The 46,722-nt window shown below is 69.8% G+C and carries 45 protein-coding genes, 1 pseudogene and 1 riboswitch; of the genes and pseudogenes, 16 read left to right on the forward strand and 30 right to left on the reverse strand.

Features of this window, described 5'->3' with window-relative positions; genetic code table 11:
- Nucleotides 1-89 precede the first annotated feature (89 nt).
- The 4 genes from ACWIE7_RS13400 to ACWIE7_RS13415 all read right to left on the reverse strand — a co-directional run bounded on the left by ACWIE7_RS13400 (nucleotide 90) and on the right by ACWIE7_RS13415 (nucleotide 4,163).
- Nucleotides 90-1,019: a type IV toxin-antitoxin system AbiEi family antitoxin domain-containing protein gene (locus ACWIE7_RS13400; RefSeq protein WP_454069472.1), complete on the reverse strand. Its 930-nt coding sequence runs from the start codon at nucleotides 1,017-1,019 to the stop codon at nucleotides 90-92.
- 130 nt (nucleotides 1,020-1,149) lie between these two features.
- Complete coding sequence (locus tag ACWIE7_RS13405; RefSeq protein WP_454058786.1) at nucleotides 1,150-1,650, reverse strand: hypothetical protein; 501 nt, start codon at nucleotides 1,648-1,650, stop codon at nucleotides 1,150-1,152.
- Nucleotides 1,647-2,816 carry a homoserine O-acetyltransferase MetX gene (gene metX / locus ACWIE7_RS13410; protein ID WP_454058785.1) on the reverse strand — a complete coding sequence of 390 codons (1,170 nt, stop codon included), beginning with the start codon at nucleotides 2,814-2,816 and terminating at the stop codon, nucleotides 1,647-1,649. The genes ACWIE7_RS13405 and metX overlap by 4 nt, the downstream gene beginning before the upstream one ends.
- Nucleotides 2,817-2,828: 12 nt before the next feature.
- Nucleotides 2,829-4,163 carry an O-acetylhomoserine aminocarboxypropyltransferase/cysteine synthase family protein gene (locus ACWIE7_RS13415; RefSeq protein ID WP_454069473.1) on the reverse strand — a complete coding sequence of 445 codons (1,335 nt, stop codon included), beginning with the start codon at nucleotides 4,161-4,163 and terminating at the stop codon, nucleotides 2,829-2,831.
- A 51-nt stretch (nucleotides 4,164-4,214) separates the two neighbouring features.
- A riboswitch (SAM riboswitch) is annotated at nucleotides 4,215-4,330 on the reverse strand.
- Nucleotides 4,331-4,515: 185 nt separating this feature from the next.
- Here ACWIE7_RS13415 and ACWIE7_RS13420 point away from each other — a divergent pair.
- Both ACWIE7_RS13420 and ACWIE7_RS13425 read left to right on the forward strand, forming a co-directional pair.
- Entirely contained in the window at nucleotides 4,516-5,427 is a 912-nt protein-coding gene (locus ACWIE7_RS13420; protein ID WP_454069474.1) for a bile acid:sodium symporter family protein, read from the forward strand.
- A 107-nt stretch (nucleotides 5,428-5,534) separates the two neighbouring features.
- Nucleotides 5,535-6,677, forward strand: a complete 1,143-nt coding sequence (locus ACWIE7_RS13425; protein WP_454069492.1) for an MFS transporter — start codon at nucleotides 5,535-5,537, stop codon at nucleotides 6,675-6,677.
- 31 nt (nucleotides 6,678-6,708) lie between these two features.
- Here the strand turns inward: ACWIE7_RS13425 and ACWIE7_RS13430 are convergent, their stop codons facing one another.
- Both ACWIE7_RS13430 and ACWIE7_RS13435 read right to left on the reverse strand, forming a co-directional pair.
- The gene (locus ACWIE7_RS13430) at nucleotides 6,709-7,035 is read right to left on the reverse strand and encodes a type II toxin-antitoxin system PemK/MazF family toxin (protein ID WP_452099325.1); all 327 of its coding nucleotides are present in this window, start codon (nucleotides 7,033-7,035) and stop codon (nucleotides 6,709-6,711) included.
- A gap of 2 nt (nucleotides 7,036-7,037) precedes the next feature.
- Nucleotides 7,038-7,244 (reverse strand): antitoxin MazE family protein, encoded by a 207-nt coding sequence (locus ACWIE7_RS13435; protein ID WP_452099177.1) that lies wholly within the window; start codon nucleotides 7,242-7,244, stop codon nucleotides 7,038-7,040.
- Between the two features lie 80 nt (nucleotides 7,245-7,324).
- On the opposite strand from ACWIE7_RS13435, the gene ACWIE7_RS13440 reads away from it, so the two are divergent.
- Together ACWIE7_RS13440 and ACWIE7_RS13445 are read left to right on the forward strand one after the other, a co-directional pair.
- Nucleotides 7,325-8,170 (forward strand): exodeoxyribonuclease III, encoded by an 846-nt coding sequence (locus ACWIE7_RS13440; RefSeq protein ID WP_454069475.1) that lies wholly within the window; start codon nucleotides 7,325-7,327, stop codon nucleotides 8,168-8,170.
- 36 nt (nucleotides 8,171-8,206) lie between these two features.
- Entirely contained in the window at nucleotides 8,207-8,665 is a 459-nt protein-coding gene (locus ACWIE7_RS13445; RefSeq protein WP_454069476.1) for a PPOX class F420-dependent oxidoreductase, read from the forward strand.
- 24 nt (nucleotides 8,666-8,689) lie between these two features.
- On the opposite strand, the gene ACWIE7_RS13450 is transcribed toward ACWIE7_RS13445, so the two are convergent.
- The 3 genes from ACWIE7_RS13450 to ACWIE7_RS13460 form a co-directional block, all read right to left on the reverse strand.
- Entirely contained in the window at nucleotides 8,690-9,316 is a 627-nt protein-coding gene (locus ACWIE7_RS13450; RefSeq protein ID WP_454069477.1) for a hypothetical protein, read from the reverse strand.
- A gap of 844 nt (nucleotides 9,317-10,160) precedes the next feature.
- Nucleotides 10,161-11,123: a hypothetical protein gene (locus tag ACWIE7_RS13455; RefSeq protein ID WP_454069478.1), complete on the reverse strand. Its 963-nt coding sequence runs from the start codon at nucleotides 11,121-11,123 to the stop codon at nucleotides 10,161-10,163.
- A 56-nt stretch (nucleotides 11,124-11,179) separates the two neighbouring features.
- Complete coding sequence (locus ACWIE7_RS13460) at nucleotides 11,180-11,434, reverse strand: hypothetical protein (RefSeq protein WP_454069494.1); 255 nt, start codon at nucleotides 11,432-11,434, stop codon at nucleotides 11,180-11,182.
- Nucleotides 11,435-11,474: 40 nt separating this feature from the next.
- Here ACWIE7_RS13460 and ACWIE7_RS13465 point away from each other — a divergent pair.
- From ACWIE7_RS13465 to trpS, 6 genes and pseudogenes are all read left to right on the forward strand, one after another.
- Nucleotides 11,475-11,825: pseudogene (locus tag ACWIE7_RS13465) on the forward strand (IS1634 family transposase); the annotation flags it as partial.
- Between the two features lie 152 nt (nucleotides 11,826-11,977).
- Nucleotides 11,978-13,342 (forward strand): sensor histidine kinase, encoded by a 1,365-nt coding sequence (locus ACWIE7_RS13470; RefSeq protein ID WP_454069479.1) that lies wholly within the window; start codon nucleotides 11,978-11,980, stop codon nucleotides 13,340-13,342.
- A gap of 14 nt (nucleotides 13,343-13,356) precedes the next feature.
- Nucleotides 13,357-14,037, forward strand: coding sequence for a response regulator (locus tag ACWIE7_RS13475; protein ID WP_454069493.1), 681 nt, complete (start codon nucleotides 13,357-13,359; stop codon nucleotides 14,035-14,037).
- Between the two features lie 218 nt (nucleotides 14,038-14,255).
- Nucleotides 14,256-15,125, forward strand: coding sequence for an ABC transporter ATP-binding protein (locus tag ACWIE7_RS13480; protein ID WP_452099185.1), 870 nt, complete (start codon nucleotides 14,256-14,258; stop codon nucleotides 15,123-15,125).
- Nucleotides 15,122-17,590, forward strand: coding sequence for an ABC transporter permease (locus ACWIE7_RS13485; protein ID WP_454069480.1), 2,469 nt, complete (start codon nucleotides 15,122-15,124; stop codon nucleotides 17,588-17,590). Before ACWIE7_RS13480 ends, ACWIE7_RS13485 begins: the two co-directional genes overlap by 4 nt.
- A 71-nt stretch (nucleotides 17,591-17,661) precedes the next feature.
- On the forward strand, nucleotides 17,662-18,714 hold the full coding sequence (trpS, locus tag ACWIE7_RS13490; protein WP_454069481.1) for a tryptophan--tRNA ligase: 1,053 nt from the start codon (nucleotides 17,662-17,664) through the stop codon (nucleotides 18,712-18,714).
- Nucleotides 18,715-18,912: 198 nt separating this feature from the next.
- On the opposite strand, the gene ACWIE7_RS13495 is transcribed toward trpS, so the two are convergent.
- The 4 genes from ACWIE7_RS13495 to ACWIE7_RS13510 form a co-directional block, all read right to left on the reverse strand.
- Complete coding sequence (locus tag ACWIE7_RS13495; RefSeq protein WP_454069482.1) at nucleotides 18,913-19,896, reverse strand: RNase H family protein; 984 nt, start codon at nucleotides 19,894-19,896, stop codon at nucleotides 18,913-18,915.
- A gap of 183 nt (nucleotides 19,897-20,079) precedes the next feature.
- Nucleotides 20,080-20,334: a hypothetical protein gene (locus tag ACWIE7_RS13500; protein WP_295654072.1), complete on the reverse strand. Its 255-nt coding sequence runs from the start codon at nucleotides 20,332-20,334 to the stop codon at nucleotides 20,080-20,082.
- 74 nt (nucleotides 20,335-20,408) lie between these two features.
- Nucleotides 20,409-21,629, reverse strand: a complete 1,221-nt coding sequence (locus tag ACWIE7_RS13505) for a fatty acid desaturase family protein (RefSeq protein ID WP_454058831.1) — start codon at nucleotides 21,627-21,629, stop codon at nucleotides 20,409-20,411.
- A 47-nt stretch (nucleotides 21,630-21,676) separates the two neighbouring features.
- The gene (locus ACWIE7_RS13510) at nucleotides 21,677-22,912 is read right to left on the reverse strand and encodes a flavin reductase family protein (RefSeq protein ID WP_454069483.1); all 1,236 of its coding nucleotides are present in this window, start codon (nucleotides 22,910-22,912) and stop codon (nucleotides 21,677-21,679) included.
- 256 nt (nucleotides 22,913-23,168) lie between these two features.
- Here ACWIE7_RS13510 and ACWIE7_RS13515 point away from each other — a divergent pair, with 256 nt between their 5' ends.
- Nucleotides 23,169-23,765 carry a TetR family transcriptional regulator gene (locus ACWIE7_RS13515; RefSeq protein WP_454069484.1) on the forward strand — a complete coding sequence of 199 codons (597 nt, stop codon included), beginning with the start codon at nucleotides 23,169-23,171 and terminating at the stop codon, nucleotides 23,763-23,765.
- Nucleotides 23,766-23,784: 19 nt separating this feature from the next.
- Here the strand turns inward: ACWIE7_RS13515 and ACWIE7_RS13520 are convergent, their stop codons facing one another.
- The 5 genes from ACWIE7_RS13520 to sdhC form a co-directional block, all read right to left on the reverse strand.
- Complete coding sequence (locus ACWIE7_RS13520) at nucleotides 23,785-25,167, reverse strand: D-alanyl-D-alanine carboxypeptidase family protein (RefSeq protein ID WP_454058828.1); 1,383 nt, start codon at nucleotides 25,165-25,167, stop codon at nucleotides 23,785-23,787.
- A 256-nt stretch (nucleotides 25,168-25,423) separates the two neighbouring features.
- Entirely contained in the window at nucleotides 25,424-26,206 is a 783-nt protein-coding gene (locus tag ACWIE7_RS13525) for a succinate dehydrogenase iron-sulfur subunit (RefSeq protein WP_230930211.1), read from the reverse strand.
- A complete protein-coding gene (gene sdhA / locus ACWIE7_RS13530; protein WP_230930212.1) occupies nucleotides 26,206-27,975 on the reverse strand; it encodes a succinate dehydrogenase flavoprotein subunit in 1,770 nt (589 codons plus the stop codon). The genes ACWIE7_RS13525 and sdhA overlap by 1 nt, the downstream gene beginning before the upstream one ends.
- Nucleotides 27,976-28,033: 58 nt before the next feature.
- Nucleotides 28,034-28,465: a succinate dehydrogenase hydrophobic membrane anchor subunit gene (locus ACWIE7_RS13535; RefSeq protein WP_230930213.1), complete on the reverse strand. Its 432-nt coding sequence runs from the start codon at nucleotides 28,463-28,465 to the stop codon at nucleotides 28,034-28,036.
- A 14-nt stretch (nucleotides 28,466-28,479) separates the two neighbouring features.
- Nucleotides 28,480-28,887, reverse strand: coding sequence for a succinate dehydrogenase, cytochrome b556 subunit (gene sdhC, locus ACWIE7_RS13540; protein ID WP_230930214.1), 408 nt, complete (start codon nucleotides 28,885-28,887; stop codon nucleotides 28,480-28,482).
- A 185-nt stretch (nucleotides 28,888-29,072) separates the two neighbouring features.
- On the opposite strand from sdhC, the gene ACWIE7_RS13545 reads away from it, so the two are divergent.
- Nucleotides 29,073-29,543, forward strand: coding sequence for a cytidine deaminase (locus ACWIE7_RS13545; RefSeq protein WP_454069485.1), 471 nt, complete (start codon nucleotides 29,073-29,075; stop codon nucleotides 29,541-29,543).
- The gene (locus ACWIE7_RS13550; RefSeq protein ID WP_454058826.1) at nucleotides 29,540-30,868 is read left to right on the forward strand and encodes a thymidine phosphorylase; all 1,329 of its coding nucleotides are present in this window, start codon (nucleotides 29,540-29,542) and stop codon (nucleotides 30,866-30,868) included. Before ACWIE7_RS13545 ends, ACWIE7_RS13550 begins: the two co-directional genes overlap by 4 nt.
- 29 nt (nucleotides 30,869-30,897) lie before the next feature.
- Here ACWIE7_RS13550 and ACWIE7_RS13555 read toward each other — a convergent pair whose 3' ends face one another.
- The 5 genes from ACWIE7_RS13555 to ACWIE7_RS13575 are packed head-to-tail and all read right to left on the reverse strand — an operon-like array spanning nucleotide 30,898 to nucleotide 34,325.
- Nucleotides 30,898-32,121: a primosomal protein gene (locus tag ACWIE7_RS13555; protein WP_452099195.1), complete on the reverse strand. Its 1,224-nt coding sequence runs from the start codon at nucleotides 32,119-32,121 to the stop codon at nucleotides 30,898-30,900.
- Nucleotides 32,122-32,145: 24 nt separating this feature from the next.
- Nucleotides 32,146-32,526, reverse strand: coding sequence for a YbaB/EbfC family nucleoid-associated protein (locus tag ACWIE7_RS13560; protein WP_452099196.1), 381 nt, complete (start codon nucleotides 32,524-32,526; stop codon nucleotides 32,146-32,148).
- Nucleotides 32,523-32,789 (reverse strand): hypothetical protein, encoded by a 267-nt coding sequence (locus tag ACWIE7_RS13565; RefSeq protein ID WP_454069486.1) that lies wholly within the window; start codon nucleotides 32,787-32,789, stop codon nucleotides 32,523-32,525. Before ACWIE7_RS13565 ends, ACWIE7_RS13560 begins: the two co-directional genes overlap by 4 nt.
- Complete coding sequence (locus tag ACWIE7_RS13570; protein WP_454069487.1) at nucleotides 32,789-33,982, reverse strand: C40 family peptidase; 1,194 nt, start codon at nucleotides 33,980-33,982, stop codon at nucleotides 32,789-32,791. Before ACWIE7_RS13570 ends, ACWIE7_RS13565 begins: the two co-directional genes overlap by 1 nt.
- Before the next feature lie 4 nt (nucleotides 33,983-33,986).
- Complete coding sequence (locus ACWIE7_RS13575; RefSeq protein ID WP_454069488.1) at nucleotides 33,987-34,325, reverse strand: type VII secretion target; 339 nt, start codon at nucleotides 34,323-34,325, stop codon at nucleotides 33,987-33,989.
- A 112-nt stretch (nucleotides 34,326-34,437) separates the two neighbouring features.
- On the opposite strand from ACWIE7_RS13575, the gene upp reads away from it, so the two are divergent.
- A complete protein-coding gene (gene upp, locus ACWIE7_RS13580) occupies nucleotides 34,438-35,061 on the forward strand; it encodes a uracil phosphoribosyltransferase (RefSeq protein WP_452099200.1) in 624 nt (207 codons plus the stop codon).
- Here upp and ACWIE7_RS13585 read toward each other — a convergent pair.
- From ACWIE7_RS13585 to ACWIE7_RS13595, 3 genes are read right to left on the reverse strand one after another with little or no spacing between them, the layout of a single operon-like run.
- Nucleotides 35,058-36,662 carry a phospho-sugar mutase gene (locus ACWIE7_RS13585; RefSeq protein ID WP_454069489.1) on the reverse strand — a complete coding sequence of 535 codons (1,605 nt, stop codon included), beginning with the start codon at nucleotides 36,660-36,662 and terminating at the stop codon, nucleotides 35,058-35,060. The genes upp and ACWIE7_RS13585 overlap by 4 nt on opposite strands.
- A 12-nt stretch (nucleotides 36,663-36,674) precedes the next feature.
- Nucleotides 36,675-37,526, reverse strand: a complete 852-nt coding sequence (locus ACWIE7_RS13590; protein WP_454058823.1) for a purine-nucleoside phosphorylase — start codon at nucleotides 37,524-37,526, stop codon at nucleotides 36,675-36,677.
- Between the two features lies 1 nt (nucleotide 37,527).
- Nucleotides 37,528-38,082: a gamma-glutamylcyclotransferase family protein gene (locus ACWIE7_RS13595; protein ID WP_344996553.1), complete on the reverse strand. Its 555-nt coding sequence runs from the start codon at nucleotides 38,080-38,082 to the stop codon at nucleotides 37,528-37,530.
- Nucleotides 38,083-38,293: 211 nt separating this feature from the next.
- On the opposite strand from ACWIE7_RS13595, the gene ACWIE7_RS13600 reads away from it, so the two are divergent.
- Nucleotides 38,294-39,700, forward strand: coding sequence for an NAD(P)H-quinone dehydrogenase (locus ACWIE7_RS13600; protein WP_452099203.1), 1,407 nt, complete (start codon nucleotides 38,294-38,296; stop codon nucleotides 39,698-39,700).
- Between the two features lie 223 nt (nucleotides 39,701-39,923).
- Here the strand turns inward: ACWIE7_RS13600 and glpK are convergent, their stop codons facing one another.
- Nucleotides 39,924-41,483: a glycerol kinase GlpK gene (gene glpK / locus ACWIE7_RS13605; protein WP_452099204.1), complete on the reverse strand. Its 1,560-nt coding sequence runs from the start codon at nucleotides 41,481-41,483 to the stop codon at nucleotides 39,924-39,926.
- An 82-nt stretch (nucleotides 41,484-41,565) separates the two neighbouring features.
- On the opposite strand from glpK, the gene ACWIE7_RS13610 reads away from it, so the two are divergent.
- Complete coding sequence (locus tag ACWIE7_RS13610) at nucleotides 41,566-43,347, forward strand: glycerol-3-phosphate dehydrogenase/oxidase (RefSeq protein ID WP_452099205.1); 1,782 nt, start codon at nucleotides 41,566-41,568, stop codon at nucleotides 43,345-43,347.
- A gap of 144 nt (nucleotides 43,348-43,491) precedes the next feature.
- Here the strand turns inward: ACWIE7_RS13610 and ACWIE7_RS13615 are convergent, their stop codons facing one another.
- The 3 genes from ACWIE7_RS13615 to ACWIE7_RS13625 form a co-directional block, all read right to left on the reverse strand.
- Nucleotides 43,492-45,279, reverse strand: coding sequence for an acetyl/propionyl/methylcrotonyl-CoA carboxylase subunit alpha (locus tag ACWIE7_RS13615; RefSeq protein WP_452099206.1), 1,788 nt, complete (start codon nucleotides 45,277-45,279; stop codon nucleotides 43,492-43,494).
- 186 nt (nucleotides 45,280-45,465) lie between these two features.
- Nucleotides 45,466-46,176: a Maf family protein gene (locus ACWIE7_RS13620; RefSeq protein WP_454069490.1), complete on the reverse strand. Its 711-nt coding sequence runs from the start codon at nucleotides 46,174-46,176 to the stop codon at nucleotides 45,466-45,468.
- 21 nt (nucleotides 46,177-46,197) lie between these two features.
- Nucleotides 46,198-46,629 (reverse strand): cupin domain-containing protein, encoded by a 432-nt coding sequence (locus ACWIE7_RS13625; protein WP_454069491.1) that lies wholly within the window; start codon nucleotides 46,627-46,629, stop codon nucleotides 46,198-46,200.
- Between the last annotated feature and the right edge of the window lie 93 nt (nucleotides 46,630-46,722).

Here is a 46,722-nt window from a genome sequence, read left to right on the forward strand (position 1 = left end):
CCGCCACCCATCGGATATCGCGCTGCCTGCCAAATCTGGCAGGCAGCGCGATATCGGATGGGTGACGTTCAGCCGGCGGCGCTCAGGGGTCACGCTGCGGCGTGACGAAGCACCCGTTTGATTCGTGTAGCGAGGGCATGGTGCTCCTCGAGATCGCGCCATCGCCAGTGCAGAACCCGGTAGCCGAGGGCCATGAGTTCGGCGTCCCGATCCTTCTCCTTGCCCAGGCGGCGCCGCGTCTCGGCGGGGGTCAGCCCGTCGAAGTACTTGCCGAAGCCGTCACATTCTCCGATCACCCCGTACTCGGACCAGAGGAAGTCCACGCGGGCGATCAGTACCCCGCGGGGGTTGCGGATCTCGACCTGTGTCTCAGGCTCAGGCAGCCCGAAGTCGCGGAAGATCAGTCGACTCAGAGTCTCGGCCACACTCTCGCTTCGTCGGTCGACTAGGCTCATCTTGTGTCGGGCACGCCTGATCCCGCGGCGACCCGCAGCCCCGTCCAGCGCACCATCGAGCGCCTCCCTCGTGACGATCTCGTTGTGCAGCGCAGCGTCGGCGGTCGGCACGGAGGTATCTCTGTTCGTCGACATCGCAATGTCCGTCACCGTCCGCGCAGGGGTGGTGACCCGCAAGCCGTCGACGGTCATCAGATGCCCCGACAGCTCGGGCACGGAGCGGAACGTGGTCAGTGCAGAGCTGCGCGTACGCGGCTCCGGCCCTTCCTCACACACTGTCACCTTTCGAAGCGGGAGCCCCCAGTCCGGGAGTCCGTGGATCAGGGCCGCGGAGGAGTGGGAGAACACCGGCGCGTCGAGGGCGATGTCCGCGGCCAGAACCGCCAGGAGGTGCCGGTCACGTCGTTGGAGTTCACGAGCTCGGCCGTCGACGAAGAACCCGGGTCTGAGCCGGATCAGCTCGCCGGACTCCACCGCGCCCCTCAGGGTGTGAGAAGTCATTCCTCGGCTGAGGAGCTGATCGGTGGTGAGAAGCATTGCGAGGAGATCGTCTGGAAAATTCATACCCTCGATGATCTCGATCGCCAAGCTGAGAATTCCCCTGAAAGAGACCGGCGGGATGCGGCGGGGCGAGTGCGGCGGAAAGATCGCGGCGCGGGGAGAGCGCGGGCAGAACGCGCCGGAGCAGGCCGCGTCAGCGAAGGCGCAGCGGGACGCCCTCGCGGATGTGCTCGCGGACATCGTCCGAGGTGATCAGGTAGCCCATCGCGACCAGCGCGAGCAACGAGAACACGGTGCCGACCACCGAGATGAACGTCAGACTGTCCAGCACCATGCGGGCCGCCGAACTCAACGCCAGCAGAGTCACGGCGGAGCTGATCACCACCAGCGACGCACGGTGGGCACGCCACAGCAGCACCGCGCCGACGATGAGCAGCAGCCCCAGCACCAGCGAGGACACGGCGGAGATGATCATCGGCCCGAATCCGGAGGTGTCGAAGCCGCCGGAGGCGGTGGCGGTCACGCCCAGCACGGTGGCGAACCCGATGGACACCCCGATGATCCCGAATCCCGCCGACAGCCCGGCGAGCACCATCGCGGCGGGCCGGGGTGTGTGGTCCGGGTCGCGGCCGGCTCCGGGGTGGGCGGAGTCGGGGTGGACGTTGTCGTCGTCGTCATACTCCGGCACGGTCACGCCAGTCCTCGGGAACGCTCGATCGTGTCCTGCTCGGACAATTCCATGGTGCGCGCGAGCATCGGACCCACCACGTCGTCCTCGGTGAGGAATCCGTCGTGCCCGGCGGGGCTCTCGATCACCACGAGGGGATCGGCGCCCGGCAGCAGCGCGGCCAGCTCCTCCTGCTGACGCAGCGGGTAGAGCCGGTCGGTGGTCACGCCGCCGATCACACACGGCACCGGGCAGGAGTGCAGTGCCTCCTCGACGCCCCCGCGGTCTAGGCCCACGTCGTGACGGTTGAGCGCGTCGGTCAGCAGCACATAGGTGCAGGCGTCGAAGCGGGAGACGAGCTTGCCGGCCTGGTGGTCGAGGTACGACTGCACGGCGAAGCGACCGGACATTGACAGGTCCTCGGCGCGCGGATTCTCACCGGGCTGGGGCCGGTTGGAAAAGCGTTCGTCGAGCTCCACCTCGCCGCGGTACGACAGGTGGGCGATGCGGCGGGCGATGCCCAGACCGGTCACCGGCGTGCGACCGGTGCCGTGATAGCCACCCTGCTGCCAGTGGGGGTCGGAGGTGACGGCCATGATCTGTGCCGTCTGGATGCCGATCTGATCCGCCGACGCGCGCGCGCCCACGGCCAGGACGCAGGCCGCGCGGACACGCTCGGGATGGGTGATCATCCACTCGAGCGTGCGGGCCCCACCCATCGACCCGCCGATCACCGCAGCCCAACGCTCGATGCCCAGCAGGTCGGCGAGCATCCGCTCGGAGGTGACCATGTCCCGCACGGAGACGGCGGGGAAGCGGGCGCCCCAGTAGTGGCCGTCGGGGTGCAGTGAGCTCGGCCCGGTCGACCCACGGCACCCACCCAGGACGTTGACGGACACCACGCAGTAGCGGTTGGTGTCCAGCGGCAGTCCGGGCCCCACCAGCCCGTTCCACCAGCCCGGGGTGGGGTGCAGTGAGTCGACCGGCCCCACGACGTGCGAGTCGCCGGTCAACGCGTGCTCGACGAGCACCACGTTGGATCGATCCTCATTGACCCGCCCCCACCGCTGCACCGCGAGCGTCACCGCCGGGAGGACGACACCCGTGACCAGCGTGAGGTCGCCGATGGCGACGTGGCCGAGGGTGCCGTCACCCGGAGGTAGCAGCGCGAGCGGATCGGAGGCGGAGACCATGGGCGCGTGAGATCAGGAGATCGCGGCGAACCCGAGCTCGAGGTCGGCGATGATGTCCTCGACGGCCTCGATGCCCACCGACAGGCGGATGCTGGAGATGGACACCCCGGCGTTGGCGTTGGATTCCGGGGTGCCCTGCGAGTGGGTCGTGGTGGCCGGGTGGCTCACCAGCGACCGCACGTCACCGATGTTGACGAGGCAGGAGTGCAGCTTGAGCGCGTCGATGAACGACCAGGCCCGCTTCTTGAGGTCCTCGTCGGACGCGCCCTCGGGGGCGGTCAGCTCGAATGTGACGATCGCGCCGGCGCCCTTGGGGGAGATCTTCTTCTGGATGGCGTTCCAGGGCGAGGACGCCAGGCCGGCGTAGGAGACCGACGCGACGTCGCTGCGGGCCTCGAGCCACTCGGCGATCGTCTGCGCGTTGGACACGTGCCGCTCGACGCGCAGGCTCAGGGTGTCGATGCCCTGCGCGATGGCCCAGGCGTTGAACGGGCTCGGCGCGGCGCCGGTGTCACGCAGCAGTGTGACGCGGGCCTTGAGCGCCAGGGCCGGCGCGCCGAGGTCGGCGTAGACGGCGCCGTGGTAGGCGGGGTCCGGGGTGGTGAAGGACGGGTAGAGGTCCTCGCCGTCGCGCTGCGCGCGCCAGTCGAAGGAGCCGCCGTCGACCAGGACGCCGGCCAGCGAGGAGCCGTGGCCGCCGAGGTACTTGGTGGCGGAGATGACGACGACGTCGGCGCCCAGCTCCAGGGGACGGACCAGGTACGGGGTGGCCGTCGTGTTGTCCACGATGAGCGGCGCCTGGTTGCGGTGAGCGATCTCGGCGATGGCCGGGATGTCGAGCACGTCGTTGAGCGGGTTGGAGATCGTCTCGGCGTAGAACGCGCGCGTGTTGGGCCGGACGGCGGCCTGCCACGACTCGGGATCGTCCGGGTTCTCGACGAACGTGGTCTCGATGCCGTACTTGGGCAGGGTGTGGCGCAGCAGGGCATCGGTACCGCCGTAGAGGCGGGGCGAGGCCACGACGTGTCCGCCGGCCTGGAGGATCGACTGGATCGCCGCGGTCTCGGCGGCCTGTCCCGAGGCGAACATGGTCGCGGCGACGCCGCCCTCGAGGGAAGCGATACGCGCCTCGACCGCGGCGACGGTCGGGTTGGTGATGCGCGTGTAGATGGGGCCCATCTCGGACAGGGCGAACCGGTTGGCGGCCTGCTCGGCGTCCGCGAAGACGTACGAGGTGGTCTGGTAGATCGGCAGGTTGCGGGCGCCGGTGTCGGAGTCGACGGGCTGACCTGCGTGAATTTGGCGCGTCTCGAAGGCCCAGTCTGGATTGCTGTTGTCGTATGTCATAGGGGCCTGGCCCCTCCTCTCGTCAGAGGGTCCGGCCGCTGAAGGACAACGGACCCGCGCTTGCCTGCCACCGTATGTGGTGTGGGCCAGGTCGTCTCCCGGGGCACCCCACCGCGGTGGAGGGTTGCCGTCCAGCGAGCCGGGGCTTGTCGCTGGAACTCATGACCTGGGGTCAGGCTAGCCTAGGCCGTTTACCGCCCGCAACGAGGGGCTACGTGACCGGCTGACTGGTCCCAGCCCGTAGGCCGGAGTTCGGGCACCGCGGCCCCCGGACGTGGGATATCGTCACCGGTCAGTGGTCCAGATCACAGGCGGCCCTTCCGTCGACGGACCGAGGACCGGAGGAGACCCCGTGGACCAGAGTCCCCTGATCGAGATCGGCCTACCCATCGCGCTGGCGATCATCATGGTCGGCATCGGCCTGAGCCTGACCAAGGAGGACTTCGCGGTCCAGGCCAGGGCGCCGTGGGCCACCATCGTCGGCCTGGTCGCCCAGTTGATCCTCGTGCCGCTCGTGGGCGTCGGGGTCACCATGATCTTCGACCTCTCGCCACTGCTCGCGCTCGGCGTGATCCTCGTGGCCGCCTCACCCGGCGGCGCCACATCGAATCTCATCACCTACCTGGCCCGCGGCAGCGTCGCGCTGTCGATCATCCTCACCGCCATCGCGTCGGTCGCGGTGATCCTCACGCTGCCGCTGTGGTTCGACATCGGAGCTCGTGTCATCCCCGGTGCCACCGAATACGACGTGACGGTCCCGCTCGGCCAGACCTTCGGGCTCCTGCTGGGCGTCATCCTCATCCCCGTCGCACTGGGCATGCTCCTGCGAGCCCGCAAGCCGGCGCTGGCTGACCGGATCGAGCGGTTCGTCGGCGTCGTCGGGCTCGTCGTCCTGGTGGCACTCATCGTGGGCATCGTGCTGGGGGAGCGCGACCGCATCGTCGACCTGGTCGCCTCGGTCGGCCCCGCGGTGATCGTCCTCAATGTCGCGGTGATCATCCTGGGTGGCCTGGTCGCCTGGGTCTGCCGCCTGGGCCGCGCCGAGCAGATCGCGATCGCTGTCGAGCTCGGGATCAAGAACACCACGCTCACGATGCTCATCGCGTTCACCGTGATCGGCATCGAGGAGGTCGGTCTCGCCGCGGCGGTCTACAGCATCGTCATGTACATCACCACGTTCGTGTTGGTCTGGGGCGGGCGCCGGCTCATGCGTACGGCGCCCTTACCGGCGTCAGGGACCCCGGCAGCATTCGCCGCCCCCTGAACGGGTTGACCGTCACGGGAGCCACCCGGCACGCGGCGTAACCTGCTGCGGTGCCCCAGCCCGTCGCCGAACACCCCGGTTTCTCGCCCGCCCGCGTCCAGCTCGCGATTCTCGCCCTCGCGCTGGGCGGGTTCGGCATCGGCGTCACCGAGTTCGCCGCGATGGGCCTGCTCCGCTCGATCGCGGACAGCTTCGACATCTCCGAGCCGCAGGCCGGCACCGTCATCTCCGCCTACGCCCTCGGTGTGGTGGTGGGCGCCCCGCTGCTGACGGTGTGGACCTCCCGCTGGCGGAGGCGGACCCTGCTCATGGTCCTGATGGGGCTGTTCACGGCGGGCAACGTGGTCGCCGCGTTCGCGCCCACCCTCGAAACGCTGGTCGCCGCACGCTTCCTCGCCGGCATCCCGCACGGCGCGTACTTCGGCGTCGCCTCACTGGTCGCGGCCTCTCTCGCCGGGGCCGGCAAGCAGGCGCGGGCCGTGGCCCAGGTGCTGCTCGGTCTGTCCGTGGCGAACGTGATCGGCGTGCCCGTGGCCACCTGGCTCGGGGAGGCCGCGGGCTGGGAGTCCGCGTTTCTCGCTGTCGGAGTGATCGGGGCCGCGACCGTGGTGGCCATCCTCGTCGTCGTCCCCGAACCCACGGTGGGCGTCGTGGTCAGGGCGCGCGAGGAGTTGGCGGCGCTCGCCCGCCCGCAGATCCTCGCCACCCTCGCGGTGGGCGCAGTGGGCTTCGGCGGCATGTTCGCCATCTACACCTACATCCAGTGGACGATGGTCGACGTCGCCGGCATCGACCGCGCCTGGATGCCCGCTGTGCTGGCGGTGTACGGGCTCGGCATGGTCGCCGGCAACGTGGTGGGCGGCATCATCGCCGACCGCGATCTCGACCGCGGCCTGGTGGTCATCGCGACCGTCATGACGGCCGTCCTGGCCCTGTTCTCGCTCGCGGCGCACAATCCGGTCACCGCGGTGATCGGGCTCTTCCTCGTGGGCGCCACCGGCTCGGCGCTCGTGCCCGGCCTGCAGACCCGCCTCATGCGCTACGCCGGACGCGGGCAGACGCTGGCGGCCTCCCTCAACCACTCGGCGCTCAACGCCGCGAACGCGCTCGGGGCGTGGATCGGCGGCGTGGTGATCGCGTTCGGCTTCGGCTACACCTCTCCCGCACTCGCGGGGGCGGCGCTGGCGGCGCTCGGGCTGGCGATCCTCGTGGCCGCGGTCCTGGGGGCCCGGCGCTCGGAGGCCGCCTGATCGGTGTGCGGAGTCTCGGTCACGTTCGGCGTCAATCTGCCATCCCGAGGAAGACGATCATGCTGCGTTCCAAGGCGACCAGGTGTTCCGGCTCCAGCGTCCCGACCCGTTCGCGGACCCGATCTCGTGGAGCGGCGGTGAGTTTGTCGACCATCAGCCGTGATGCTGTGGTCAGACCATTGAGCGGCGAAGGCTCGACCGCGGGCCGGAAGAGTGGTGCCTCAGTCGGGTTGGTGGTCAACGGGCACACCACGACCGAGGCCGTGGCGTCGAATCGGTCGTCCTGGACGATGACCACCGGGCGGGGCTTGCCTGCGTAGCCACGCCCTGACGCGGTCCAGATCTCGCCGCGCCGCATCGTCAGTCGTCGTCCCAATCGGTGGACAGCGAGTCAACGAATACCTGATCCTCCGTGTCCTGTGCGCTGCCGGCGATCGCAACAGACTGCTTGTGCGCCTCGATGCTGAAGCCCGGCCACGTCACATCCGGGACCCACATCTGGATGGGCCGCAGTCCTTGCGCCCGCAGGCGTTCGCGGTGGCGGCGAACCCGGTCCTTCGTGCTCATGTCGCCATGTTACATGTAACGGACGGGTGGGCGCGGGTGTTGGCCCGAGGCTGTTATCGGGGGGCGCTACGATGGCGGCCGTGAGCCTTACCGTGTCGACCGTCAACGTCAACGGGATCCGCGCCGCCGTCAAGCAGCGCTCGGAGACCAACCTCGGATTTCTGCCCTGGCTGGAGACCAGCGGGGTGGACATCGTCGCCCTGCAGGAGGTGCGCGCCGACGAGGACCAGACCCGCAAGGCGCTTGCCCCCGCGCTCGAGGCCGGATGGCACCTCATCGGGTCGCCCTCGTCCCTCAAGGGGCGTGCCGGCGTGGCGCTGTTGTCGCGGCAGGAGCCGGCCGAGGTGTGCGTCGGCCACGGGGACCCGGAGTTCGCCGAGTCCGGGCGATATATCGAAGCCGTCTACCCGGGCGCGGTCGACGGCGAGACCGTCACCGTGGCGAGCCTGTACCTGCCGTCGGGGTCGGCGGGCACGCCCAAGCAGGACGAGAAGGACCGCTTCCTGGCGTCATTCCGGGAGCACCTCGCCGAGCGGGCCGCAACCGTGGGGGCCCGCGACGGCCACGAGATGATCATCTGCGGCGACTGGAACATCGCCCACCGCGAGGAGGACCTGAAGAACCACAAGGGCAACCACAAGAGCTCGGGCTTCCTGCCGCACGAGCGCGAGTGGATGACCGGTGTGTTCGCCGAGGGCAGCGGCTGGACCGACATCGTCCGCCATCGCCGGCCCGACGAGGTGGGCCCGTACTCGTGGTGGTCGCAGCGCGGCAAGGCGTTCGACAACGACGCGGGCTGGCGTATCGACTACCACGTGGTGACCGACGGCCTGGTCGACCGCGCGGTGTCCGACCGGGTCGATCGGGCGAGCGCCTACGACATGCGCTGGTCCGACCACGCGCCGGTGACCGTCGTCTACGAGTGACTGCGGCGCACCGTCGACTCTCGTAGCCTCGGGAGCATGACGAAGTACGCCACCGCCGAACGTCCCGATCGCACCGCGCTCGTCGAGTTCCTCACGCCCCGCCACCGGGCCGTACTCATCACCCGGCGGTCGTCTGGTGGCCTGCAGACCTCGCCGGTGACCTGCGGCGTCGACCCCGAGGGCAGACTCGTGGTGGCCACGTATCCGCAGCGGGCCAAGGTGAGCAACATCCGCCGCGACCCGGCCGTGAGTGTGTGCGTCCTGTCAGACGACTGGAACGGCCCCTACGTTCACCTCGACGGCACCGCGGAGATCGTCGACCTTCCCGAGGCGGTCGAACCACTGGTCGAGTACTTCCGCAGCGTCGCCGGTGAACACAGTGACTGGGACGAGTACCGCGAGGCGATGGTCCGCCAGGGCAAGAGCCTCATCCGCGTGACGATCAATGACTGGGGTCCGGTCGCCACGGGTGGTTTTCCGCCTCCGAGACCCTAGCCCTGGCGGACGGCGTGCACCAGACTATCGATCCAGGTCAACGGCGGTCAGAGACTGATCGCTCTGAAAATCAAAACCGAACTCACGGAAGCCGAAGTACTTGGGGACTACGCTCTCCGGGACCTCATACCGCCATGTCATGGGTACTGTTTGACCGGGCTGCGTGTTGGCATTGCAGTCCGGATTGCCGGGAACTCGGTACAGTTCGTCGACAGATGCGAACTGGCGTTCTTCAGGATCGAATAGAGTCGCTTGGACTGCTGCTCCGCACGTCAGGTCCCACGGCATCTTGCCAGTGTTCTCCACCTCGGTCGTGATCGTGATGAACTTCTGACCCGGCGCCGCGTCAGTTGTGAGAATTTCGGCGACATCAGCGCGACGACCCTCTTCGCGGATGCTGGCACTCGGGCCCTCCTCGACGTTCAGGACGGTTAGTGTCACTCCGGTCGCTTCGACGGCGACGTTCTTGCCAGGAAAATCTCGGCCCGGCTCCGCGTTCTCATTCGGCTCCGAACTCGATTCGTTATTTGAAGCACGGGGAGACTCCGAGTTCGTCACTGATGAGTCGCCGTCAGAGGCTCCGATGACAAATCCCGCGATTCCTCCGATGATTAGTCCGAGCACTAGGCCTCCGACGCCGGTCGCCAGCACGGGTCCCTTTCCAGCGCTTCCAACGGACGGGTGACCACCCGGAGTGTTTGCTGCGTGCCCGCGAGCGTCCATGCGCGTGGGAGGTGACTGCTCGTGCGGTTCGGCCATCTTGTGCTCCTAATCCTGACTTACCCTTCAGGTCGATCCTGAAGGGTAAGGAAAAGCTACTCGAGAGGTCGGACATTTGCGGCAGATGGGCAGCGCGCACAACGGTCAGGCCGGACGTGCTCCGAGATTTGAGGAGAGAAGCCGAACCAGTCACGCGGTGATTGGGTACCGATCACTTCGATAAACGCGTCGTATCGCTCCGGCCAAGCCAGATCTACGGCGGCACCTGCCCGACTCGATGAAGGTTCTGGGCTCACCAGTTGGTCGACCTCTGGAAGCAGTGCTCCCGGCGGAACGCGCAGAGCAAGTGCGAGCCTGTAAACAGTGTCCAGCCGAGGATTGGCGGGTGTTCCCCGTTGGCGTGCGTTCGTCTCGATCGCGGAAATGACGTTGCGGCTCACGCCGGACGCGTCTGCGACCACCGCTGCCGCCCGAGATCGCCGAGCTCATCGCTTAACTCGAAGCCTAATGACTTCCGCACTAAATTGAGCCAAGCCGGGGCGATCGTGGCGAGGGGCTTCTGGATGTGCTCCCGGACCAGTTGCGCGGCGGTCCGTCTCACGAGTGCTTGCCAGTACGGACGTTCGTAGAGGCCCTTGTAGTAGGAGCTTAAACCTGGATAGTTCCGATTCCGTATTCACTTTTGAGTATCAGCTTAATTGTATTAATAGCATGCGCTTAGCGGAACCTAATTGCAATAGCGAAATGTAGCGGAATTGGTCGGGGTGTGAAAGACTTAGTCTTTCTTGTCGTTTTTCCTTGACGGGATCAGCGCCGTCGAGCCTGTTTTGCCGGCGCGTTCGATCGCTCCTATTGCTCCAACCTCGAGTGCAAGCTCTGCCGTCGGGTTCATGGCTACTCCCATTTGCGAGTGGATGACTAAAAAAGTCCCGAACAGCAGGAGGTAAAGAATCCACTTCACAGTGTTTTGAGCCTGATCCGGCGTGAGGTTTAGGTAACTGACGAAGTAATTCTGGACGTACTTAACTACGAAGAAAAGTTCATCGTCTGCAGCAAGTTCATTAGAGAGTTTTTCTCCTGCGGCCTCGGGCGGTGCCGTGTCGGCAAACTTCCGGACCTGATCATCTTGTAGTGTCCGCGCCTGGAACAAGAAGGAACGTGCGGCGGGGGAGGACTTCAGGGATTCATTGAAGTTGAGTGCTGCCCTCAGAGAGTTGAACGACTCCCCGAAGTTCGAGAGTGCTCCCGTGTTGGCCAACCGCCACTGCTCGACGATCTTGCCGGCAGTATCGGCCAGGCCAGTTAGCCCCATGAGGGCCTTCGTGTCGACCTGGGTGCCAAGCTGTTCCGCAATGGTCGGTTCGTTGAAGGAGAAGAATGAGGTCGCGTTGTTCTCGGCAAGGTAGTCGGCGATGGTTGGAGTCTTGAAACCGTAGTCAAGACTGGCCTTGAGTTGGGAGGGGAAGTTTGGGCGGGGAAACAGGTCCTGGAGCGCTGCCTGTGCCGTTAGTCGTCCGCCCATCATCTCTTGCAGCTGAGCGTCGGCCATGGTCGTCGTCCCGAGAAGGTCTGCAGTCTGCTTGCTAAGATGGTCCATCGCGTTTAGCTGGGGCGTCGCGAGCTTGGCGATCTCGAATGCGGGTTGGTTGATCTTCGGAATCATACCGGTGATCATCTGCTGCCGGGTTTGCTCCAAGAGCCGGTAGGTTTGGCCGCCCATGTAGTCCCGATAGTCCACGCCGCCCCCTGGTTGTTGTCATATCGATCATACGGGGCGGGTACGACAGGCTTCAGTTACAAGTTTGTCCCGTCAGCTTCGTCCCGATGTACGACGTAGTAGTAGCGAAAGAGTCCGTCGTGTTCGCGGACTGTTTTAATGACGTGGCCTTCGCCGCGCAGATCGTGGATGCGGGCGCCGTAGCGGAACGAGAAGGTGTTCAGCTGCCGGTTCGTCGCCGAGCGCTTCTTCTGCAGCAGCTTGACGGTGCGGGCGTGCGTTGACTGTGGTTGGTGGCGCGGCTTCTTCGCGAGAGAAGATGGTGCTGTCATTGCTCACTCCGTTCGATCCGCACCTGCGCCAGATCCAAGCCTTCGAAGCTCATCTTCGTCCCGAATTGAACTGACCGCCGACCAGGTGATCGACTCTTACCGGCAGCGGTTGAAGATCGAGAAGTCGTCCCGCATGTCCAAGTCGGATCTGAAGGCGCGGCCGATCTAACACCACAAACGTGACTCCATGGAGGCGCACCTGACCGTGGTGATGGTCGCGATGGCAGTGGGGCATCTGCTTGAGTAACGCTCCAGACTGTCACTGAAACGCCTGTTCAGGGTGCTGAAGTGGTACCGCCCCTTCGAGCTGACCATCGCCGGCCAACCCGTCCACGCAGCCTCGCCGCTGCCGCCCGAGATCGCCGAGCTCATCGCCCAACTCGAAGCCTGATGACTTCCGTACGAAATTGAGCCAAGTCGGGAATCGTGCAGCCAGGCCGTTGATCAGGCATTATTATGATCGCGTCGGCCGGTCACCGCCGCGGAAGAGATCATCCCGCAGGATGATTCGGAGGGCGGTCGGGTCGAACTACAGTGGCGGGCATGGGTGCCGCCACGACTCCGCCTGCGCCGCCGAGTGGCCGCGTCGAGCGAGTTCTGGCGTTCCTGGAACGGCACCCCTGGATCACAGACGCGCTCTTCGTGGCGATCCCGTTGAGCCTGCTGACGTTTGCTGCCAGCCGCGACTCCTTCTACGGGCAGAACCCGCTCCTGCCGGGCTGGATCGAGCTGGCGGTGGCGCTCACCATGACCGGTGCGCTGGCGTCGCGCCGCACGTGGTTGGTCCCGGCCGCGATGACGGTCGCGGGAGCGGCTCTGCTCATGGTGGTGCTGCTCATCCCGCCGTCCATCCAGATCGTGGCGGTCCCGATCACCGTCTACACGGTGGCGAAGTTCGGCAGCCCCAAGGTCTCGAGGGCGTTCCTGGGGCTCGGGCTGGCGGGCGCCGTGCTGGTGCTCGTGCCCTATGCGGCCAATGTGTTCTGGATCGGACCAGCGGGTACCGGGCCGTCCTCGGTCCCGACGCTCGGCTTCCAGGAGATCATCGTGGCGACCGTCGTCGCCGGCTTCTGCGCGTCCACGGTGATGGTCGCGTGGATGCTCGGCGAGGTCGGTGCCCGTGGCCACAGGCGTCTCGCCGAGATCGAGGAGCGCAATCGACTACTGATCAGGGAGCGGGCACACGAAGCCGCGGCCGCCGCCACCGACGAGAGACTCCGGATCGCGCGCGACATGCACGACGTGGTGTCCCATTCCCTGTCGGTGATGATCGCCCAGGCCGACGGTGGCAGGTACGTGGCGAGCACCGATCCTCGGGCCGCCGAACGCGCGTTGGGCACCATCGCGAGCACCGGCCGCGAGTCGCTGGTGGAACTGCGCCGGATGCTCGGGGTGCTGCGCAGCCCGGAAGATCCGGTGGACCATCGACCGCAACCCAAGGCCACCGACCTCGCCGAGCTTGTCGCATCGGTGAGGGCCGCGGGATTACCGGTCGAGTACCGGCCGCCTGACTGGCTGGGGGAGTTGCCCGAGGGGCAGTCGCTCGCCGTCTACCGGGTGGTGCAGGAAGCGCTGACAAACACGCTCAAACACGCCGGCCCCGACGCGCGGTCCGAGGTGGTCATCAGCGCCGCCGGCTCCACCCTGCTGGTCGAGGTCGTCGATCACGACCCGCAGGTGCGCGACGGCCAACCCGGCATCGGCACCACCGGAGATGCGAAAGACCATGACAGTGAGCGTCTCGGCTCGGGACTCGACGGGATGAAGGAGCGGGTCGCGCTGTATTCCGGAACGGTGGAAGTCGGTTACGAGGACACGGGATTCGCCGTCCGCGCCCGGTTCCCCCGCCCCGGACGACCCGCCGGCACGCCCAGGGAACGTCTCCCCGCCGGGGAGGGTCGGCGGTGAACCCTATCCGGGTCATGCTGGTGGACGACCAGCATCTGCTGCGCGCCGGCTTCGCGATGCTCATCGGATCGCAACCGGATATAGAGGTCGTCGCCGAGGCCGGAGACGGCGCCCGTGCGGTCGATCTCCTCCGCGAGCGGCCGGTCGACGTGATCCTCATGGACGTGCGCATGCCGGTCAAGGACGGCATCGCCGCCACGGAGGAGATCCTGGCGATGGTCGACGCCGGACAGGTCCCGGCGGTCCGGATCGTCGTCCTCACCACCTTCGACACCGACGAGTACGCGTTTGCCGCGCTCAAAGCCGGCGCCGCCGGTTTCCTCCTCAAGGACGTCCCGCCCGAGACGCTGCTGGCCTCGATCCGTCAGGTGCACGAGGGCGGCTCCGTGGTCGCGCCGACCACCACCCGACGCCTGCTCGAGCATGTCGGTCCGATGCTGGTCACCTCCGACGCACCCGAATCGCCGCGCGACCGGGCACGACGGGCAGGGCTGACCGACCGCGAGACGGACATCCTCCTGGCCATGGTCACCGGCGACTCCAACGGTGAGATCGCCGGGCGGATGTATCTCTCCGAGGCGACGGTCAAGACCCACGTCAGGCGGGTCCTCGCCAAGTTGGACGCCCGGGACCGCGTGCAGGCGGTGGTCTGGGCCTACGAGCACGGGGTGGCGGGCCCGGGCGCAGTCCGCTGACGTAGAGCCGCTCCGACACGTCGGCGCGGCCCGTCGCCGCTGGGCCGCCCCGTCCGCGTGGGGCGGCCCGTCAACGGCGGATCGCCTCATCCCAGAGGGGCGCGGCGTCATCCCACAGGATGAGTCCCGGGCGCGAAGGAGAGCCTCGAGGAGGATGTCTGCGCAGGTCACGGCTCCATACGGTGGTCATCGACAACACGACCACCAAGGAGAACACGATGACCGAGACCTCAAGCGGCTCCGGAGGGTCCGCCTCCGCGCGGGCCGCAGACGTCACCGGCCACGCCGCCGTCCGGGCCGCAGAAGCCACCGGCCACGCCGCCGTCCGGGCCGCAGACGTCACCCGCCGGCACGGCAGCGGCGAGAACCAGGTGCTCGCCCTCGACGGGGTCAGCATCTCCGTCGATGCCGGCCGGTTCACCATGATCATGGGCCCCTCGGGGTCCGGCAAGTCCACGCTCATGCACGTGCTGGCCGGCCTCGACTCGCCTGACGAGGGTCGGGTGTTTCTCGGCCGTCGCGAGATCACGGGGATGAGCGACAAGGCGCTGACCAAATTGAGGCGCACCCGGACGGGTTTCGTCTTCCAGTCCTTCAACCTGATCCCGACGCTCAGTGTGCGCCAGAACATCGGCCTGCCGGCTCAGCTGGCCGGCGAAAAGCTGGATGCCGGCTGGGTCCGTACTGTCACCGACCGGCTGGGTATCGCGACGTTGCTCGCTCGCAAACCCCATGAACTGTCCGGTGGGCAACAGCAGCGCGTGGCGGTGGCCCGGGCCCTGGTGACCCGGCCCGCAGTCGTCTTTGCCGACGAACCCACAGGCAACCTCGATTCGGCCTCGGGGGCGGAGGTCATGCGCCTGCTCTCCGCCGCGGTCCGCGAGTACGGACAGACGGTCATCATGGTCACGCACGATCCTGGGCTCGCCGCGTACGCCGACAGGGTCATCATGTTGGCCGACGGCCGCCCGGCCGCTGATCTCGCCGCTCCGACCCCGGAGGCCGTCGCCGACACCCTGCTGCGTCTCAATCCGGGTCCGAGCGACGAGACCCTGCCGTTCGTCGAACAGGAGGCACTCGCACGATGAGAACCGTTCTGATGTCCACGTTCCGCTCCGGCGGCGCCCGGCTGCTGGCCGCGGGGCTCGCTATCGCGATCTCGGTGGGTTTCGTCGTCGCGACCTTGGCCACGATGGATTCCTTCCAGTCGAGCATGCGCACCCAGCTGGCCGGCGAGTACGCCGGCGTCGGCGCCGTGGTGGATACCCAGGGGTTCGACGACGACGACATCGGCCGCGCGCTTACCGCACTGCAGGAGCACGGGGGTGTCGGGAGCGCCGGTGCTCACTCGACATCGTTCTTCCAGACGCAGATCGATGGTCGGCAGTACAGCACTGTGGCCCGGAACCTGCCGAATGCCGACCTGCGTGCGGAAGAGTTGGCCGCCGGCCGGTGGCCCACCGAACGGCTCGAGACCGCCGTCGACGACGCGACCGCGCAGGACCTGGGACTGGCGGTGGGGGACACGCTGACGCCGACGGTGTACGACGACGCCGGCCGCGAGCAGCCGGGCCCTTCTCTCAAGATCACCGGTCTCTACACCGGTGTAGGGGCCTCTCCGCTGCCGACCGTGTTCGTCCTCGCCGAGGACCTGGCGGAGCTGGGCCGGGTCTCGACGACGGAGATCAGGATCGCCGCCCCGCTCGCAGGAGGTGACCATGAGGCACTCAAGGCGTCGGTGAGCGACGCACTGGAGGTGGCCGGAGTGGACGCCACCGTCCTCACCCAGCAGGAGATCGTCGACCGCGAGACAGAGAGGTTCTTCAGTGACGCCGCGATGCTCGCCGTGATCGTGTTGGCGTTCACCGTGATAGCGCTGCTGGTCGCGGCCCTGGTGATCATGAACACCTTCGATGTGCTCATCGCCCAGCGCACCCGGCAGCTGGCACTGCTACGGTGTCTCGGCTCGACCTCCGGCCAGGTCAGGCGAATGGTGCTGCTCGAGGGGGCGCTGGTCGGCGGGGTCGCCTCCCTGCTCGGCACGGCCGGCGGCTTCGGACTCGGACACGTGCTCGCCGCGGTGAGTGGGAGCGTGCCGGGCCTCGCCGCGCTCGAACCGCCCGTGCTGCACTGGTGGATCGTCGTGGTCGGGATGGTCCTCGGCGTGGCGGTCACCCTGCTCTCCGTGTCCCTGCCGGCCCGCAAGGCCATGCGCACGTCGCCGCTCATGGCGATGCGCCCGCTCGAAGCGGTCTCGCCCGAACCCCGATCGCGCATGTGGACCACGATCCTCGGCTCGGCACTCTTCCTCGGAGGCATCGCGGGGATGGCCGTCGCGGTCGCGGCGGCCCGGATGATCATCGCCATACCTGCCGCAGCGGTCACGGCGATCGGTCTGATCGTCCTGCTCCGGGTGACGGCGGCCCCGATGATCGCGGGACTGGCGGGCATGGTTCCCGGGAGGTGGCTGCCGTTCCGGCTGGCCGCTCTGAACTCGAGGAAGCACCCGGGGCGCACGGCGACGACCACGATCGGCATGGTCATCGGCGTCTCCATCGTCACCACGATGATGGTGGGCGCGGCACTGGCCCAGGGGTCGATCTCCAGGGAAATCGATGCGCAACGCCCCATCGACATGTTCGTCACCAGTGAGGAGTCACAGATCTTCGAGCCAGCCGAGATCGCCGCGGTCACCGATGCGGAGGGCGTTGTCCACGCCGAGGCCGTGCGGGGCACCCTCGCCCGTGTCGGCGACGACGACGTGCTGGTGCTCGGGGTCGACGAGTCCGTCGGGCAGGCGTCCCGCGGGGATGATCCGATACCGGCCGCGGGTACCGCAGCCATCGGGGACGAACTGACGGACGCGGTCGGCGCCCCCGGCGCTCCGTTGACGCTTTCCGTCGCGGGCCGACAGGTGACCGTGGAGACGACCACCGCTGAGTCCCCGTGGCCCGGCTCGATCCTGGTACCGATGGACACCCTTCTGGAGCTGGACCCCGGCGCCGGGACGATGCAGATCTGGGCACAGGTCGAGGACCTTTCGTCCGCGCAGCTGCAGACGCTGGCCTCGACGATCTCCGGCGATACCGGGCTCCAGGCGGAGGTCGGTCCGGCATTGGAACGGGCGATGATCGAGGAGATCATCACGACGATGCTCGGCATCGTGTTGGCACTGCTGGCGGTGGCGATCGTGATCTCGGTGATCGGCGTGGCCAACACGCTCTCGCTGTCGGTCATCGAACGTACGCGGGAGTCCTCGTTGCTGCGGGCGTTGGGCCTGACCAGGGGGCAGATGCGCATGATGCTGGCTTGCGAGGCCGTCGAGATGACGGTCGTGGCCGCGGGAATCGGCATCATCGCCGGGATCGGGTTCGGTGCGGTCGGGATCGCCGCCCTGCTCGGCGAGATGGATGTGCCGCTGGCCTTCACCCTGCCGTGGCTCCAGCTGCTGCTGGTGGTCGGCGCGGCGCTGCTGGCCGCGCTCCTGGCGTCCGCCCTCCCGGCCCGGCGGGCGGCGATGCTCTCACCGACCGTGGGGCTGGCCGTCGGCTGAACCGCGGCCCGGGTGGCTGCCGCCGTCGGTCGGCCGAGGCGGAGCCACCCGGGCGTGGGAAGATGTACGCCATGTCTGAGCAGTCCTCCTCCGCAGTGCCCACGCCCGCGAAGCGCCAGCGCGTCCTGTCCGGCATTCAGCCCACCGCAGACTCGTACCACCTCGGCAACTACCTGGGCGCGGTGCGGCAGTGGGTTGAGTTGCAGGACGACTACGACGCCTTCTACTTCATCCCCGACCTGCACGCGATCACCGTCAAGCAGGATCCGAAGGAGCTGCGGGAGCGTGTTTTCCGCGGCTGCGCGCAGCTCCTCGCACTGGGCATCGACCCCGGGCGTTCGGTGCTGTTCGTGCAGTCGCACGTTCCCGAGCATGCCGAGCTGTCGTGGGTGCTGAGCTGTATCACCGGCTACGGCGAGGCCGCCCGCATGACCCAGTTCAAGGACAAGGCCGCCAAGCAGGGAACCGACGGCACCACCGTGGGGCTGTTCACCTACCCGGTGCTCATGGCCGCGGACATCCTTCTCTACCGTCCCCACCTGGTGCCGGTCGGCGAGGACCAGCGGCAGCACCTCGAGCTCACCCGCGATCTGGCGATGCGGTTCAACTCGCGCCACAAGAAGACCTTTGTGGTGCCCGAGGGCAAGATCCTCGAGGGCTCGGCCAAGATCTACGACCTGCAGGACCCCACGGCCAAGATGAGCAAGTCGGGCGCGAACCCCAAGGGCATCGTCAATCTGCTCGACGACCCCAAGGTGTCGGCCAAGCGCATCCGCAGCGCCGTGACCGACTCGGACGGCGACATCCGATTCGACCGTCAGATGAAGCCGGGCGTGTCCAATCTGTTGGTGATCCAGTCGTCGTTCACCGGGCGGCCGGTCGCCGACATCGTGGCCGACTACCAGGCCGCGGGCGCCCAGTACGGCGCGCTCAAGTCCGATACGGCCGACGCGCTCGAGGCGTTCGTCACCCCGCTGCGAGGTCGGTTCGACGAGTTCATGTCTGACCGAGGCGAGCTCGAGCGCATCCTCGCCGACGGCGCCGAGCGTGCCCGCGCCGTCGCGAGCCCTGTGCTGTCCCATGTCTACGACGCAGTCGGATTCACCGCGCCCCGCCGCGGCTGAGCCGGGTCGGCTTCTGGCCGCGTGCCCGGCGCCTGCAGCCGAGTTGCAAGACATCGATCTCCGGATGCCTGACAAAAGGTGCGTTTTCGGGCTCCGGATTAGCCCCAAATGTCTTGCGAGCGTGAGGTCGTGTCTTGCAACCGCTGGAAGGCGGGGCGAGGCGCAGCTGGGCGGGTCGCGGCGAGGCCGGGCCGTGGCTCAGGCCTGGCGGGTGCCCTGTTGGTAGACCTGCTTCCAGTCATCGCCCGCGCGCTGCCAGATCGAGCTGTGCAGCGACGACGCCCCGCCCGGGCTCGTCGCGCGCCAGAGCAGGAGCATCACGTCGTCGGAGAGTCGACGGGTCTCCAGCACCTCGAGTTCGACGCCGGCGAGGGAGGACTCGGCGGCGCCCAGCTCGCGGCGGGTCCACGTCCGGCCCGCGGGGTCGACCTGCCGCCACCGCACATCGAGCAGCCGCGTGAGCTGTTTGCGGTCCCGGCGGACGGCGTCAGTGAGCAGCGACCGCTCGAGATCCACCACGAGCTCCTCGATCGCGGGCCCGGCGGCGGGAGCCCCGGGCCGCGAACCCGTCGCGCCGGGGGAGCCGGGGGAGCCGGGCTCGCCCACCGAGAAGAGGTCGGGCTCGGACGTGTCGGCGGACCTCGTCGTCGTCGCCGGCACGGCACCACCGTCGGCGGCCGGGGGAACGGCCGGATCCTCGCCCGCACCGACCGCGGTCGCGCCCGGGAAACCCGGGCCGGCCTCCGGCTGCTGCTTGGACGCGTGGGCCTTCGAGGCGCCGTTGGCCAGCGCGTCGGCCTTCTCGTTGAGCGCGTGACCGGCGTGACCCTTGACCCACTCGAAGGTGACCTCGCGGCCCCGCATCGCCTCGTCGAGGGCCTTCATCACCTCGACGTTGAGCACCGGCTTGCCGTCGGCCTTCTTCCAGCCCTTGCGCTTCCAGCCGGCCATCCACTTGGTGATGGAGTTGATGACGTACTGCGAATCGCACAGCACGTGCAGTGGCTCGTCGACGTGAGCGGTCTGGCGCAGCAGATCCAGAACGGCGGCGAGCTCGCCCTGGTTGTTGGTGCCGCGCTTCCAGCCGCCGCAGCGCCAGCGGGCGTCGTCGATGTACCAGGCCCAGCCGGCGGGGCCGGGGTTTCCGAGGGCGGAGCCGTCCGCGGCGGCGATGATCGTCACGGGATGCGATCCTGCCACCGTGGCGGGCGTCACCGCACACCGGCCGCCACGCCGGCGAGGCAATCGGCCCGCTACCGGCGAACCGAGGCGGGCCGGAGGTGCGAAACTGCTGTCCGAGGTGCAGCGCGGGTGGGGTTCTCCTGGCCGGACGGGCCGGCACCGCGGCGGGCGCGACGCGGCAGGTCAGCCCTGGAGGTCGCCGTCCTCGATGTCGTCGAGGTCGATCGGCCAGCCGGCCTCCTTGCCGTCCTGCTTCTCGGCCAGGCGGGCGGTGCGGGCGGCCTCCCGCATCTCGATGCCCTCGGTGACGAAGTCGCCCACCTCGCGGGCGATCGACCCCACCGCGTCGGTGATGATGACCGTGATGCGGCCGACCAGCGACGCGCCCGCCTGGACGCCCGCCTGGATCTGGTCCTTGTTGCGCTCGAAATCGCTCATCGGGTGCATCCCCTCTCGTCCGTGATGAACCCGAAGGTACCCCGACCCGGGCCGGTGGTGAGGCTCTCCCCGGCTCAGGCGGCCGTCGGGGACTTGCGACGCTCGATGATCACGGCGGGCGAGTCGGCCGGGGTGGGCGGCAGTGGGAGCGCGAGGCGGAACATCTTGGCCCACACGTTCGCCACCTGCTTCCACAGCGGCCCGGTGTTGTACGGCAGCCCGTGCTCCTCGCAGATCCTGCGTACCTCGACCGCGATCTCCGGGTACCGGTGCGCGGGCAGGTCCGGGAACAGGTGGTGCTCGATCTGGTGGGAGAGGTTGCCGGTGGCCAGGTGCATCAGCGGGCTGCCGGAGATGTTGGCCGAGCCCAGCATCTGGCGCACATACCACTCGCCGCGGGTCTCCTCGGCCGTCTCCTCCTGCGTGAAGACCTGCGCGCCGGAGGGGAAGTGACCGCAGAAGATCACCGAGAACGCCCACACGTTGCGGACCAGGTTGGCGGTGAGATTGCCGGCGAAGGTCAGCGGGAACAGCGGGCCGGTCAGCGCCGGGTGCACGATGTAGTCCTTGGCCACCTGCCCGCGGACCTTGCGCCACCAGCCGGCCACGAGTCCCTTGACGTCGGTCCACTTGCGCTTGCCCTTGAGTACGTTGTCGTACTCGAGGTCGTGCAGCATCACGCCCCACTCGAACAGCATCATCAGGGCGAACGCGTACACCGGGTTTCCCAGGCGGATCGGGTTCCACGGCTGCTCGTGCTCCATACGCAGGATGCCGTAGCCGATGTCCCGGTCCAGGTCGAGGATGTTTGTGTACGTGTGGTGCATGTAGTTGTGCGAGTGGCGCCACTGGTCGGAGGGGCACACGTTGTCCCACTCGAAGCTGGATGAGTGGAGCATGTCGTCGCGCATCCAGTCGTACTGGCCGTGCATGACGTTGTGGCCGATCTCCATGTTGTCGAGGATCTTGGACGCACTCAGCGCGGCGACGCCTGCCAGCCAGGCGGGCGGGAGGAAGCCGAGGAACATGAGGCCGCGCCCGGCCAGTTCGAGACGACGTTGGGTGCGGACGACGCGCAGGATGTAGTCGCGGTCGGCGGTGCCGAGGTCGACGACGACACGGTCACGGATCGCGTCCAGTTCGCGTCCGATGATCTCGACGGACTCCGCCGAGAGCACGATCGGCTCCGGCGCCGCGGCGGCCTTGGCGCGCTTGCCGGTTTTCGGGGCCGTGGCGGGCTTGGTGGCCGCGGGTGCCTTGGCGGTCTTCAGGGTGGGCAGATTCAGGATTGCCATGGTGGGTGTCCTTCCGGGTCGGGTCCGGGCGGTGGGAGGCAGGTGGTCTAGAGCTCGATCTCGACGTCGCCGACCGGGGCGGAGACGCAGATCTGGACGCGGCAGCCGGGCTCGGAGTCGACCTCACCGGTGCGCAGGTCGCGGGTCGCGCCGGAGACGCGCACCGCGGTGCAGGTGTGGCAGATGCCCATGCGGCATCCGTGCTGCGGGCTCAGGCCCGCGGTCTCGGCGCCCTCGAGCAGGGTCGTACCGGGATTGTCGGCGGTGACGCCGCTGGTCAGGTACGTGACGGTGCCGCCGTCGGTGTCCGGGACCTCGGCGACGGTGGCGGTGAACCGCTCGCGCAGGACGCCCGAGAACCGTTCGGCGCCCAGCGTCTTCTCGAGACCGGTGGCCAGACCCTCGGGCCCGCACAGGAAGATCGTGGCCTCGTGGTGCCAGGGCGCGGTCTCCTCGAGATGACCGGCGCTGAGGTGGCCGGTCAGTCCGGGGCGCGTGATCGCGCGGTCCTCGGTCGGCGCTCCGGCGCTGTCCTCGCCGGCGGTGGGGATCACGTGCACATCGATCCCGGCGCGGGACAGTTCGCGGAGCCGGTCGCGGAACGGCACATCGGCGGCGCTACGGGCGTAGTGGATCCACGTCACGCGGCCGGTCCTGGTCGAGGTGGTGTCCGTGTCGGGCCCCGCGGTGCCCGCGTCCCGGCCGACGCAGTGGCCCTCGGCGGCCAGAGTGGAGGCGATCGACAGCATCGGCGTGATGCCGCTGCCGCCGCTGACCAGCAGGATGTCCGACGGGCGCGTCGCGGGCAGGGAGATCTCCCCGGCCGGGTTGCCCAGCAGTAGGCGCATGCCCGGTTCGGCTGCGGCCCACAGGAACTCCGAGACCACGCCACCGGGATGGCGGCGGACGGCGATCGTCGCCAGGCCGTCGGCGCGGGAGGCCGGGTCGACGGGGGAGTAGTGCCGGCGATGAACCACGCCGTCGACCACCACGCCGATCTCCAGCGCGGCGCCGGGCTCGGGCCGTGCGACGCGGGCGGGAAGACGCAGCGTGAGCACCGTGACGTCGGAGACCGGGCGGTCGACGGACACGACGGTCGCCCCGGTCGGGTCGTCGGACCAGGTCACGCCCAGCGAACGGGCGTAGTGCTCGACCGGGTGCGGGGTGAGCAGCGTGCGGGCGAGTTCGCCGGAGAACAGGCTTTCGGCCAGGCCGCGACGCGAGAGTCGGCCGGGCGTGAGAAGTCGGCGGGTGAAGGACGGGTGGACGGGCGGAGCTGTCATCGGGACCTCCGTGGAGAACGTGGTCGGTGTGGTCGGCCGTCGACGGACGCCGCCGCCCCGGTCTCGAGTTCCGCGCCGCGCACCGGTGGGTGCGGTCGCGCTGAAGGGGGCGCATCCGTCCGGCTCGACCACCGGACGAAACTGAGTGTACAGGTGTTCTCTGAAATGAAAAGACCCCGGTGTGTGACAGCCGGGTTGCGGGCCCACGAACTCGAACGACATGCGGTTTTTCAGCTCGATCGCTAGAATCGTCGACGTGACGGCGCCCAGATCTCGAGCAGAACAGAAGCGGCACACTCGTGCACTCATCGTCGACGCGGGTCGTCGAACGGTGGCGAGCCGTGGCTTCTCGGGCCTCGTCGTCCGCGAGCTCGCCCGCGAGGCCGGCATCGTGCCCACGGCCTTCTACCGACACTTCGACTCGGTCGAGGAGCTGGCCACCGAGCTCGCCGGCGCCGCCGCGGACGCGCTGGGCACGCTCGTCGACACGCTGGTTTCGACCCCGACGCAGGACCCGGCCTCGGACTGGCCGCACCAGGCGAGCGCCCGGGCGGCCGAGAACCCGCAGACCTGGTCGGTGCTCGCGCGCGGACTGGTCGACACCGCGGGGCCGGATCACCGCGTTCTGTCGGCGGCCGTCGACACCGCACGCCGGCGGCTCGGGATCACCCTGGGCAGGCTCGAATCGTTGTCCGGTGCGGACGGGGCGGTGGTGGATGTGACTGCCGACCTCGTCGTCGTCGTCCTGGTCCGGCACCTTATGGACGTCGCGGCCGGACAGGACGCGCGCACCCTGGACGGGGACTGCGCCGCGCGCCTGCGAGTGGTCCTCGCCGGGGCTGCCGCGCAGTAAGCGAGCGCCCCGCAGTGGCTCAGCGACGCCGCAGTGTCAGGACGGCGCCCGCGAGCACCACCAGGGCCGCCGCGCCGACCGCCATCCAAGTTCCGTACTCCTCGAACAGCGACCCCGCTGCGGTCGTCTCCGACGCCCCCGACCCGCCCAGCGGGCCCGACGCCAGCTCCGTCACGTCGTCGTCGGCCTCGCTCGGTCTGTCGCCCAGCTGGCCGACGGCGTCCTCGGCCGCGAACCCCGCGTCGAGCAACATCGCCGCCTGCTGCCACGGCGCCTGCGGCACCCGCGTGCCGTCGAGCAGCACCACGGCCAGCCGCCTGCCGTCCCGTTCGGCCGCGCCGATGAACGTGTGGCGGGCGTCGTCGGTGAAGCCCGTCTTCCCGCCCAGCGCGCCGTCATAGTTGAAGAGGAGCTGGTTGTCGTTGGCCAGCACGAAGCCGGGATTGACCACCTCGCCGTCCTCGCGTGTGGTCGGGCCGGTGTACGGGGGCGGGTCGACGGGGTCGGGCGGGCCCGCGCCCTCGCCCGCCGGGTAGCCGGGGAAACCGGTCAGCTGCGTGGAGACGATCTCGGCGAACTCGGGCCGGGTCATGGCGTCGCGGAAGATCAGCGACATGTCGTACGCCGAGGACATCATCCCCGGCCCGTCCAGCCCGCTCACCGTGGCCACGTGCGTGCCCGCGGCACCGAGCGAGGCGGCGCGCGCGTTCATCGCCTCGAGCGTGTGGTCCATGCCGCCCATCTCGTGCGCGAGCACGGCCGCCGCGTCATTGCCGGACGACATCAGCAGCCCACTGAGGAGCCGGTGCACCGAGTATCTGCCGCCGGGACCCACGCCGACGAGGCTGCCCTCGGCACCCTCCAGATGGGCGTCGGTGACCTCCACGATCTCGTCACCGTCCAATTCGTCCAGCGCGACCGATGCCAGCAGGGTCTTGATGATGCTGGCCGGGCGGTAGCGGCCGTGCGGGTCCTTGGCGGCGACGATCTCGCCGGTGTCGAGGTCGGAGATCATCCAGGCGCTCGCGGTCACCTCCGGGGGCACCGCGAAGCCATCGGGCGCCACGACGTCGCAGCCGGCGAGGGCCTCGCCGCCGGCGGGCGTGGCCGGCACCGGGGGAGGGGTGGGCGAGGACTGACCGGGCAGCGGCACCTCGGACTCGTCGACGGGCGCGGGTGGAGTCGTCCGGTACGGGCACCCGGTCAGGTCGCGCGGGGTGTCGAAGTATGACGACGACGTCGTGGACGGCAACACCGCCGGCGGCGGGGGCTCCGAGAGCGGGAGGGCAGGGTCCGGCTCGGCCGCCGCCGGGATCGCTGCAGCGAGGGGCATCAGTGCGACGAGGGCGGCGGAGGCGAGGCCGGCGGCACGGCGGGCGGGCCCTCGGCGGTTGCTGATCACGGATGTCGAGTCTACGTCCGGGGGCGGCTGCGCTCCGCCTGACCCGCGAGGGGCGACCGGAGAACGCCACCTATCGAATCGCGTGGCGCCTACGGGATCCGATGGGTGGCGCACGATCCGATGGGTGGCGATCAGCAGAACGCGGGCCGATGCGGCTCGAGGCAGGTCGCGGGCAGGCCGTTCGCCGCCGCGGAATGCAACTCGGGCCGCACCCTCGACAAGAGGATGCGGCCCGAGCCGACGATCTGTGGCGAGATCAGCGCGCGAACAGCAGTGCGCGCTTGACCTCCTGGATCGCCTGCGTCACCTGGATGCCACGGGGGCACGCGTCGGTGCAGTTGAAGGTGGTGCGGCAGCGCCACACGCCCTCGGCGTCGTTGAGGATCTCCAGACGCTCGGCAGCGCCCTCGTCACGCGAGTCGAAGATGAACCGGTGCGCGTTGACGATCGCCGCCGGCCCGAAGTACGACCCGTCGGCCCAGAACACCGGGCAGGAGGTCGTGCAGCAGGCACAGAGGATGCACTTGGTGGTGTCGTCGAAGCGGGCGCGGTCGGTCGGCGACTGGATGCGCTCGGCGGTCGGCTGGTTGCCGGACGTGATGAGGTACGGCATGACGTCACGGAACGACTTGAAGAACGGCTCCATGTCGACGTACAGGTCCTTCTCCACCGGAAGGCCCCGGATCGGGGCGATCGTGATGGTGATGGACTTGCCGTCCTTGGGGAGCATGTCCTTCATGAGGACCTTGCAGGCGAGGCGGTTGACGCCGTTGACCTGCATGGCGTCCGAACCGCAGACGCCGTGGGCGCAGGAGCGGCGGAACGCCAGCGAACCGTCGATGTAGTTCTTGACGTACATCAGCAGGTTGAGCAGACGGTCGGACGGCAGCGCCGGGACCTCGAACTCCTGCCAGCCCGCCGAGTCCGGATCCTCCGGATTGAACCGGGCGATCTTCAGCGTGACCATGGTGGAGCCGGGCGGCACCGGGCGGCTGCTGGTGCCGTCGGTGGCTTTGGTGGTGTCGACTGCGGAACTCATCAGTACTTACGCTCCATCGGCTCGTAGCGGGTCTGCACAACCGGCTTCCAATCCAGCCGGATGTCGGAGAGCAGGTCGAGACCGTCCTCCTTGAACGCCATGGTGTGCTTCATGTAGTTGGCGTCGTCGCGGTCCGGGAAGTCCTCGCGGGAGTGACCGCCGCGGGACTCCTTCCGGTTGAGGGCACCCACGACGGTGACCTCCGCCAGCTCCAGGAGGAAGCCGAGCTCGACGGCCTCCAGGAGTTCGGTGTTGAAACGCTTGCCCTTGTCCGAGACGGTGACCTCGGCGTAGCGCTTCTTCAGGGCGCGCAGCTCGTCGCGGGCCTCGGTGAGCGACTGCTCGTTGCGGAACACCGACGCCTTGTCGTCCATCATGGCCTGCATCTCGCTGCGGATGTCCGCGGCGTTCTCGGTGCCGTGCGGGGCGAGCATGCGCTCCATCCACTCGCGCACCATCGTCTCGGGCTCGGCGGGCAGCTCCACGAAGTCGTGACCCGCGGCGTACTCGGCGGCGGCGATGCCGGCGCGGCGGCCGAACACGTTGATGTCCAGCAGCGAGTTGGTGCCCAGGCGGTTGGAGCCGTGCACGGAGACGCAGGCGCACTCACCGGCGGCGTAGAGGCCGGGGACGATGTCCTCGTTGTTGCGCAGGACCTCGCCCTGGACGTTGGTCGGGATACCGCCCATGACGTAGTGGCAGGTCGGGAACACCGGGACGAGCTCGGTGACCGGGTCGACGCCCAGGTAGGTGCGCGAGAACTCGGTGATGTCGGGGAGCTTCTCCTCGAGCACGTCGGCGCCGAGGTGGGTTACGTCGATGTAGACGTAGTCCTTCTCGGGGCCGGCACCGCGGCCCTCGCGGACCTCCAGGACCATAGAGCGGGCGACGATGTCACGCGGCGCGAGGTCCTTGATGGTGGGGGCGTAGCGCTCCATGAAGCGCTCGCCGTCGGCGTTGCGCAGGATGCCGCCCTCACCGCGGACGGCCTCGGAGATGAGGATGCCCAGGCCGGCCAGCCCTGTCGGGTGGAACTGGTGGAACTCCATGTCCTCGAGCGGCAGGCCCTTGCGGAAAACCACGGCCATGCCGTCACCGGTGAGGGTGTGGGCGTTGGAGGTGGTCTTGTACATGCGGCCCGAGCCGCCGGTGGCGAACACCGTGGCCTTGGAGTGGAAGACGTGCAGGTCGCCGGAGGCCAGCTCGTAGGCGACGCAGCCGGTGGCCACGGGGCCCTCGGGGGTCTCGGTGAGGCACAGGTCGAGCACGTAGAACTCGTTGAAGAACTCCACGTCGTGCTTGACGCAGTTCTGGTACAGCGTCTGCAGGATCATGTGACCCGTGCGGTCCGCGGCGTAGCAGGCGCGACGCACGGGCGCCTTGCCGTGGTCACGCGTGTGGCCGCCGAAGCGACGCTGGTCGATCTTGCCCTCGGGCGTCCGGTTGAACGGCAGGCCCATGTTCTCGAGGTCGATGACGGCGGTGATGGCCTCCTTGGCCATGATCTCCGCGGCGTCCTGGTCGACGAGGTAGTCGCCGCCCTTGACCGTGTCGAACGTGTGCCACTCCCAGTTGTCCTCCTCGACGTTCGCGAGGGCGGCGCACATGCCGCCCTGCGCTGCGCCGGTGTGGGAGCGGGTGGGGTAGAGCTTGGTGAGGACCGCGGTGCGGGTGCGCGGACCCGCCTCGATGGCGGCGCGCATCCCGGCGCCGCCGGCGCCGACGATGACGACGTCGTACTGGTGCTGGTGGACCTGACGATCGGTCATGGTGTTCTCAGTGCTCGCTTTCGAAATGGTGAAGTCCGCGGACGAATACTGCCGGCGATCAGATGTCGTAGGCGAGGCCGAAGATGGCGTAGGTGCCCAGGACGAGGACCAGGACGGTCGCGGCGATCAGGATCGCGTTGAGCCAGAACCGGGTGGAGTCCTTGCGCGAGTAGTCCGCGATGACGGTGCGGACACCGTTCGCGCCGTGCAGCTGGGCCAGCCAGAGCATGAGGATGTCCCACGTGGCCCAGAACGGGCTCTGCCAGCGATCGGCGACGTATGCCCAGTCGATGCGATGGACGCCGTCGTCGATCATCAGGCCCACCGTGAGGTGGCCGATGGTGAGGAAGACCAGGGCCACGCCCGAGTAGCGCATGAAGATCCACGCCGTGCGCTCGAAGTTGCCGCGGGAACGCAGGCGGGGCGAGCGGGGCTGCGCCAGCGAGGCGGGCCGGTCGTAAGAGGTCTGGAGAACAGGTGCGTCTGCCATGATGATCGTTCTCCTTAGATGTGCTCGAAGAGGAGGAAGAGAAGGCGTGCGGTCGCCGCGGCGAACACCACGACCCAGATCGCCAGGACGGCCCAGAGCATCTGGCGCTGGTACTTGGCGCCCTTGGACCAGAAGTCCACGGCGACGATCCGCAGACCGTTCAGGGCGTGGAACAGCACCAGGGCCACGAGCCCGATCTCCATGAGGCCGACGATCGGGTTCTTGTACGTGTCGATGACCGCGTTGTAGCTCTCCGGGCTCACGGTGACCAGGGCGGTGTCGAGCACGTGGACAAAGAGGAAGAAGAAGATCGCGACGCCGGAGATGCGGTGCGCGACCCACGACCACATCCCCGGGTCACCCTTGTAGATGTTGATCTTCTTTGTGGGTGCCGGACGCGCCGGCGCCTGCGCAGTACTCATGGGCTTGTCGTGCCTCCAGTTCGTCTGGGCGTGATGCCTACGGCGCGCGGTTCGTCCATGACAACACGGCGGGCGCCTACAAGGACTTTAGACCTGAGAGTGAACTGATGAGAAGCAGGGTGGGTACCGTGGTCCGAACAGGTAATCCCTGTTAGGGGACCCTAAATGAAGTTACCCGGGGGTAGATGAAGGTGTCCGGCGACGAAACCGCAGCACAACGGCTCATAGACCTCGACATGCTCCGCGAGCACGCCCTCCGGGCGGCCGAGAGCGCCTATCGGCCGTATTCGGGGCTGGGGGTGGGTGCCGCGGCGATCGCCACCGCTCCGCAGCGAGAAGCGGCCGGCACGGCCTCCTCCGCGGCGCACGGCAGCAGCACGCGGATCGTCACCGGCTGCAACGTGGAGAGCGCCTCCTACGGGCTGACGTTGTGCGCGGAGTGCTCACTCGTGTCGGACCTCCACCGGACGGGAGGGGGCCGCCTGCTCGAGGTCATCGTCGTCGCCCATACCGGCGAGCCCCTCGCCCCGTGTGGGCGCTGCCGACAACTCCTCCACGAACACGGTGGCCCCGACCTGATCGTGCACGGCGCGCGCGGACCCGTCCGCCTCGGTGCCCTGCTGCCCGACGCCTTCGGCCCGGAGGATCTGACGTGAGCGGGACGGGCGACGCCGCGCGGCGCCACGATGCGGTCCGGATCATCGAGGCGAAGAGGGACGGGCGGGAGCTCGACGACGACGAGGTCGACTGGATCGTCGACGAGTTCACCCGCGGGACGGTCGTCCCGGAGCAGATGTCCGCGCTCGCGATGGCGATCTACTTCCGCGGGATGAGCGATCGGGAGATCTCCCGGTGGACCACCGCGATGGTGGGCTCGGGCCACCGATTGGACCTGGCCGGCCTGACCCGCGGAGGCCGGGAGGTGCCGACCGTCGACAAACACTCCACGGGCGGGGTGGGTGACGCGATCACTCTGGTCCTCACACCGCTGCTGGCGACCTGGGACGTGGCCGTGCCGCAGTTGTCGGGGCGGGGGCTCGGGCACACCGGCGGCACGCTCGACAAGCTCGAGGCGATCCGCGGCTGGCGCGCGGACCTGAGCGGGGACGAGATGCGGCGCATCCTGTCGGACTCCGGGGCCGTGATCTGCGCGGCCGGGGCCGACCTCGCACCCGCGGACCGCGCCCTGTACGCCCTGCGGGACATCACCGGCACGGTGCCCTCGATCCCGATGATCGCGGCGTCGATCATGAGCAAGAAGATCGCCGAGGGTACCGGTGCGCTGGTCCTCGACGTGAAGTTCGGGTCCGGGGCGTTCATGACCTCACGTACGGATGCCGAGGAGCTCGCCCGCGTCATGGTGGGTATCGGCACCGCCGCCGGAGTACGGACCAGTGCGCTGGTCACGGCCATGCACACCCCGCTCGGGCGGGCCGTGGGCAATGCGGTCGAGGTGGCCGAATGCCTGGAGATCCTCGGCGGCGGGGGACCCGCGGACATGGTCGACCTGACGTGCGCGCTGGCGGAGGAGGCCCTGGCCGCGGTGGGCATCAGCGACGATCCTCGGGCCCGACTGTCGGACGGGCGGGCCATGGATTCCTACCGGGCGATGATCTCCGCCCAGGGCGGCGACCCGGACGCCGAACTCCCGCGGGCCGCGAACGTCGAGCAGGTGCGGGCGCCCGCCGCGGGCCGGATCACCTGGGATGCGCTCGGGGTGGGCCGGGCGTCGTGGCTGGCGGGCGGGGGACGCAGCGCACCGGGCGAGGCCGTCGACCACGCCGCCGGGGTGCTGCTGCACCGGGTCGAGGGCGACGAGGTGCGGGCCGGCGAGGTGATCGCCAGCGTGTACGCCGGCGACGCCGGCCGGATCGCGTCCGCTCTCGGCGAGCTGGGGGCCGCCGTCGACGTCAGCGACCCGGGCTCCGCACCCGCACGCGGCCCCGCGGGTGCGGTCGTGCGACGGCTCCGGGGCTGGTGAGGGGGCCGGATACCCCGGAGGGCGCCGGCTCAGGCCATGTCCGGGGTGGTGACCAGTTGCTCGACGTCATCGACAAGGTCCCGCCACTCGGAGGCCTCGTCGTCGTACGGCGCGGTGGGCTCGAGCAAGGTCGCATCGTCCGGGTTGAGCACGTAGTGCATGTACCGGCGCAGCGAGGATCCGCGGCCGGTCACCGACGCCTCCAGTTCCGCGTCGCCGACGTAGTTCGCCATGTCGGTGATGAGCTCCACCGCCAGGCCGAGCTGGCCCGGGTCGACCATGGACGGCCCGATCTCGATGTCGCGATCCAGCCCGGCGAGTACGTACACGTTGTCGTCGGTGGCCTGGACATCGAGGCTGCCGTCGGTGGCGGCGATCTTGATCTGCTCGTACGTGGCGACCCGGCTCAGCGTGTCGTCGTCGTTGTCCGCCAGATAGCGGCCCAGACCGCGACCGCTGGTGAACACGTACACCTGGTCGCCGTCGCCCAGGAAGACCGGGCGATCGCCCAAATAGCAGCGCAGACTCAGGAACTCCTGGTCGCCGAACACGATCTGGATGGGGTCGATGCCCACCTTCTCCCAGATCGAGCCCTCCGGGTAGCCGGTCCGGGCGGTCTCCTCGGCCTCGGGCTCCTCCTCGGGCAGGGCGGCCTCGGCGGCCTCGAGATCGCGGCGGGCCTTGTCGACCTCGCCCTTGTCCAGAGCCGGGGCGGTGATGACCTCCTGGATCGCATCCAGCACGTCGTCCCAGCCCTTGGCGACGGTCTTGCGGATGGACTTCCACAGCTTGAGGCCCTCACGGCCGTAGAACTCGTCCATGCCGTGGGTGACGGTGGCCAGAATCGGGTTGCCGTTGAAGAACTTGGTGACCGTGACCAGCTCGCAGACTTCGCCGATCGAGCGGGCGATGGCGAAGGACTGGTCGATCTCGTCCACCGACGACTCGGTCGGAGCGTCGCCGAGGAGTTCGAGGACGCCCACCAGGTCGTAGCAGTTCTCGTCGGCGGCGCGGAAGTCCAGCACGTCCGAGTTGGCGAACTGCTCCCACGACGGGTGGTCTTGTAGGTCCTGCTCGGCCCCGCTGCGCACCAGAGCCAGCAGCTCAGCGGTCGAATCGAAGGCGTAGAGATCCTCGTCGAGGCCCAGGAACGCCTCCCAGTCGTCGTTGTCCTCGCGCCAGCTGGGCGCCCAGAGGGTCGTGACGTCTCCCTCCGGGAGACCGAGCTCGATCGGGACGATGTCCTTGGCCATGTCGGCCAGCATATCCAGGCGTGGTCAGCTGGTGCCACGGCCGGCCGGGCCAGTCGCGCTGTCGGCCCGCAGCGCGTCCTGCGCAGCCTGCCTCCGTCCGCCCACGGCGAGCGCCACGGATCCCGACACCAGCTCGGCCCGCCGGGAATTGGCCTGCTCCACGGCCCGGGCGGTGGCCTCGAGGATCGACGCCGACACGGTGTCCGGCCCGTGCCGGCGCAGCCCCGCCGCCAACCGGAGATCCACCACGGTCCCGCCGGAGTCCGCGGTGGCCGTGGCCAGTTGATCCCGGCTGGTGGCGACCACCCGCAAGGTCTCGAGCTGATCGTGGGCGGACTCCCACTCCGACGCGATTCCCCGCAGACGGTCGAGGAAGGCCTCGACGTCCAGCCCGCCGGCGGTCAACGGACCGACTCCAACACCCCGTCGTCGTCGACGCCCTCGGGGGTCCAGTCGCGGCCGTCCCATTCCTCCTCGGCCCGGCGCTCCAACAACTCGCGGGCCTCGCCCGCGGCCGCGGTGAGGGCGCGCAGCACCGCCCGCGCCACCTCCGACGGCGTGCGGTCCAGAAGGCGATCGGGAACGGCGAGGCCGACCGGCACACCATTGGTGCCGACCTCGGCGACGACCCCCGACATCCGGTCGGTGTGACGGCAGGTGTCGGGCATCATCCGCCGGTCGGACGGTAGAAGCCGTAGAAGGACATGCCGATATTGTCGGTGCGCAGGCCGGAAACCGCTACAGGGTCCCCAGCCTCCACGATCTGGTCGTTGCCGATGTACATCGCCACGTGGCCGTCCCAGACCAGCAGGTCGCCGGGCGCGAGATCCTGCTGCGAGATTTGAACCCCCACCCCTTGCTCCTGCGCGAGGCGGGGGATCTCCACCCCGGCATCGCGGTAGGCCCACTGGGTGAGCCCGCTGCAGTCCAGTCCCTGCCCCGGCGTGGTGCCGCCCCACACGTACGGCACGCCCTGCTGGCTGAGGGCGTTGCGGACCGCGCCCGCGGCCTGCTCATTCGGTGCGGTGGCCGAGGACCCGTCCGGAAGCACCACCTGGACTCCGCTGCCGAGGAAGCCGGACCCCGCGTCGCCAACGCCGGCGGAGCCCGGCGTCGACACACTCCCGGAGTCGGAGCCGCCGGCCGGGGCTCCGACTCCGCCTGCGCCGGCACCTGCCGCGCTGCCGAGGCCGCCCGCGCCGGTGCCGGGCCCGGGTGCGCCCACCTCGGTGGGTGAGCCGCCGACCGCGGTGGTGGCGCCCGGCCCGGATCCCGCGTACGCCGCGGTGGTGGCGTTGATCGCGCCCGCCGCGCTCGTATCCGCGCCGAGCATCCCGGGCATGCGGGGCGTGCCCGGGATCCCGGCGGCGATCGCGTGCATCTCGGCCGTGGGCGCCCTGAGTTCGGTCTGGACCCGCTCCGCGACCTGGATGCCGCGCGCCAGATGCTCGGCGGCCAACGCGAGGAGCGCGGCCTGCCCGGGCGGCGTCACGAGGGTGGGTCCGAGGGCGGCGGCGCGCGCGATGAACTCGTTGACGATCCCGATCACCTCGATCGTCCCGCGCACGACGATCTCGGCGGCCACGGCGGTGACCCGCGCGATCTCCACAGCGGAGTCGGTGAGTGCGCCGATGGTCCGGCCGACCTCCGCGATCGACTGGGCGGCACCCAGTGCGGCGAGGGAGTCCCACGATTCGGACAGCAGCCGCTCGAGTGGCGGCCCCAACTGGTCGGCCACCTCCAGGCCGTCGCTGACCGGCCGCATGACGTTCTGCGCCTCCGCGGGGACGAACTCCTCGGTGGAGAGCAGGTCGAGGACCTGCCTGATGGGGCCGACGTAGGCCAATGCGTCCGCGATCACCGGATCACACCGTCCATCCGGTCAGGCCCCGGCCGGCCGCGCCGATGGCCCGGGCGCCCGCGGTGTCGGTGTCCTCGAACAACCGGGCCGACTCCAGCACCAGATCCCCGGCGGCATCGGTCACCCGGGCGACCCCGGCGAGCACCTCCCGGTGGCGGGAGGTGGCCGCCAGCAGGGCCGACATGAACTCGGCCCCCACCGGCCCCACCACCGGCACCACCGCCGCGAGCGGTAGCGAGTCGACCGCGTCGAGCGCTCCCCCCAGCGTCTCGGCCAGGGTGGTCAGCCCCGTACCCAGCTCACGTAAACCGTCGACATGGACCTCGATCGCCCCGTCTGCCATGGTCGCGCCCCCCCTTGTCCTGCCTTCTGTCCCGTCACAGGGTTCGACGAGCAGGGGAGACGATCCGGTTCCAGCACCCGCGAAAAACTTCTCGTGTGGAATCCTGACGGGCATGGACATCATCGTCGTGGACCACCCCCTGGTCGGGGATCGCCTCCGTACGCTGCGCGATTCCGGCACCGATACCGCGGGTTTCCGGGCCGCGATGGACGCTCTGGGAACCATGCTCTGTTACGAGGCCTTCCGTTCGGTGCCGACGGTCGAGATCCCGGTGACCACCCCCGTGATCGAGACGACCGGGGTCGCGGTGGACGGCGTCCCGCTCATCGTGCCGGTGCTGCGGGCCGGGCTCGGTCTGTTGGAGCCGGCGACCCGCCTGCTGCCCGGCGCGCAGGTCGGCTTCATCGGCCTGGCGCGCGATGAGCAGACCCACGAGCCCTTCTCCTACCTGTGCTCGCTACCTGATGATCTCGCCGGCAGGCACGTGGTGGTGCTCGACCCGATGCTCGCGACCGGCGGCTCACTGGTCACCACCCTGGAGACGCTCACCGCCCGTGGCGCGACGGGCATCACCGTGGTGTGCGTGCTGTGTGCGCCGGAGGGCGTCGAGCTCGTGCGCGACTCCGGGCTCGCGGGCACGCTCGTGACCGCGACGATCGACGAGCGACTCGACGAGGCGGCCTTCATCGTCCCGGGCCTCGGCGACGCCGGCGACCGTCTCTTCGGTCCGCGCTAACGCGCCCGGCCGGCGATGGCGTCCGCGACCCGGTCGGCCAGACCCGCGAGCCGGTGTTCGACCCCGGCTCGGTCCGCCGGGGAGGGCTCCGGCGGTGTCCACGCCTCGACGTAGGTCTTGAGCAGCGGCTCGGTCCCCGAGGGGCGGATCACCGCGCGGGCGCCGTCGATGTCCACACGCAGGCCGGCGGTCCCGTCGAGGGAGTGAACCGCGGGCCGGGCCCCCCTGTTACCCGCGCCGCCGAGCAGCGCCGCGGCCCCGGCCAGCGCGACGGCGGGATCAGCGCCGACCGCCAGCGGCAGAGTCTCGTTGCGCCGGACGTGCACGCCGAACTCCCGCCCCAGCGCGTCGAGACGTTCACCGACAGCGGGCCCGCCGGCCCCGACCATCGCGCACCAGAGCGCGGCGGCGGAGATGCCGTCCTTGTCGGCCACGACCTCCGGCAGCACGCAGTGCCCGATCGCCTCCTCGTACGCGTACCGCAGCGGCCGTCCGGCGCGCACGAGCCACTTGAACCCGGTCAGCGTTTGAACATGCCGACCGCCGCGCGCGGGAACGATCAGCGACGGCAGCCGCGACGACACGATCGTCGATGCCACCACGGGGGTGCTCCGGCCGGCGCCGGCCCCCGGCAGCGGCGCCCGCAGCAGGTGGTCGGCGAGCACGGCGCCGGTCTCGTCGCCGTCGAGCATCCGCCAACGCCCGTCCGGCCCGGCCACACCCACGGCGCACCGGTCGGCGTCGGGGTCGAGCGCGATCGCCACATCGGCCTCGATCTCCGCCGCCAGCGCGAGCAGCCGCTCGGTGGTCTGCGCGCGCTCCGGGTTGGGGGAGTCGACGGTCGGGAAGTCGGGGTCGGGCTCGGCCTGCTCGGCCACCATCACGACGTCCCGCACCCCGATCCCGGCCAGAACGCGCAGGCAGACCTCGCCGCCCACCCCGTGGACGGGCGTCAGCGCGACGCGCGGAGGCCGGGCGGGCGCGGGGATCCGGGCCACGACGGCAGCGACGTAGTCGTCGACCAGCGCCGGGTCGACCCGCACCTCACCGCGACCGGGGTTGACCGCGGTGCCCCCGCGCGGCGCGGTCTCGTCGTCGTTCCATACTGACGCTGCGGGGACGGCGACGCCCTCTCGCGCGGCCGCCACCAGGTGCGCCTCGATGTGGACGTCGGTGGGCGGCACGATCTGCGCGCCCCCGCGCCCATAGACCTTGATGCCGTTGTCGCCGGCCGGATTGTGGGACGCGGTCACCATGAGCCCCGCCGCCGCGCCACGCGACCGCACCGCCGCCGCCACGACGGGGGTGGGGACCGGGCCCGGGGGGACAACGACGACGAAGCCGGCCGCCGCCACCACCGCAGCCGCGACCTCGACGAACCGCGCCGACCCGTGGCGCGCGTCCCCGCCGACGACGACCGTCGACCCGGGCGACTCCTGCTCACGCAGGTGGCGGGCGACGGCGGTCGCGACCAGTGCGACCGTACCCTCGTTCATCCGGGCGGGGCCGTCCCCGAGTGGGGCGCGGACGCCCGCCGTACCGAATCGCAGTGGCGCGAGATCGGGGGCGGCGTCGGAGGTCGGGTCGTGGGGACTGGGCACGGTCGGCCTCGTTCAGACGCGGGCGACGGCCGGCACGAGGGCGCGGAGCGCCGTGGTGAGGCGGGTGGCCCCGGCCGCCCCGGCGGCGAGCACCTCGGTGTGGTCCAGCGGCTGCCCGGTGACACCGGCGGCGAGGTTGGTGACCAGGGACATCGCGACCACGTCCAGGCCCAGTCCGCGGGCGGCGATGGTCTCGGGCACGGTCGACATCCCCACCAGGTCCGCGCCGAGCACACGCAGCATGCCGATCTCGGCGGGGGACTCGTACTGGGGGCCGGGCATCGCGGCGTACACGCCCTCGCCCGGGCGGGAGTCGGTGACCCCGGCGGCGGCATCGGAGGCGGCGATGGCGTCGGCGGCCGCCTCGCGCAGAGTCGGGCGGTAGGCGTCCACCAGATCGACGAACAGGGGGCCGGTCAGCGGGGAGCGGCCGGTGAGGTTGAGGTGGTCGCGGATGAGGACCAGGTCGCCCACGGTCAGGCCGTCGCGCAGGCCGCCGGCGGCGTTGGTGAGCACCAGCACGCGGGAGCCGGTGGCGGCGGCGACGTGGGCGGGGTGGACGACCGGCTCGGTGCCGTGACCCTCGTACAGGTGTGTGCGGCCTGCGATCGACAGGAGGGTGACGCCGTCCACCAGGCAGCTGGTGACGGTCCCGCGGTGACCGACGGCCGACGGCGCGACGAACCCCGGCAGCTCCGACACCGGGATCGTCACCGCGGTGCCCGGGTCGGCGAGTCCGGTCACGACCTCCGACCAGCCCGAGCCCAGTACCAGCGTGACCTCGTGCGAAGGGCGGCCGGTGGCGCGGGCGATGGCGTCGGCGGCCGCGGCGGCGTCGGCGGTCGGGGTCAGGAGCGGGGCCACCTCAGGCGCCGGGGCCGACGTTGCGGGACTCGCGGGTGCGCAGCTCGCGCACGTACTGTTCGGGCGCGCCCGCGCACTCGGCGGCGTCGGCCAGCAGGCCGAGGTAGCGCGCCGACGGCAGCCCGCCCTCGAACGCGTCCATCACGTACAGCCACGCGAGGACCGTGTCCTCGGCGGCCGTCGCGGCACCGGGCCCGTCCGCCGGGCCGGAGTCGACGGCGAACTCCGACTCCTGGGCGCCCACAGGGGGGCCGTCCGGGACGGTCGGCTGGCGCGTGATGCGCACGCGGATCTTCCGGGCGGGCATCTGGTCGGTGCCCTCCCAACGGTCGAGGGAGAGCGCGTCCTCCTCGGGGACGTCGTAGAGCACGACGAACACCCGCGAGTCACGGTCCTGCACCAGGGTCGCCACCGCGCCCTCCCAGGTGGGGTCGTCGCCGGCGAAGGTGAGTCGCCAGCCCTCGAGCCACCCCGACCCGGCGAAAGGGGAGTGCGGCGCGCGGGTGGTCATCTGATCGGGATGCATGTTGGTCCCGTACGCGGCATAGAGAGGCACGCCACCGACTCTAGTCCGTTCGGCAAGCCCGGTCGGTGCACACTCGGGCCCGGCGCGGGTGGATCGGGTGGCGGATCGGGTGGGTCCGCCACCCTCGTCCGCCCGTCTGACGCGGGCCGGTCGACTACCGTGTACGGCGGACGCGACGAGTTCTGCCACCGCGGAACCGGCGCCCGGCCCTGACACCCCGTGAGCCGTGGAGGAATCTTCAGTGACGCAACGCATCATCATCATCGGCGGCGGACCCGCCGGATACGAGGCGGCGCTGGTCGCCGCCCAGTACGGTGCGGATGTCACGATCGTCGACGCGGACGGCATCGGCGGCAACTGCGTCCTCTACGACTGCGTCCCCTCCAAGACCTTCATCGCCACCACGGGCGTGCGCACCGACATGCGCCGCGCGGAGGAGATGGGCGTCCAGGCGCACTTCGACCCCACCGCGTACCGGCTCGGCCAGGTCAACGGCCGCGTCAAGTCGCTCGCGCGGGCCCAGTCCGCGGACATCCGCACGCAGCTCCAGCGCGAGGGCGTCCGCCTGCTGTCGGGCTGGGCGAAGGTCCACGACTCCCAGCCGGGCATGGCCTCGCACCAGGTCGCCGTGACCTTCGAGAACGGCCAGCAGAAGATCCTCGACGCCGACGTGGTGCTCATGGCCACCGGCTCCAGCCCCCGCGTTCTCTCCGGTGCGGAGCCCGACGGCGAGCGGATCCTCAACTGGCGTCAGCTGTACGACCTCACCGAGCTGCCCTCGCACCTGGTGGTCATCGGTTCCGGTGTGACCGGTGCCGAGTTCGTCTCCGCGTTCACCGAGATGGGCGTCAAGGTCACCATGGTCTCCAGCCGGGACCGCGTACTGCCGCACGAGGACGCCGACGCCGCGCTGGTGCTGGAGGAGGCGCTCAGCGAGCGCGGTGTCTCTCTGGTCAAGCACGCCCGCGCCGACGCCGTGGAACATCACGAGGATGGCATCATCGTCCGCCTCGGTGACGGCCGCACGGTCAAGGGCTCCCACGCCCTCATCTGCGTCGGCTCGGTTCCCAACACCGACGGGCTCGGCCTGCAGAACGCCGGCGTCGAGCTGCAGCGCAGCGGCCATATCAAGGTCGACCGCGTCTCCCGCACCACCGCGCCCGGCATCTACGCCGCCGGCGACTGCACGGACCTGTTCCCGCTCGCCTCCGTGGCGGCCATGCAGGGCCGCATCGCCATGTATCACGCGCTCGGCGAGGGCGTCAGCCCGATCCGCCTGCGCACCGTCGCCTCCGCGGTGTTCACCCGCCCGGAGATCGCCACCGTCGGCATCTCGCACACGCAGATCGAGAGCGGTGAGGTCCCCGCCCGCGTCGAGGTCATGCCGCTGTCCGGAAACCCGCGTGCCAAGATGCGCAGTCTGCGCCGCGGCTTCGTCAAGCTATTCTGCCGCCCCGCCTCGGGCGTGGTGATCGGCGGCGTCGTGGTGGCGCCCACCGCCTCCGAGCTCATCCTGCCGATCTCGGTCGCGGTACGGAACCAGCTCACCGTGGCCGACCTCGCCGGCTCCTTCTCCGTCTACCCGTCGATGACCGGGACCATCACCGAGGCCGCCCGCCAGCTCATCCGCCACGACGATCTGGACTGATCCGACTCGGTGGGCCGCCCGGCCCGACCCGCGTGACACTGCCCTGAGTGGGTTGCGCGCCCGGAATGCACCTTTTCAACCCACGTGTGCGCCCTGTTTGCCGCAAACAGGGCGCACACGTCGGTCTGCATGCAGCACACAGGGCGCGCAACCCGGCGGCGGGTAGCGGCGGCGGGAAAACGGTGGCGGGTAGGGGTGGTGGGCGGGCCAGGATGCGGGAGGGTCAGCCCTCGGCGTCGGCCCAGCCCAGCGTCCGCTCGACCGCATCGCGCCAGCGGGCCATCAGTCGCTCCCGCTCCTCCTCGGGCATCTCCGGCGACCAGCGGTGGTCCTCCCGCCACAGCTCACGCAGCCGGTCGATCGAGTCCCAGGTGCCCACGGCCAGGCCGGCCGCGAACGCCGCGCCCAGGGCCGTGGTCTCGGTGACCTCGGGGCGCACCACGTCCACGCCCAGCAGGTCGGCCTGGAACTGCATGAGGTACCCGTTGCCGACCATCCCGCCGTCCACCCGCAGCGAGCCGGCGGCCTCGCCCGCGTCCGCGCACATGGCGTCGACCATCTCGCGGGTCTGGAACGCCGTCGCCTCCAGCGCCGCACGCGCCATGTGGGCCTTCGTGTGGAAGCGCGTCAGACCCACCAGCGCGCCCCGGGCGTCCGGACGCCAGTGCGGGGCCAGCAGACCCGAGAAGGCGGGGACCAGATAGCAGTCACCGTTGTCCTCCAGTGACATGGCGAGCCCTTCCGTCTCGGCCGCGGTCGAGATGATCCCGAGGTTGTCGCGCAGCCACTGGACCAACGATCCGGCCATCGCGACCGAGCCCTCCAGCGCGTAGACCGGGTCGGCGTCACCGAGCTGGTAGGCCACGGTGGTGAGCAGCCCGTTGTCGCTGGCCTGGGGCGTCGTGCCGGTGTTCAGCAACAGGAACGCGCCGGTCCCGTACGTGTTCTTGGTGTCGCCGGGCTCGAAGCAGGTCTGACCGAACAGCGCCGCCTGCTGATCGCCGAGGATCCCCGAGATGGGCGTCCCGCCGAACATCCGGCGTTTGGTGACGCGCCCCAGCACACCGGACGAGGGCACGATCTCCGGGAGCATCGCCAGGGGAATGCCGATCTCGCGGCAGATCTCCTCGCTCCACTGCATGGTCCCCAGGTCCATGAGCAGAGTACGGGACGCGTTGGTGACATCCGTGACGTGCAGGGCGGCCTCGCCGTCGTCGTCACCACGCCGCCCACCCGTGAGGTTCCACACCACCCACGAATCCATGGTGCCCGCCAGCAGTTCCCCCGCCTCGGCCCGCTCCGTCCCGCGCTCGCCCCGCTCGTCCAGGTGGTCCAGGATCCAGCGGATCTTGGGGCCCGCGAAGTAGGTCGACAGCGGCAACCCGGTCGTCTCCCGGAAACGATCGGCGCCCGCCGGATGACCCTCGGCCAGGCGCGCGCAGATCCCCGACGTGCGCGTGTCCTGCCACACGATCGCGTTGTACACCGGCTTCCCGGTGGCCTTATCCCACACCACCACGGTCTCGCGCTGGTTGGTGATACCGATCGCCCGCACCGACGCCGGCTCGAGATCGGCGTCCCCGGCCACGTGCCCCATCGCGGTCCGCACGTTGGACCAGATCTCCATGGGGTCGTGCTCGACCCAGCCCGCGCGCGGCAGGATCTGCGAGTGCTCGATCTGCGCGGTGGCGGTGGCGACAGGCAGGCCCTTCTCGTCGAACAGGATCGCCCGCGTCGAGGTGGTGCCCTGGTCGATGGCCAGAATGTAGGTGTTGCGACTCACATCCCTGAGACTACGTCCGCGCGGGCGTAGAGTCGGCCTCGACCGGCCGGAACACCTCACCCCGGCCGTGGAGGGAGACCCCATGCCCACGATCAGGTCCCGGTCCGTCCTCGGCCCCGAACGCCGAGCCGAGGCGTGGCGCAGGCTTTCCGAGGAGACGTTCGACGTGGTGATAGTCGGCGGCGGCGTCGTGGGAACCGGCAGCGCCGTGGACGCGGCCACGCGCGGACTGAACGTCGCGATGGTCGAGGCCCGGGACTTCGCCGCGGGGACCTCCTCGCGCAGCTCCAAGATGTTCCACGGCGGCCTGCGCTACCTCGAGCAGCTCGACTTCGGACTCGTCGCGGAGGCACTGCACGAGCGCGAACTCAGCATGACCCGACTCGCCCCGCACCTGGTCACCCCACTGAAGTTCCTGTTCCCGCTGACCCGCCGCTTCTGGGAACGCCCCTACATGGCCGCCGGCTTCGTCCTCTACGACGTCATGGGCGGCGCCAAGAGCGTGCCCCCGCAGAAGCACTACAGCCGCGCCGGCGCGCACCGCATCGCCCCCGGCCTGCGCGAGGACGTGGTGGTCGGCGGTATCCGCTACTGGGACACCCTCGTCGACGACGCCCGGCACACCCTCACCCTGGCCCGTACCGCCGCGCGGCACGGGGCGGTCGTGTCCAACTCGACCCAGGTGATCGGATACCTGCGCGATGGCGAGCGGGTCACCGGGGTGCGGGTCAGGGATGCCGAGACGGGCGCGGAGACCGACGTGCGCGCCGGGGTCGTGCTCAACGCCGCCGGCGTGTGGACCGACCAGCTGCAGCGCATGCTCGGGGAGGAGGGCGGCTTCACCGTCCGCGCGTCCAAGGGTGTGCACATCGTCGTGGACCGCGACAAGGTCGACTCGGAGGCCGCGCTGATCCTGCGCACCGAGAAGTCCGTGCTGTTCATCATCCCGTGGGGCGAGTACTGGATCATCGGCACCACGGACACCGACTGGCAACTCGACCTCGCACACCCGGCGGCCACGAGCGCGGACATCGAGTACATCCTCGGCCACGTCAACTCCGTGCTCACCGAACCGATCACCCGCGAGGACGTGCGCGGCGTGTACGCGGGGCTGCGGCCGCTGTTGTCCGGCGGCGCCGACTCCACCGCCAAGCTGTCCCGGGAGCACGCGGTCATGACGGTCGCCCCGGGCGCCGTGGTGGTGGCCGGCGGCAAGTACACCACCTATCGGGTGATGGCCGCCGACGCCGTGGACGCCGCGGTGGCCGAGATGGGGGAGCGGGCCGAGGAGGTGCCGTCGTCGACGACCGAGCGGATCCCGCTCATGGGCGCCGACGGCTACCCGGCGATGGTCAACCGCGCGGACCGGATCGCGGACGACTACGAGATCCGTGAGGAACAGGTCGAGCACCTGCTGGGCCGGTACGGGACCCTCACCGAGGAGGTGCTGGAGATGGCCGCCGACCGTCCCGAGCTCCTCGAGCCGCTCGCCGGGGCGGAGCGGTATCTGCGCGTCGAGGTGGTCTACGCGGCGGCCGCGGAGGCGGCGCTGCATCTGGAGGACGTCCTGGTGCGGCGCACCCGCATCTCCATGGAGTACCAGCACGGCGGTGTCGCCTGCGCGCGCGAGGCCGCCGAACTCATGGCCGGGGTCCTCGGCTGGGATGCCGGCCGGGTCGAGCGTGAGGTGGGCCTGTTCGAACAGCGGATCGCCGCGGAGGAGGCGAGCCAGGTCACCGAGTCCGACGACGAGGCCGACCGATTTCTGCGCAACGTGCCCGAGGTCCGCGAGTTCCTCACGGACACCTCGTTCGATCCGGCGGTCGCGGAGCCGGTGGTGGCCGGGTCGGTGGCCGCCGACTGACAGCCACGCGGTCGATACTGCTGCGCTGCGGCAAGCGCCTGAAATACGAGAATCCGCTACTCGCGCGCGGGTAGCGGATTCTCGTGGGCGCCGGGTCAGGCGGGGGCGACGACGCCGGCCGGCAGGGCCGGCGCCGTCAGCGGATCACTTGATCTCGCAGAGCACCGTGCCCTGGGTCACGGCGGCGCCGGCTTCGACGGACAGGTCGGTGATGACACCGTCCTTGTGCGCGGTGACCGGGTTCTCCATCTTCATCGCCTCGAGCACGGCGACCATCTCGCCGGCCTTGACCTCCTGGCCCTCCTCGACGGCCACCTTGACGACGGTGCCCTGCATGGGAGCCGACACGGCGTCACCGGACGCGGCGGCACCGGCAGCGCCGCCACGGGTGCGGGACTTGGCCTTGCGGCGGACCGTGCCACCGTTGTGCGAGCCACCGAAGGCGAGGTCACCGGGCAGTGAGACCTCGACGCGACGGCCGTCCACCTCGACGACGACCTTCTTGCGCTCCACGGGCTCGTCCTCGTCAGCCGGGGCACCGGTCGGCGTCCACGGCTCGATCGGGTTGTCCCACTCCTCTTCGATCCACTTGGTGTAGACGTCGAAGCTCTTGCCGTCACCGACGAACGCCGGGTTGGCGACGATATGGGCGTGGAACGGCACGACCGTGGCCATGCCCTCGATCTTGTACTCGGCCAGGGCGCGGGCCGAGCGGGCGAGCGCCTGGTCGCGGTCCTCGCCCCACACGATCAGCTTGGCGAGCATGGAGTCGAACTGGCCACCGATGGTGTCACCCTGCTCGACGCCGGAGTCCATGCGGACGCCCGGTCCGGCTGGCTCCTCGTAGGTGGTGATGGTGCCGGGGGCGGGCAGGAAGCCACGGCCGGCGTCCTCACCGTTGATCCGGAACTCGAACGCGTGACCGCGGGGCTTCGGGTCCTCGGTGAACTCGAGCACCTCGCCCTCGGCGATCTTGAACTGCTGCAGCACCAGGTCGATGCCGGCGGTCTCCTCGGTGATGGGGTGCTCCACCTGGAGGCGGGTGTTGACCTCGAGGAACGAGATGGTGTCGCCCTGGACCATGTACTCGACGGTGCCGGCGCCGTAGTAGCCGGCCTCCTTGCAGATGCGCTTGGCGGACTCGTGGATCCGGCTGCGCTGGTCGTCGGTGAGGAACGGCGCGGGGGCCTCCTCGACGAGCTTCTGGAACCGGCGCTGCAGGGTGCAGTCGCGGGTACCGGCCACGACGACGTTGCCGTGCTGGTCGGCGAGGACCTGGGCCTCGACGTGGCGGGCCTTGTCGAGGTACTGCTCGACGAAGCACTCGCCGCGGCCGAAGGCGGCGACGGCCTCACGGGTGGCCGACTCGAAGAGCTCGGCGACCTCCTCCATCTTGTGCGCGACCTTCATGCCGCGACCGCCGCCACCGAAGGCGGCCTTGATGGCGATGGGAAGACCGTACTGCTCGGCGAACTTGACGACCTCGTCGGCACCTGCGACGGGGTCCTTGGTGCCGGCGGCCATGGGAGCCTCGGCGCGCTCGGCGATGTGGCGCGCGGTGACCTTGTCACCGAGGTCGCGGATGGCGTGCGGCGGCGGGCCGATCCAGATCAGACCGGCGTCGATGACGGCCTGCGCGAAGTCGGCGTTCTCGGAGAGGAAGCCGTAGCCGGGGTGGATCGCGTCGGCGCCGGACTTGGCCGCGGCGTCGAGGATCTTGTCGAACACGAGGTACGACTCGGCGGACGTGGTGCCGCCGAGCGCGAATGCCTCATCCGCCAGCTTGACGAACAGTGCGTCGGCGTCGGGCTCGGCGTATACGGCCACGCTGGCCAGACCGGCGTCCTTCGCCGCACGGATCACACGGACGGCGATCTCGCCGCGGTTGGCGACGAGGACCTTCGTGATATGAGAGCTGGCATGACTGGGCACTCAGGGCCTCCTGGTGATGGACGTCTGAAACGACGGTGTCCCCGATGGGCCCACCGATATTCCTTCGCAGTCTAATGAGAGGCCTCCCTCATGTGTGGTGTTGGGGGTCACCGGGTGCGATGGCGGGGGAGGGGCCGTGAATCCGCTATCGCCCTGACCTGCGGCGCGGCCGATGCGGCGTCGATCTCACGGCCGCAACTCGGGCCGCCAGAGGCTGTGCGCGTGCATCCCGGCGTCCTCGAGGAGCCGCCGCAGCAGCGGGAGGCTGAGCCCGATGACGCTCGACGGGTCGCCGTCGATGCGGTCGATGAACCAGCCACCGAGCGACTCGATCGTGAACGCCCCCGCGCACTCGAGAGGTTCGCCCGTGCGGAGGTAGACGTCGAGGTCCGCGTCGGAGGGTGCGCCGAAATGGACCGTGGTGTCCGAGGTGTCCGCGCCGGTGTAGGTGACGACGACAACGCCGTCGTCGTCGTCACCTACACCGGGAGCAGCCCCGCCGCCGAGGTCGGCGACCAGCATCGCGTGTCCGGTGAGCAGCACCCCGTGCCGGCCGCGCATCCGGCGCCACCTCTCCATAGCGCGTTCGTAGGTGTGCGGCTTTCCCTCGAGCTGGCCGTCGACCAACAGCATCGAATCGCAACCCACCACGACCAGTGAGGTGGCCCCGGCGGCGCGGGCCTCGGCGGCGAGCGCCGCTCCCTCGCGGTTCATGACGTCCTTCGCCTTGGCCCGGGCCAACTCCTCCACCACCCGGACGTGCGGCGTGCCCGGCGGGAGGGAGGCCTGGAGGGCGTCCTCGTCGACGCGGGAGGGCCGCACGACCGGATCCACCCCGGCCTGCTCGAGGATCCGCAGGCGGGACGGGGAGGCGGAGGCCAGGACGAAGGAGATCATGGGCTCAGCGTAGCGAGCAGCTCACTCACGCGGCAGGAGCATCGTGACGGTCAGCGTGGTGGGCTCGAGGGCCCGCACCCGGTGACGCAGCTTGGGCGTGAGGTGCAGGATCTCGCCCGGCTGCAGCCGGATCGTGCGATCGGGGAGTCCGAAGTCCACCCGGCCCCGCAGGATCTGGATGAGCACCGGGTGGAACGCCGCGTGGTCAGGCAGTTCCTGGCCCTCACCGAACTCGAACGCGACGATCTTGGTGGTCTCGTCCTGGTGGACGATCGAGGCCCCGGGGCGTTCGGCCGCGGGATCGGCCCGGCCGATCACGTCCGTGTGGTGCGTCGCGGTGCCCTCGTCGGTTCCGGCGCGGCGACCGTGCTCGCGATCCTCGCGGCCGGGTTCGCGGGCGGCCGCGGCGCTGTCGGTCGTGCCGGGTGCCGGGGCGGCGTCTTCCGTGGTCATGTCAGGTCCTCCTCGGGGCCGGATACGCGCCAGCCTACTGCCGAGTGGGGACCCGGAAACGGCGGCGGCCCCGGCCTCCCTCGTGGGGGAGGC

It is taken from the genome of Dietzia sp. NPDC055343, from assembly GCF_053645265.1.

Bases quoted from the DNA above. Each gene is read 5' to 3' on its own strand.
- ACWIE7_RS13475 (WP_454069493.1), top strand. From the start codon at position 13,357: ATGCTGGTGGACGACCAGCATCTGCTGCGCGCCGGCTTCGCGATGCTC.
- ACWIE7_RS13460 (WP_454069494.1), bottom strand. From the start codon at position 11,434: ATGACAGCACCATCTTCTCTCGCGAAGAAGCCGCGCCACCAACCACAG.
- ACWIE7_RS13505 (WP_454058831.1), bottom strand. From the start codon at position 21,629: ATGGCAATCCTGAATCTGCCCACCCTGAAGACCGCCAAGGCACCCGCG.
- ACWIE7_RS13545 (WP_454069485.1), top strand. From the start codon at position 29,073: ATGAAGGTGTCCGGCGACGAAACCGCAGCACAACGGCTCATAGACCTC.
- ACWIE7_RS13535 (WP_230930213.1), bottom strand. From the start codon at position 28,465: ATGGCAGACGCACCTGTTCTCCAGACCTCTTACGACCGGCCCGCCTCG.
- ACWIE7_RS13435 (WP_452099177.1), bottom strand. From the start codon at position 7,244: ATGAGCACGAAGGACCGGGTTCGCCGCCACCGCGAACGCCTGCGGGCG.
- ACWIE7_RS13575 (WP_454069488.1), bottom strand. From the start codon at position 34,325: ATGGCAGACGGGGCGATCGAGGTCCATGTCGACGGTTTACGTGAGCTG.
- ACWIE7_RS13620 (WP_454069490.1), bottom strand. From the start codon at position 46,176: ATGATCTCCTTCGTCCTGGCCTCCGCCTCCCCGTCCCGCCTGCGGATC.
- ACWIE7_RS13625 (WP_454069491.1), bottom strand. From the start codon at position 46,629: ATGACCACGGAAGACGCCGCCCCGGCACCCGGCACGACCGACAGCGCC.
- ACWIE7_RS13525 (WP_230930211.1), bottom strand. From the start codon at position 26,206: ATGAGTTCCGCAGTCGACACCACCAAAGCCACCGACGGCACCAGCAGC.
- ACWIE7_RS13470 (WP_454069479.1), top strand. From the start codon at position 11,978: ATGGGTGCCGCCACGACTCCGCCTGCGCCGCCGAGTGGCCGCGTCGAG.
- upp (WP_452099200.1), top strand. From the start codon at position 34,438: ATGGACATCATCGTCGTGGACCACCCCCTGGTCGGGGATCGCCTCCGT.
- ACWIE7_RS13510 (WP_454069483.1), bottom strand. From the start codon at position 22,912: ATGACAGCTCCGCCCGTCCACCCGTCCTTCACCCGCCGACTTCTCACG.
- ACWIE7_RS13485 (WP_454069480.1), top strand. From the start codon at position 15,122: ATGAGAACCGTTCTGATGTCCACGTTCCGCTCCGGCGGCGCCCGGCTG.
- ACWIE7_RS13430 (WP_452099325.1), bottom strand. From the start codon at position 7,035: ATGCGGCGCGGCGAGATCTGGACCGCGTCAGGGCGTGGCTACGCAGGC.
- metX (WP_454058785.1), bottom strand. From the start codon at position 2,816: ATGGTCTCCGCCTCCGATCCGCTCGCGCTGCTACCTCCGGGTGACGGC.
- ACWIE7_RS13445 (WP_454069476.1), top strand. From the start codon at position 8,207: ATGACGAAGTACGCCACCGCCGAACGTCCCGATCGCACCGCGCTCGTC.
- ACWIE7_RS13400 (WP_454069472.1), bottom strand. From the start codon at position 1,019: ATGAATTTTCCAGACGATCTCCTCGCAATGCTTCTCACCACCGATCAG.
- trpS (WP_454069481.1), top strand. From the start codon at position 17,662: ATGTCTGAGCAGTCCTCCTCCGCAGTGCCCACGCCCGCGAAGCGCCAG.
- ACWIE7_RS13480 (WP_452099185.1), top strand. From the start codon at position 14,256: ATGACCGAGACCTCAAGCGGCTCCGGAGGGTCCGCCTCCGCGCGGGCC.
- ACWIE7_RS13555 (WP_452099195.1), bottom strand. From the start codon at position 32,121: ATGGCCAAGGACATCGTCCCGATCGAGCTCGGTCTCCCGGAGGGAGAC.
- sdhA (WP_230930212.1), bottom strand. From the start codon at position 27,975: ATGACCGATCGTCAGGTCCACCAGCACCAGTACGACGTCGTCATCGTC.
- ACWIE7_RS13565 (WP_454069486.1), bottom strand. From the start codon at position 32,789: ATGCCCGACACCTGCCGTCACACCGACCGGATGTCGGGGGTCGTCGCC.
- ACWIE7_RS13500 (WP_295654072.1), bottom strand. From the start codon at position 20,334: ATGAGCGATTTCGAGCGCAACAAGGACCAGATCCAGGCGGGCGTCCAG.
- ACWIE7_RS13610 (WP_452099205.1), top strand. From the start codon at position 41,566: ATGCCCACGATCAGGTCCCGGTCCGTCCTCGGCCCCGAACGCCGAGCC.
- sdhC (WP_230930214.1), bottom strand. From the start codon at position 28,887: ATGAGTACTGCGCAGGCGCCGGCGCGTCCGGCACCCACAAAGAAGATC.
- ACWIE7_RS13415 (WP_454069473.1), bottom strand. From the start codon at position 4,163: ATGACATACGACAACAGCAATCCAGACTGGGCCTTCGAGACGCGCCAA.